Genomic DNA, 56,802 nt, shown 5'->3' with positions numbered 1-56,802 from the left:
TTCTCGTCCCAGGCCTTCTCCAGGAGCTGCTCCGCGGAGACGACCGCGCCCTCGCTGCGCAGCAGCACTTCGAGGACGGCGAACTCCTTGGGGGCCAGCTGGATCTCCCGGCCCTCGCGGAACACCTCGCGGCGGTTGGGGTCGAGCTTGATCCCGGCGCGCTCCAGGACGGGCGGCAGCGGCACGCTGGTGCGCCGCCCGAGGGCACGCACGCGTGCCGTGAGCTCGCTGAACGCGAACGGCTTGGGCAGGTAGTCGTCGGCGCCGATCTCCAGGCCCTCGACGCGGTCGCTGACGTCGCCCGACGCGGTGAGCATCAGGACGCGGGTCGGCATGCCGAGCTCGACGATCTTGCGGCAGACGTCGTCGCCGTGGACGAGCGGGAGGTCCCGGTCGAGCACCACCACGTCGTAGTCGTTGACACCGATGCGCTCCAGGGCGGCCGCTCCGTCGTACACGACGTCGACGGCCATGGCCTCCCGGCGCAGTCCGGTGGCCACCGCATCGGCGAGCAGCTGCTCGTCCTCGACGACGAGTACGCGCACGTGGCTGTCCTTCCTCTGTGCCCCTGCGGGCAGGTCTGTCTTGGGGTAGGCCTCCATCCTGCCCCTTTCGGCCATAAACCGGCTGTAAGGCGGTCTGGCCCGGGGCCCGGCACCCGGGAATGCGGGATTTTCTCCGCCGGTTGAGGTTTCTGCGGAACGGAGCCAGGGGAGGACGGCCTTACACCCGCGATCACGCTTTGTATGTGGCGCGCCACGAACCGCTTCTCCCGAGCGGCTTGAGACGTGATCGCCCCACTCCTTTGAGGGCACACCCCCGTGCCATCGACCCACGACCCAGCCGAGGGGGCGCAACCATGGACGCATTCACCGCAGGTCTCCTGCAGCGCATAGAGGCCACGGAGTCCGACCTCACGAAGGCCCGTGAGACGGGAGACGACTTCCTGGCCGAGGTCGAGCTGGCGGAGCTGGAAGATCTCCACCGCCTGGCCGCCGAGCACGGCGTCGAGGTGGGCGCACTCCACGCCTGACCGACGCCTCTGGACATGAGCGGAAGGGCCCCGGCACCTGCGGATCAGGTGCCGGGGCCCTTCCGTGCGCGCGGGGCTCGCCCCGTCTCAGTCGTGCCAGGCGCCGAGGTCCTCCAGGAGGCCCTGGAGCGTCTCGAAGAGGGCGGGCGGGGCCGCGACGGCCAGCTCGCCCGAGAGGGGCTCTCCGGGGCGGCCACCGGTCAGGGCGCCCGCTTCCCGCGCCACGAGGTCACCGGCCGCGAAGTCCCAGGGGTTGAGCCCCCGCTCGTAGTACGCGTCGAGGCGGCCCGCCGCCACGTCGCAGAGGTCGATCGCGGCCGACCCGGCGCGCCGGATGTCCCGCACCTCGGGGATCAGGTGGCGCGCCACCTCGGCCTGCTGGGCGCGGCGCTCGGCGACGTATCCGAAGCCGGTGCCGATCAGCGCCCGGTCGAGCGGCGGCGCCGGACGCACCCGGATGGGTTTGTCGTCGAGGTGGGCGCCCTCTCCGAGGACCGCGCGGTAGGTCTCGCCGCGCATCGGGGCGTGCACGACACCGACGAGCGTCTCGCCGTCCTTGCGGGCGGCGACGGACACCGACCAGTCGGGGCGTCCGTAGAGGTAGTTGACCGTGCCGTCGATGGGGTCGACGACCCACTGGACACCGCTGGTGCCCTCGGAGCTCGCGCCCTCCTCGCCGAGCACGCCGTCGGCCGGCCTGCGCTCGGCGAGGAAGTCGGTGATCAGCTTCTCGGAGGCGATGTCCATCTCGGTCACGACATCGACGGCGCTGGACTTGGTGGCGGCGACGCCGAGGTCGTCGGGCCGGCCGTCGCGCAGGAAGGTCCCGGCGCGGTGCGCGGCCTCCAGGGCGACGGCGAGGAGTTCTGCCTTGAGGTCGGTCACATCACTCACTCCGGGTCCTTACGCGAACGGGCTGTCGGCGCCCGCGGCGGCGGGCTTGGGGGCGCGGGCGGGGCAGCAGCCCACCGGGCACAGGTCGTGGCTCGCACCGAGGGAGCCCAGGGCGCACGGCGTGACGGGCGTGCCGCTCTCCGCGGCGGCCCGCTCCAGGACCAGCTCCCGGATCGCCGCGGCGAACCGCGGGTCGGCGCCGACGGTCGCCGAGCGGCGCACCGGCAGACCCAGCTCCGCCGCCTTGGCCTTCGCCTCGGTGTCGAGGTCGTACAGGACCTCCATGTGGTCCGAGACGAAGCCGATGGGGACCATGACCACGGCGGGTGCCCCCGCCGCGTGCCGCTCCTCCAGGTGGTCGCAGATGTCGGGCTCCAGCCACGGGATGTGCGGGGCGCCGCTGCGCGACTGGTAGACGAGCTGCCAGGGGTGCTCGACGCCGGTCTCCTCGCGGACGGCGTCGGCGATGAGCCGGGCCACGTCCAGGTGCTCCCGCACGTACGCACCGCCGTCGCCGTGCTCCTCGACCGGGCCCGAGGTGTCCGCCGCCGAGTCCGGGATCGAGTGCGTGGTGAAGGCGAGGTGCGCGCCCTCCCGCACGTCGTCGGGGAGGTCGGCGAGGGACTTCAGGACGCCGTCGATCATGGGGCGGACGAAGCCGGGGTGGTTGAAGTAGTGCCGGAGCTTGTCGACCTTCGGCAGCTCCAGTCCCTCGGACTCCAGGACGGCGAGGGAGTCCGCGAGATTCTCGCGGTACTGGCGGCAGCCCGAGTACGAGGCGTACGCGCTGGTGGCGAGGACGAGGATGCGGCGGTGGCCGGCGGTGACCATCTCGCGCAGCGTGTCGGTCAGATAGGGCGCCCAGTTGCGGTTGCCCCAGTAAATCGGCAGGTCGAGGCCGTGCTCCGCGAAGTCCTTGCGCAGGGCGTCGAGCAGGGCGCGGTTCTGGTCGTTGATGGGGCTGACCCCGCCGAACAGGAAGTAGTGCTGCCCCACCTCCTTGAGCCGCTCCTTGGGGATGCCGCGGCCACGCGTCACGTTCTCCAGGAACGGGACGACGTCGTCCGGGCCTTCGGGGCCGCCGAAGGAGAGCAGCAGCAGGGCGTCGTACGGAGTGGGATCCAGCGCATCGGACATGTCTCCGATCCTGCCACCCGCCACTGACAGGCGGAAAACGGCCTCCGCCGTCCGGAAAAACACGGTGCGGCCGACCGCCCCGGAGCCGTAAGCTGTATAGGCCATCTTTACGCCTTACCGGAGCCCCTCCTCCCCCGGAGCCGCTCCGGTCCCTCAGCGGAGTCCACGTGCCCAGCCCCTACCGCGCCATATTCGCCGCCCCCGGCACCAAGGCCTTCTCCAGCGCCGGGTTCCTCGGCCGCATGCCGCTGTCGATGATGGGCATCGGCATCGTGACCATGGTGTCCCAGCTCACCGGGCGGTACGGCCTCGCGGGCGCCCTGTCGGCGACCGTCGCGCTGTCCGCCGCGGCGATCGGACCGCAGATCTCGCGCCTTGTGGACCGGCACGGCCAGCGCCGTGTGCTGCGGCCCGCGACGCTGGTGTCCCTGGCCGCCGTCGCCGGGCTGTTGCTCTGTGCGAAGTTCGAGGCGCCGGACTGGACGCTGTTCGTCTTCGCCGCCCTGGTCGGCTGCGTGCCGAGCGTGGGCTCGATGATCCGGGCGCGCTGGGCCGTCCTGTACCGCAACACCCCGCAGCTCCACACGGCGTACTCGTTCGAGTCGGTGGTGGACGAGGTCTGCTTCATCTTCGGCCCGATCATCTCGATCGGTCTGTCCACGGTGTGGTTCCCCGAGGCGGGGCCGCTGCTCGCCGGCGTCTTCCTCGCCGTGGGCGTGTTCTGGCTGACCGCCCAGCGGGCCACCGAACCGGTGCCGCACCCGCGCGAGCACCACACCAAGGAGTCGGCGCTGCGCTCCGTGGGCCTTCAGGTGCTCGTCCTCACCTTCGTCGCGACCGGCGCGATCTTCGGTTCGGTCGACGTGGTCACCGTGGCGTACGCGGAGGACCAGGGCCACAAGTCCGCGGCGAGCCTGGTCCTCGCCGTCTACGCGCTCGGCTCCTGCCTGGCGGGCGCGGCTTTCGGGCTGCTGCACTTCAAGGGGGCGCCCGCCCCCCGGTGGCTGCTGGGTGTCTGCGCGATGGCCGTGAGTATGATCCCGCTTCAACTGGTCGGGAACCTTCCGTTGCTGGCCGTGGCGTTGTTCGTGGCGGGCCTCTCCATCGCACCGACGATGATCACGACGATGGCCCTCGTCGAGCAGCACGTACCACGCGCGAAACTGACCGAGGGCATGACGTGGGTGAGCACGGGACTCGCGGTCGGCGTCGCGCTCGGCTCCTCCGCGGCCGGCTGGGTCATCGACGCCGCGGGGTCGGAGGCGGGGTACGGGGTACCGGGCATCTCCGGAGCCGTCGCGGTGGCGGTCGGGTTCCTTGGGTACCGCCGGCTGACGAGGCCGGTGCCGCAACGGGGAGGGCCGCATGAGTACGGACACGGGCAGCGGGAAGAGCACAGCGACGTGGCGTAACTGGGCGGGCAACGTCACCGCGCGGCCGGCCAGGGAGGTCACCCCCGCCTCGGTCGGCGAACTGTCCGCCGCGCTGCGCCGGGCCAAGGACGACGGCCTCAAGGTGAAGCCGGTCGGCTCCGGGCACTCCTTCACGGCGACCGCGGTGACCGACGGCGTCCTCATACGCCCCGACCTGCTCACGGGCATCCGTGGCATCGACCGTGCGGCGGGCACGGTCACCGTCGGGGCGGGTACTCCCCTGAAGCGCCTGAACGCGGCGCTGGCCCGCGAGGGCCTGTCGCTCACGAACATGGGCGACATCATGGAGCAGACCGTCTCCGGAGCGGTCAGCACCGGCACGCACGGCACGGGCCGCGACTCGGCCTCGATCGCCGCCCAGATCACGGCACTCGAACTGGTCACCGCCGACGGCACGGTCCTCACCTGCTCCGCCGAGGAGAACCCCGAAGTCTTCGCCGCCGCCCGCGTCGGACTCGGCGCCCTCGGCGTGATCACCGCGATCACCTTCGCCGTGGAGCCGATCTTCTTCCTCACGGCCCGCGAGGAGCCGATGACCTTCGACAGGGTCACCGACGACTTCGACGCGCTCGTCACCGAGAACGAGCACTTCGAGTTCTACTGGTTCCCGCACACCGGCAACTGCAACACCAAGCGCAACAACCGCAGCCCTGGCCCGGCGGAGCCGCCCGGCAGGATCAGCGCCTTCGTCGAGGACGAACTGCTCTCCAACGGCCTCTTCCAGGTGGTCAATTCCCTCGGCCGTGCCGTCCCCGCCGCCATACCCGGCATCGCCAAGGTCTCCAGCAAGGCGCTCTCCGCGCGTACGTACACGGACATCCCCTACAAGGTCTTCACCAGCCCGCGCCGCGTGCGGTTCATGGAGATGGAGTACGCCGTCCCGCGCGAAGCCCTCGTACCGGCCCTGCGGGAGCTGCGGGCGATGGTGGACCGCTCGCGGCTGCGGATCAGCTTCCCCGTGGAGGTGCGCACGGCCCCCGCGGACGACATGGCGCTCTCCACGGCCTCGGGCCGGGAGAGCGCCTACATCGCCGTCCACATGTACCGGGGCACGCCGTACCAGGCGTACTTCGCGGCCGCCGAGCGGATTTTCACCGCGCACGAGGGGCGGCCGCACTGGGGCAAGGTGCACACGCGCGACGCGGAGTACTTCGCGAAGGCGTACCCCCGCTTCGGCGAGTTCACGGCCCTGCGCGACCGCCTCGACCCGGACCGCCTGTTCGGCAACGCCTACCTGCGGCGGGTCCTCGGCGACTGAACCCCGCTCTACGGAGTGGGGGTCCCGCCCTGCTCGGCGTCGCCGTCCGTGCCGGTGCCCGTGCCGCTCGACGGAGTGGACGTCGGGGGCGGCGTGGGCGTCGGGTCCGTCTTGGAACCGTCGTCTCCGGAGTCGTCGCCCTGGTCCTTGCCGGGGTCCGTGCCGTTGCCGGTGTCCGGGTCGTCCTTGGAGCCGGAGTCATTGCCGTTCCCGGTGCCCTTGCCCGTGCCGTTGCCCTGGGTGGGGGTGCCGGTCCCGCTCGGGTCCTGGGTGGCGCCGCCGTCCTTGCCCGACCCGTCACCTGTTTCCGGAGTGCCGTTGTCCGAAGGCTGCCCGGAGGGTTCCACGGAAGGCGTGGACGGCTCCTTTGGAGAGGAGTTGCGGCCCGAGAAGCCGTTGCCGATCGTGGTGCCCTTGCCGCCGCTGAGGTCCTTCCCGTCGACCACTTCGTACGTGGTGATCCCCGCCATGGCGACACCGAAGACGACGGCCGCGGCGATCAACGGCCGCTTCCAGCTGCGGACCTGCGAGCGGTGCGTGGTGCCCTCGCTGAACTCCTCCGACGGCAGCGGCGGTTCGTAGGAGGGCGCCGGGTCCTGGCCCGTGGTGCGCAGCACGCGCGTGGCGTCGTCCCGGGGCACCAACTGTGTGGCGTCCAGCTCCGCGGGGTCCACGGGTCCGAGGAGCTGGGTCCTGTCCGCGTCGGCGTCGAGCCCGGCCGCCACGGAGGGCAGCACCGTCGTGGGATCCGCGTCCCCCGCCGTGGGCAGCACCGTGGTCGCGTCGGCGTCGGCGCCCGGGTCCGTCGGCTGGGGCCTCCCCCACGTCGTGGTCACGGGGCCCGTCGCGCCGACGGCTCCCGTGTAGGAGGCGGTTCTGAACGTCGCGGGCACCTGCTTCGCGGCCGGCACCGGAACCTGCCGCGCCTTCGGCTTGGCGTGCACCGTGACGTCACGTATCTGCTCGCCCGTACGCTTGAAGAAGTGCTGGAAGACCGTGCCGCCGCAGGTCGCGATCGCGCTGACGACACCGGCGCCGAGGATCGTCCCGTAGACCCCGAGGTTCGAGGCGAGCTTCGCCGCCACGACCGCGGCGATGGCGCTGCCCGCCACCTGCGGCACGCTCAGATCGAGGCGCCCCTTCTCCTCCGGCTCCTCCTGGTCCTTCGACTCCTTGCCGGAATCCGGCTTTTCACGCATCTCCGACCCTTGCCTGCTTTCTCGCGCTTCTCAACCTTTTCTCGGCCGACTACACGAGACAGGGACGTATGGGCGAAGCGATTAGTTCCGTTTCTGTCTTTTCCGTGAAGTGCGCCACGCGCACGCGGGCGCGGTGCGACGGGGCGACCACCAACTCCCTTCCACCACGAGAACTTCGGCGGCGCGGCGGTCCACCCCCGTGGCCCGAATGGAGTACTGTTGCGAGCCCTGGGTCCGGTCTCCCGCCAGGGTGCCCGGGGCCTTCCAGAACCGCCGGGTGGGGGGCTGGCCGCACAGGGTGGCGAAGGTCGTCACTTAGCGTTGCAAAATGGTTACCGTGCCATAACGGCGATCCAGGGCCCCTGCCCGACACGCCGGGCAACTCGGCAAGGTTGTGGCAGGCTGCACCCGGGCAGGCCACACTCGACTAGCGGAAGCAGCGACGCACGTGACGTCGGCAGGCACCACCCGGGAGGTCCCCATGCCCGAACTGCGTGTCGTGGCCGTCAGCAACGACGGCACACGGCTGGTGCTGAAGGCTGCGGACAGCACGGAGTACACGCTTCCGATCGACGAGCGGCTGCGTGCGGCCGTCCGCGGCGACAGGCCCCGACTCGGACAGATCGAGATCGAGGTGGAGAGCCACCTCCGGCCGCGCGACATCCAGGCGCGGATACGCGCGGGTGCCAGCGCCGAGGAAGTGGCCCAGCTCGCGGGCATCCCCGTCGATCGCGTCCGCCGCTTCGAGGGGCCCGTGCTCGCCGAGCGCGCCTTCATGGCGGAGCGCGCCCGGAAGACGCCCGTACGCCGCCCCGGTGAGAACACCGGCCCCCAGCTCGGCGAGGCCGTGCAGGAGCGGCTGATGATGCGGGGCGTCGACAAGGACACCGTCCAGTGGGACTCCTGGCGCCGCGACGACGGCACCTGGGAAGTCCTCCTCGTCTACCGCGTCGCGGCCGAGCCGCACTCCGCGTGCTGGACGTACGACCCGCCCCGGCGGCTCGTGCAGGCCGTGGACGACGAGGCGCGCTCGCTGATCGGCGAGACGGACGACATCTCCGCGCCCGAGCCGAGCTTCCCGTTCGTGCCGCGCATCGCGCGGCTCCCCAGGGACCGCCCGGCCGACCGGCCGCTCGACCGCGCCCTCGACCGTCAGCTGGACCGCCCGAGCATCCCCGCCCCGCCCGCCGAGCCGGCGGAGGAGGGCACCGGGGCCGGTGGCGCAGTCGCCGAGCAGGAGCGCGACTCCCTGACCAGCCTCCTGGAGGCGGTGCCGAGCTTCCGCGGCGACATGGTCGTGCCCGAGCGCCCCACGGCCGCGACCACTACGGAGCTGCCGCCGCCCGCCCAGGAGGAGCCCGAGCAGGAGCCGGACGCCGAGGAGCCCCCGGCGGCGTCCGCCGGGGCCGGCGCGGCCTATGCGGACGTCCTCATGCCGCGCTCGGTGGCGAGCCACCGCGACCGGCTCGTCGGCTCCACGGACCGGCAGGCCGAGGCGGACGGCGTGCGGCCGGGCCGCCGCGCGGCGGTCCCCAGCTGGGACGAGATCGTCTTCGGCACCCGCCGCAAGAAGCAGGAGTAATGCTCGGGTGGCCGGTCCCCCTGCCCATCGGGTGCGGGGACCGGCCGTTTCCCACGCCGGCCGTTTCCTACTCCGGCCGTCTCCTACTGCGGGTCGGGGCCCGTCGCCACGGGCCGCGACGGGTCGGCCGACCACTCCGACCACGAGCCGACGTACAGCGCGGCCGGAATGCCCGCCACCGCGAGGGCGAGCACCTCGTGGGCGCCCGAGATGCCGGAGCCGCAGTAGACGCCGACCTCGGACGTGCCGGACGTGCCGAGCGCCTTGAAGCGGTCCGCCAGCTCGTCGGCCGGCTTGAAGCGGCCGTCCGCCGCGACGTTCTCCGTGGTCGGCGCCGAGACCGCGCCCGGGATGTGGCCGGCCACGCGGTCGATCGGCTCGACCTCGCCGCGGTAGCGCTCGGCGGCGCGGGCGTCCAGGAGGAGCCCGGAGCGTGCCAGGGCCGCTGCGGCGTCCGCGTCCAGCAGGTCCTTGCTGTTCGGGGCCGGCTCGAAGGAGCCCTCGGCCACAGCCGTACCCGCGCCCCGCTCCAGCGGGCCCGTCCAGAGGCCGATGCCGCCGTCGAGGACCCGGACGGACGCGTGCCCCGTCCAGCGCAGCATCCACCACAGGCGGGCCGCCGCCCAGTTCTGGCCACCGTCGTAGACGACGACGGACCGGTCCTGCGAGACCCCGGCCGCCCGCATCACGGCACCGAACCGGTCCACGTCGGGCAGCGGGTGCCGGCCACCGGAACCCGCGGGACCGGCCAGGTCGGCGTCCAGATCGACGAAGACAGCCGACGGAATGTGCCCTTCTTCGTAGGCGGAGCGCAGGGAGCCCTCGTGCTGCCAGCGGACGTCGAGCACGACCGGCGGATTCTCGCCCGCCAGCTCGCTCGCGAGTTCGGATGCGGAGATGATGGCATTCATGGCCCCATCCTCGCGCACGGGGTGGTCGTGCCGCCAAGGTCCGGCTACCCTGCCCGCCGGACGGCGCCCGATCACGGGGCGTATGGAACCATGCACGGCCTGTACGGCTGACGGTCACTGTCGCGCGTCTTTTGTTCACGGATGAGAAGCGGGAATTCGGGCATCTACCGCGAGAAGCCGGACAAGCGGCGCCGTCGTGGCGCGTGTGACGGCAGGCGGTGCGAGCATCTGCACGGGCGCGAGTCCGCGCGGAATCGTACGCACATTCGAGAACAAGGCTGAGCGGTCGTACGAAGACCGAGGAGAGGGTGACGATGACCGAGGCGCGGGCGAATGGGGTCTCCCCCAAACAGAGCTCGTCTGGACAGAGCTCGTCGGAGCCCTTCGGAAAAGTCCGGCGGGACGGTGCGTGGACCGGCCTGCGGGACAAGCCCGGAACGCCCTGCTGGGTGAGTCTGATGACGCACGACCTGCGCGCGACCCAGGAGTTCTACGGGTCACTCTTCGGGTGGGAGTTCCGACCGGGACCACAGCAGCTCGGCCCCTATGTGCGGGCCCTGCTCGACGACCAGGAGGTGGCGGGCATCGGCCAGCTGCCCGCGGGACGTCAGCTGCCCATCGCCTGGACGCCCTATCTGGCCACGGACGACGCGGACGCGACGGCGGAGGCGGTGCGGCACTCCTGCGGCACGGTCGGCGTCGGTCCGCTCGACGCGGGTGACGCCGGACGGCTGATCATCGCGTCGGACCCGATGGGCGCCGTGTTCGGCGTCTGGCAGGCGGCGGCCCACCTGGGCACCGCGGTGGTCGGCAGGCCCGGCACGCCGACCTGGAACGAGCTGGTGACGCTGGAGACGGCGAGCGTCGTGAAGTTCTACCAGAACGTCTTCGGCTGCACCGCGGAGGCCGTCGTCTCCGCCGACTTCGACTACGTGACGCTGTGCGTGGACGGCCGGCCGGTGGCGGGCGTGCACGGCGTGGGCCAGGCGCTCCCGCGCGACCGGGGCCCGCACTGGATGACGCACTTCGAGGTCGCCGACGTGGACGAGGCGGTGGAGCGGGTCCTCGACCTCGGTGGCCAGGTCCTCAGACCGGCCTGGGCCGGCAGCTACGGCCGGATGGCGACGGTCGCCGACCCGGAGGGCGCGGCCTTCACTCTCGTACGCTCACACACGGACGGCTGAGCCGGGCGCGGCCGCTGCCGCGTCGACCGGCAGCACGTCCGGCGACAGGGCTCCCGCCCGCGCGGTCGCCGCCGTCGTCCTGCGCCGGTGATGGCGGCGGCACAGCACTTCGTACCCCACCTCGTCCGCCGACTGGTTGACGTCGCCCACGACGACCTGGGCGCCCTCGACGACCATCTCGCCGCCTATCGTGCGGGCGTTGTGGGTGGCGCGGGCACCGCACCAGCAGAGCGCCTCGACCTGGAGGACCTCGACGCGGTCGGCGAGTTCGACCAGGCGCTGCGAGCCCGGGAAGAGCTTGGAGCGGAAGTCCGTGGTGATGCCGAACGCGAAGACGTCCAGGCCGAGGTCGTCGACGATCCTGGCGAGCTGGTCGATCTGGTCCGGCGCCAGGAACTGCGCCTCGTCCGCGATCACGTAGTCCGCGCGGCCGCCCTGCGAGAGGTGGTCGACGAGGTGGGCGTAGAAGTCGAAGTCGTCCGCGGCCTCGATCGCGTCGGTGACGAGGCCGAGGCGGGAGGAGAGCTTGCCCTCGCCCGCGCGGTCGTCCCGAGTGAAGATCATCCCCTGGAGCCCGCGGGCGGAGCGGTTGTGCTCGATCTGCAGAGCCAGCGTGCTCTTTCCGCAGTCCATCGTTCCGGAGAAGAACACCAGCTCGGGCATGGGGGGTCGAAGACCTTTCGAGGTTCGGGGAGAGGGGTGGACGGGGGCGGAGCGGTCAGGAGCGTACTTCGAGGAGCGGGACGAGCTGCTCCACGGGGGTCATGGAGCCGTGCATGCCGACCAGGGCCGACTCCTTGGGCTCACGCTCGGAGGCGATGATCGCCACATCGGCGTGGGCCGCCGCGACGACGTCGCCGATGCGCCCGTACACGCGCTCATCGACGTGTGGACCGAACCAGCCCGCGGCGATCGCCTCGTCCCGTCCGGCCACCCAGAACTGCTCGCCGAGCACCTCGCGCCAGACCGTCAGGACGTCGTTCTCGGCACCCGGCACCGCGTAGACGTGCCGGGCGCGGCCCTCGCCGCCGAGGAGGGCGACGCCGGCGCGCAGCTCCCAGTCCGCGTCGAAGTCGATGCGGGACTCGTCGTCGAAGGGGATGTCGAGCATGCCGTGGTCCGCGGTGACGTACAGGGCGCTGCGCGGGGGCAGCTGCTCGGCGAGGCGCTGGACGAGCCGGTCGACGTACATGAGCTGGCCGCGCCAGGCGTCGGAGTCGACACCGAAGCGGTGGCCCTTGCCGTCCACTTCCGCGTAGTACGTGTAGACCAAGGAGCGGTCCCCGGCGGCCAGTTGTTCGGCGGCGAGGTCCATGCGGTCCTCTCCGGAGACCCTGCCCCGGAAGGAACCGCCGCTCAGGGCGACCTTGGTGAGCGGCGTGTGCTCGAAGGTCGGGGAGGAGACCTGCGCGGTGTGCACACCGGCTTCGTGGGCCCGCTGGAAGACGGTGGGGTAGGGCTGCCACGCGTGCGGGTCGGTCCAGGGGTTCCAGCGGAGCTGGTTCATCAGCTCGCCGGTCGCGGGGTCGCGGACGGTGTAGCCGGGCAGGCCGTGCGTGCCGGGCGGCAGGCCCGTGCCGACGGAGGCGAGCGAGGTCGCGGTGGTGGCGGGGAAGCCCGCGGTGACGGGCCGTCCCGTGCCGCCGCGCGAGCTCTGCACCAGCGAGGTCAGGAAGGGGGCCTCGGCCGGGTGCGCCCTGAGCTGCTCCCAGCCGAGGCCGTCGATCAGGAAGACGCAGTTCCGGTCGGCCGGGGCGAGTTCGGGGATGACGGGCGTGAAGCCGTCGACGCCCTGGTGGGCGACGAGTGTGGGCAGCAGGTCGGCGAGCGAGCCGGTGCCGTACGCGGGCACGGGGGCGGTGTCGAGGGCGAGCGGTTGTACGTCGTCCCAGGCGGGCAGCGACATCAGCGGGCGGTGTCCGCGGTCGCCTCGGACAGGGCCTGGGCGAAGGCGAGGGTCTGCCGCACGGCGTCGGGGCCGTCGCCCGCCTCGCTGACGCGCAGGCTCAGGTCGTCGGCGGTCGAGCTGCCCGTGTACCCGTGGTCGGCCTCGCAGTTGGGGTCGCCGCAGGCCGCGGGCTCCAGGTCGAGGCGGGCCACGGCGCCCCAGCCGATGGTCAGGACGACCTCGCGGGGCGGGGTGCCCGGCACGTACTTCTCGGGGTTGCCGACGACGCGGCTGACCACGACCGAGGAGATGCGGCCGATCCTCACCGACTCGGTGGAGGTCGTCGCGTACGGCGTCGGGGAGGTGCTGTCCGCCGCCTGCTCGTCGGTGTGGCTGACGATGAAGCGCGTGCCGGTCAGGACGAGGACGGTGACATGCCGGCGCACTTCGTTGGCGTCGAACGTCGTCTCCTGGTGGACCAGGTAGGACCCGATGGCCTCGCCGCCGATCGCGGCCTCCACCGCCTCGGCCACGAGGGCCGGGTAGTAGCCGCTGCGCTCGATCGCCGCGCGCAGCCCCTGGGTCGTCGTACCGGTCTTTGCCATGCCGTCCATCCTACGGCCAGGCGCGGGGCGCACGGTGCCCCGCGGCCTCAGTAGCCGGGAAGGGTGCGCGGACCGAGGTCGTCGCGGGCGGGCGGGGGTGCGAGCCGGACCGAGGCGTCGAGCACGGAGAGGCCGCGCTGGGCGACGACGACGGGCTCCAGGGTGACGGTGACCACTTCGGGGTGGTCGTCGACGAGCCGGGAGACCCGCTGGAGCAGCTCTTCGAGTGCCGCGGTGTCGACGGGTGCGGAGCCTCGCCAGCCGAACAGGAGCGGTGCGGTCCGGATGGACCTGACCATGGAGCCCGCCTCGCGGTCGGTGACCGGGACCAGGCGGTGGGCGGTGTCGCCGAGCAGTTCGGACGCGGCGCCCGCGAGGCCGAACGAGAGCACCGCTCCGGCGGCCGGGTCGATGACCGCGCGCACGACGGTGTCGACGCCGCGCGGCACCATGCCCTGCACGACGGGACGCAGCTCGGCGGGGCCGCCGAAGGCGTCCGTCAACTCCTGGTAGGCGCGTCGCAGTTGCTCCTCGTCGGCGAGGTCGAGGCGCACTCCGCCGAGGTCGGCGCGGTGCCGCAAGTGGGGGGCGGTGGTCTTCAGGGCGACGGGGTAGCCGAGGGTGCGGGCGGCCTGTGCCGCCGCGTCGGGGCCGGGCGCGGGCAGGGCCTGTCGTACGCGGATGCCGTAGCGCCCGAGCAGTTCGTGGGCGTCGGCCGGGGCGAGGGTGAGTCCGCGCGGGTCGCCGTCCTTGGCCAGCAGCTCCTCGATGCGGCCGGCGGCCCCGCTCTCGTCGATGTCGTCGTACTCGGGCACCCGCCCGGGCTCGGCGGCCTCGCGCCGCCACTGCGCGTACTTGACGGCTTCGGAGAGGGCGCGGACGGCCCGCTCGGCGGCGGGGTAGGCCGGGATGCGGTACTGCTCCGCGGCGGGAGCCTGCTCCTCCGGGGTGTCCGGGGCGGCTTCCTCGGCGGGCTGCCGGCCGGTCGGCGGGGCGGGGGCGTCGGGGCGTGTGCTGGCCGCGGCGGCCAGCGCCTCGGCGAGCCCGCCGAGCTCGACGTGGACCACGGCGACGGGCTTGGCGGGGCATCCCGCGGCGGCGGCCCGCAGCTCCGTGGCCAGCGTCTCTGGGTCGGTGGCGGCCCCGTCCTCGCCGACCCAGGGGATCGCGTTGACGATCACCGCGTCGCAGCCGTCGTCCGAGAGCGCCTCGGCGAGCGCGGCGCGGAAGTCGGCCGGGGTCGCCGCCGTGGTGAGGTCGCGGGGCGGCAGCGGCCGCAGTCCGTCGGCGACGCAGGCGTCGTACGTGAGGAGGCCGAGGGACTCGGAGTTCCCGAGGATGCCCACGCGGGGCCCGGAGGGCAGCGGCTGCCCGGCGAGCAGGAGCCCCGCGTCGACCATCTCCGTGACGGTGTCGACGCGGATGACGCCCGCCTGGCGCAGCAGCGCCGAGACGGTGGCGTGCGGCAGGCGGGTGGCCTGCACGGCGTGGCCGGTCGGCGTGATGCCGCTGTGGCGGGCGCCCTGGACGACGACGAGGGGCTTGGTGGTGGCCGAACGCCGTGCGAGACGGGTGAACTTGCGCGGGTTGCCGATGGTCTCCAGGTACATCAGCGTGACGTCGGTGTCGGGGTCCTCGAACCAGTACTGGAGCAGGTCGTTGCCGGACACGTCGGCGCGGTTGCCGGATCCGACGAACGTGGAGAGGCCCGCGCCCCGCCGGTGCAGTCCGGACAGCAGGGCGATCCCGATCGCGCCGGACTGGGTGAACAGACCGATGCGCCCGCGCGCGGGTGACTGCGGGGCGAGGGAGGCGTTGAGCCGTGTCTCCGGAGAGGTGTTGATGACGCCGAAGGCGTTCGGGCCGATGATGCGCATGCCGTACGACCGGGCCTGGCGCACCAGTTCGCGCTGGCGCTCGCGGCCGAGCGGGCCGCTCTCTCCGTAGCCCGCGGAGAGGACCACGAGGCCGCGCACGCCGCGCTCCCCGCACTCGGCGACGGCCTGGGGGACGCGCTCGGCGGGCACGGCGACCACCGCGAGGTCCACGGGCTCCTCGATGGCGGCCACGGAGCGGTGCGCGGGCACACCGTCGACGCCAGCCCCCTCGGCCTCCTCTTCGAAGGCGCTGTTCACCGCGTACAGGCGCCCGGTGAAGCCGGACTCCCGGAGGTTGGCCAGCACGCTGCGGCCCACGCCGCCGGGGGCGCGGCCCACGCCGATCACCGCGACCGAGCCGGGTGTCAGGAGGCGCTGCACGGACCGTCCCTCGGCGCGCTGTTCGCGGGCGCGCTGCACGGCGAGTGAGCGGGCGGTCGGCTCCAGGTCGAACTCCAGGCGTACGACGCCGTCCTCGAAGCTGCGCTTCTGCTGGTAGCCCGCGTCCGTGAACACCTTGATCATTTTGGTGTTGGCGGGCAGCACCTCGGCGGCGAAGCGCCGGATGCCGCGCTCCCTGGCGACGGCCGCGATGTGCTCCAGGAGTGTGGAGGCGACGCCGCGGCCCTGGTGGGCGTCCTGCACGAGGAAGGCGACCTCGGCCTCGTCAGCGGGCGCGCTGGCGGCCATGCCGCGCTCGTCGATGCGGTCGTAGCGCACGGTGGCGATGAACTCACCGCCCACGGTGGCCGCGAGGCCCACCCGGTCCACCTGGTCGTGGTGGGTGAAGCGGTGCACGTCCTTGGCGGACAGCCGGGGGTAGGGCGCGAAGAAGCGGTAGTACTTCGACTCGTCCGAGACCTGTTCGTAGAAGCTGACCAGGCGGTCCGCGTCCTCGGCCGTGATGGGCCTGATCCGGGCGGTGCCTCCGTCGCGCAGCACCACATCGGCTTCCCAGTGCGACGGGTAGTCGTGCCGATCCTGCTGATCCGACGGGGTCTGCATGGGGCCAGGGTACGGGTCGCGCGGCCGTCGGGGCCGGGGCAAGCTGGGACGGGTCGAGGCAGTCGGGGCCGGACCGGGTCCGGCAGAGCACCCGTGACGGCATGAGACACTGGTCTAGACAAGTGTGAGACACCTGGAAGGGCAGCAACACATGGCTGAGCGCCGCGTCAACGTCGGCTGGGCCGAGGGCCTTCACGCCCGACCCGCCTCCATCTTCGTCCGTGCGGCCACCGCCTCCGGTGTCCCCGTGACGATCGCCAAGGCCGGCGGCGACCCGGTCAACGCCGGCTCGATGCTCGCGGTGCTCGGCCTGGGCGCCCAGGGCGGCGAGGAGATCGTGCTCGCGTCCGACGCCGAGGGCGCCGACGCCGCTCTCGACCGTCTGGCGAAGCTGGTCTCGGAGGGTCTTGAGGAGCTTCCGGAGACGGTCTAGAACACGTTTCCAGCATTACGTGGATGGGGTCACCCGGAATTACCGGGTGACCCCATTCGCGTATGCGGGCGCATGCGCTCGAAAAAATGGCTTTTCTTTTGTATACGGCACCTCCGTTAATTCCGGAGGCTCACCGTGTTTACGGCATGTTGCGAATCCCTCACACGGCCGGGCCGGCGCGCGGGGCGCAACCGGTGGGCCGCCCTCGCCCGTTCGGCGTGCGCGGCGGTGAGCGCCCTGGCCCGCTCCGGGTCCCGGCGGGCGACCGCGTCGAGGATCGCGGCATGCTCCGACCAGGACTCGCCGGGCGCCGCCGGGGTCTCCACGACGTACATCCAGGCGATCTTGTGCCGGAGCTGGGTGAGCAGCGCGCTGAGGTTGGGGCTTCCGCAGGCCTGGGCGAGCGTCTCGTGGAACCAGCCGTCCAGGGAGCGCAGATCTTCCCCTGCGCCGCCCCGTGAGCGCTCCTGGCCCAGCCTGACGAGCCCGCGCAACACCTTCAGGTGCGCGTCGGTGCGGCGCTGCGCGGCGCGCGCCGCGGCGAGCGGTTCGAGCAGCGTCCTGACCTCCAGGAGGTCGGCGGCCTCCTGCTCCGTGGGCTCGGCGACGCAGGCGCCCGCGTGCCTGCGGGTGACGACGAAGCCCTCGGCCTCCAGCGTGCGCAGGGCCTCGCGCACGGGCACCCGGGAGACGCCGTAGCGGCGTGCGAGGAGTTCCTCGGTGAGCCGGCCGCCCCTTTCGTGGACACCGGCGACGATGTCGTCCCGAATGGCCGTGCATACCGAGTGCGCGGGAACGCGCATGACCGGACCTCCGCCTTAATCCCCGCGAAACGCGGTCGACCGACGCTCATTCAGTGACTCTATTGCAGGGCGTCGGAATTCCGACGGCGGGCCGGAATTCATGGATATCTTTTGGCCAAGGGTCGTGCGAGGGCCACGCGAAAGCCCCGGCTCGGATCGAGCCGGGGCTTTCGAAGCTGTACGGGCCGTGCGTGCCGTACGGGGGGCCGCCGTCCGTCAGACGTTGACGCCGTGCGAGCGGAGGTACGCGACGGGGTCGATGTCCGAGCCGTAGTCGGCGCCGGTGCGGGCCTCGAAGTGGAGGTGCGGGCCGCTGGAGTTGCCGGTGGAACCGGAGAGGCCGATCTGCTGGCCCGGGGTGACCGTCTGGCCCACGGTGACGCTGAGGGACGACATGTGGCCGTACTGGGTGTACGTGCCGTCGTTCATCTTGATGACCACGTTGTTGCCGTAGGCGCCGCCCCAGCCGGCCTCGACGACGGTGCCGGAGCCGACCGCGTGGACCGGGGTGCCGGACGCCGCGTGGAAGTCGACGCCGGTGTGGCTGCCGGAGGACCACATGGCGCCGCCGGTCTGGTAGCCCGTGGAGACGTACGAGCCGCTGATCGGGGAGACGTAGGCGTTCAGGCGCTTGCGCTCGGCCTCGCGGGAGGCGCGCTCCTTGGCCTCGCGGGCCTCGCGCTCCTTCTTGGCCTTCGCCTTGGCCTCGGCCTCGGCCTTCCGCTTCTCCTCGGCGGCCAGCTTCCTGGCGGCCTCTTCGGCCTTCTTCGCGGCGGCGGCGTCGTCGGCGGCCTCCTGCTGCGCCGCGGCCTGCGCGTCGATGCTCGCGGCGAGCGAGCCGCCCACGGATATCGCCTGGGTGAGGCCGGTGTGCTCCATGGCCGCCTCGTCGGGGGCGGCGAGCGCCGGGGCCGCGAGGCCGCCGATGACACCGGTGGTGGTGAGCGCCGCGACACCGGCGACGTTCGCGGTGGTACGCGTCAGGCGGCTCGGACGACGGTGCTTCCCGGTGGCACGGGTGAACGCCATGTGGCGGGTGTTCCTTTCCTTCCCTCTCGCCTACCGGGTTAGCTGACGGGTTCGGAGCAGGAAGGTCTCCTACGGATCCCTCGCCTCACGGCAAGGTGCCCGATTCACCCCAGGGGACATGTGGGTCCCCGGCTCCCCTGGCTCGCGCCGTACGGGGACTCGGCGATGACTGTCCGGTGCCGCGGATGCGGCGTACTGCGCGACGAACAGCCGGGTCGACGCTAAACGGGCCGCCTTCAATCGACAAACAGAAGTCGCTTTTTGTAGCGCACGCCACACGGCAGACAGGCAACCACCATATGAATTCGGACATATGAGGACCCCGGCACCTGAAGCGGTCACCGGGGTCCCGATATGTCCTGACCGTCACTCAGCTGGTGACGACATTCACTTCGCCGAGGCCGAGGGCCCTGACGGGCTCCTCGATCTGCGCGGCGTCCCCGACCAGGATCGTCACCAGCCGGTCCGCCGGGAAGGCGTTCACGACGGCGGCGGTGGCCTCCACGGTGCCGGTGGCGGCCAGCTGCCGGTACAGCTGCGCCTGGAAGTCGTCCGGCAGGTTCTGCTCGACCTGGTCGGCGAGGGTGGCCGCCACGGAGGCCGCCATCTCGTACTTGAGCGGGGCGACGCCCACCAGGTTCTGCACGGCCACGTCGCGCTCGGCGTCCGTGAGGCCCTCGGCGGCGAGGACGCGCAGGACCTTCCACAGGTCCTCCAGCGCAGGCCCCGTGTTCGGGGTGTCGACGGAGCCGCTGATGGCGAGCATCGCGGCGCCCGAGCCGTCCGGCGCCGAACGCAGGACCTGGCTGAACGCCCGTACGCCGTAGGTGTATCCCTTCTCCTCGCGCAGGACGCGGTCGAGACGCGAGGTGAGGGTGCCGCCCAGGCAGTACGTGCCGAGGACCTGGGCCGGCCAGACGCGGTCGTGCCGGTCGGCGCCGATGCGGCCGATCAGCAGCTGCGTCTGGACCGCTCCGGGGCGGTCCACGATGACGACGCGGCCGCGGTCGTCGGCGGTCACCGGCGGCACCGGGCGCGGCTCGCCCGGGGAGCCCGTCCAGGCGCCCACCGTGTCCGCGAGGACGGCGTCCAGGTCGGTCCCCGTCAGGTCGCCGACCACGACGAGGGTGGCCGTGGCGGGGCGGACGTGCTTCTCGTAGAAGGCGCGCACCGCCGCCGAGTCGATGGCCGCGACCGTCTCCTCGGTGCCCTGGCGGGGGCGCGACATGCGCGAGGTCGCGGGGAAGAGCTCCTTGGAGAGCTCCTTGGCGGCGCGGCGCGCCGGGTTGGCGGCCTCGTGCGGGATCTCGTCGAGGCGGTTGCGGACGAGCCGCTCGATCTCGCCGTCCGCGAAGGCGGGGGCCCGCAGGGCGTCGGCGAGCAGGCCGAGCGCCTTCGGCAGCCGGGAGACCGGGACCTCCAGGGAGACGCGTACGCCGGGGTGGTCGGCGTGCGCGTCCATGGTGGCGCCGCAGCGGTCGAGCTCGGCGGCGAACTCCTCGGCGGAGTGCTTGTCGGTGCCTTCGTTGAAGGCCCTCGCCATGATCGTGGCGACACCGTCGAGGCCCTCGGGCTCGGCGTCCAGGGGCGCTTCGAGGTTGATCTCGACGGCGACGACCTGCTGGCCCGGGCGGTCGCAGCGCAGCACGGTGAGGCCGTTGGGCAGCGTGCCGCGCTCGGGCGCCGGGAAGGCCCAGGGCTTGGCGGGGCCCGCCTGGGGCTGGGGGTGGAACTGCATCGTCGCGGCCTCGGTCACTTCGCCGCCTCCTCTTCTTCCTCAGCGGCCTCTGCGCCCTCGTCGGCGGCAGTCACGGGTTCGTACACGAGCACCGCGCGGTTGTCGGGGCGCAGGCGGGCCCCCGCGACCTGCTTGACCTCTTCCGCCGTGACGTCGAGGACGCGCTGGACGGCGGTGAGGGCGAGCTGCGGGTCGCCGAACAGGACGGCGTACCGGCAGAGTTCGTCGGCGCGTCCCGCGACCGTGCCGAGCCGGTCGAGCCACTCGCGCTCCAACTGCGCCTGGGCGCGCTCCATCTCCTCCGGAGTGGGGCCCTCGGCGGCGAAGCGGGCCAGCTCCTCGTCGACGGCGGCCTCGATCACGGGGACCTCGACGTCGCCGGACGTCTTCACGTCCAGCCAGCCGAGCGAGGGCGCCCCGGCGAGGCGCAGCAGGCCGAAGCCCGCGGCGACCGCCGTGCGGTCCCGGCGCACGAGGCGGTTGTAGAGCCGGGAGGACTCGCCGCTGCCGAGGACGGTGAGGGCGATGTCGGCCGCGTCGCACGCGCGCGTGCCGTCCTCCGGGAGGCGGTAGGCGGCCATCAGGGCGCGGGCCGGGACGTCCTCCTCGACGACCTCGCGCAGCTCCTCGCCGATGCGCTCGGGCAGGGACCCGTCGCGGGGCGGCTGCTTGCCGTCGTGCCCGGGGATCGATCCGAAGTACTTCTCGATCCAGGCGAGCGTCTGCTCCGGGTCGATGTCGCCGACGACCGAGAGGACGGCGTTGTTGGGCGCGTAGTACGTGCGGAAGAACGCGCGCGCGTCGTCCAGGGTGGCCGCGTCCAGGTCGGCCATGGAGCCGATCGGCGTGTGGTGGTACGGGTGGCCCTCCGGGTACGAGAGGGCGGTCAGCTTTTCGAAGGCCGTGCCGTACGGGACGTTGTCGTAGCGCTGGCGGCGCTCGTTCTTGACGACGTCGCGCTGGTTCTCCATGGACTCCTCGTCGAGGGCGGAGAGCAGCGAGCCCATCCGGTCGGCCTCGAGCCAGAGGGCGAGCTCCAACTGGTGGGCGGGCATCGTCTCGAAGTAGTTGGTGCGCTCGAAGCTCGTCGTGCCGTTGAGCGAGCCGCCCGCGCCCTGGACCAGCTCGAAGTGGCCGTTGCCGTGCACCTGCTTCGAGCCCTGGAACATGAGGTGCTCGAAGAGGTGCGCGAGGCCGGTTCGCCCCTTGACCTCGTGGCGTGAGCCGACGTCGTACCAGAGGCAGACCGCGGCGACGGGGGTCAGGTGGTCCTCGGAGAGCACCACGCGCAGGCCGTTGGCCAGCCGGTGCTCGGTCGCTGTCAGGCCGCCGGAGCCGGCCTCGGCTGTGGCCGTGTGACCCATGGGCATGTACGTCCCTTCGATCGCTAAAACATTGCTGGTTCTGCCAGTCCTGCCACTGTATGCAAGCGTGCGGACACCTGACGAAGTTCCCGGTCCGCCCTCGGCGTAGTCGCGCGTGACACCGCCGGTGCACGGGTCGTGGTCGGCGTTGTCAGTGGGACAGTCCACAATGGTCGGCGTCAGAACCCGCACTTGCTTGGTGAAGGAGCCGCAGCAGCGATGGCCCGCCGCAGCACGAAGACCCCGCCGCCCGACGACGCGTACGAGGAGAAGATCCTCGACATCGACGTTGTCGACGAGATGCAGGGCTCCTTCCTCGAGTACGCGTATTCGGTCATCTACTCCCGCGCCCTGCCGGACGCCCGCGACGGCATGAAGCCGGTCCACCGCAGGATCGTCTACCAGATGAACGAGATGGGCCTGCGCCCCGACCGCGGCTATGTGAAGTGCGCCCGCGTCGTCGGCGAGGTCATGGGTAAGTTGCACCCGCACGGCGACGCGTCGATCTACGACGCGCTGGTGCGCATGGCCCAGCCCTTCTCGATGCGCCTCCCCCTGGTCGACGGCCACGGCAACTTCGGCTCCCTCGGCAACGACGACCCGCCGGCCGCCATGCGGTACACCGAGTGCAGGATGGCCGACGCCACCTCCCTGATGACGGAGTCGATCGACGAGAACACCGTCGACTTCGAGCCGAACTACGACGGCCAGGAGATGGAGCCCTCCGCCCTCCCCGCGGCCTATCCGAACCTCCTGGTCAACGGCGCGTCGGGCATCGCCGTCGGCATGGCGACGAACATGCCGCCGCACAACCTCGGCGAGGTCATCGCCGCCGCCCGCCACCTGATCAAGCACCCGGGCGCCGACCTCGAGACCCTGATGAAGTACGTGCCGGGCCCCGACCTGCCCACGGGCGGCCGGATCGTCGGGCTGAGCGGCATCAAGGACGCGTACGACACGGGCCGCGGCACCTTCAAGACCCGCGCGACGGTCTCCGTGGAGAACGTGACGGCGCGCCGCAAGGGCCTCGTCGTCACCGAACTGCCCTTCACGGTCGGACCCGAGAAGGTCATCTCCAAGATCAAGGACCTGGTCGGCTCGAAGAAGCTCCAGGGCATCGCCGACGTCAAGGACCTCACCGACCGCGCGCACGGCCTGCGCCTGGTCATCGAGATCAAGAACGGCTTCGTCCCCGAGGCCGTCCTGGAGCAGCTGTACAAACTGACGCCGATGGAGGAGTCCTTCGGCATCAACAACGTCGCGCTGGTCGACGGCCAGCCCCTCACCCTCGGCCTCAAGGAGCTCCTTGAGGTCTATCTCGACCACCGGTTCGACGTGGTGCGCCGCCGCAGCGAGTTCCGCCGCGGCAAGAAGCGCGACCGTCTGCACCTGGTCGAGGGCCTCCTGGTCGCCCTCCTGGACATCGACGAGGTCATCCGCCTCATCCGCTCCAGTGACAACTCCACGCAGGCCAAGGAGCGCCTGATCGAGCGCTTCTCGCTCAGCGACATCCAGACGCAGTACATCCTGGACACGCCGCTGCGCCGCCTGACCAAGTACGACCGCATCGAGCTGGAGTCCGAGCGCGACAAGCTCAACGGCGAGATCGACGAGCTGACCGGCATCCTCGACTCGGACGCGGAGCTGCGCAAGCTGGTCTCGTCGGAACTGGCCGCCGTCGCCAAGAAGTTCGGCACCGACCGGCGGACGGTGCTCCTGGAGTCGGCCGGCTCCCCGGCCCCCGCCGTCTCGCTCCAGGTGGCGGACGACCCGTGCCGGGTGCTCCTGTCGTCGACGGGCCTCCTGGCCCGCACGGCCAACGGCGACCCCTTCGCCGACGGCGACACCAAGCGCGTCAAGCACGACGTGATCGTCTCGGCGGTACCGGCGACGGCGCGCGGCGAGGTGGGCGCGGTCACCTCCCAGGGGCGGCTGCTGCGCCTCTCCGTAGTGGACCTTCCCCAGCTGCCGGAGACGGCGAGCGCGCCCAACCTCTCCGGAGGAGCGCCCGTCGCGGAGCTGCTCACCCTGGAGAAGGACGAGAAGCTGATCTGTCTGATGACGCTCGACGAGTCCTCGCCGGGTCTCGCGCTCGGCACCGAGCAGGGCGTCGTCAAGCGCGTGGTCCCCGACTATCCGTCCAACAAGGAGGAGTTGGAGGTCATCACCCTGAAGGACGGTGACCGGATCGTCGGCGCGGCCGAGCTGCGCACCGGCGAGGAGGACCTCGTCTTCATCACGGACGACGCCCAGCTCCTGCGGTACCAGGCCTCGCAGGTCCGTCCGCAGGGCCGGCCCGCGGGCGGCATGGCGGGCATCAAGCTCGCCGAGGGCGCGAAGGTCATCTCCTTCGCCGCGGTGGACCCGGCGGTGGACGCGGTGGTCTTCACGGTGGCGGGCTCGCGCGGCACGCTCGACGACTCGGTCCAGACGACGGCGAAGCTCACGCCGTTCGACCAGTACCCGCGCAAGGGGCGTGCCACGGGCGGTGTGCGCGTCCAGCGATTCCTGAAGGGCGAGGACTGCCTGAGCTTCGCCTGGGCGGGCCCGACGCCGCCGCGCGCGGCCCAGCGCAACGGCTCACCGGCGGAGCTGCCGGAGATCGACCCGCGCCGCGACGGCTCGGGCGTCTCGCTCGGGAAGCCGGTGACGGCGGTGGCCGGGCCGGTGTAGCCGCGGCGGCTACGCCTGCTCTTCAGGCTCCTGTACGTATCGCAGTACGCCCCACATGCCACGCTCGTCGGCCTGTGGGGCGTCCTCGCGACAGGCCTCCAGCTCCTTCTCCAGGGCCCGTACGTCGATGTGCGACCCGATGAGCACGAGCTGGGTCAGCCGCGGCTCGTCCGGACCCCACGGCTCCGGGTAGAAGCGCAGGAACCGCCCCACGGCGTGCACCTCGTACCGGTTGCGCGGGTCGGCGGGGCCGAAATCGACGTACCCCTTGATGCGGTAGAGCCCTTCGGGACGGCTGTCGAGCAGGGCCATCAGGGCGCGCGGCCCCATGGGCACGTCCGAGGTGAAGGCGAGGCTTTCGTAGGCGGCGTGCAGGTGGTCCTGATGACCGCCACGGCCCTCGTGATCCGCACCGCCCGCCTCACCGTCCGTTCCGTCCGCTTCGTGATCGCGCAGGTCGTCGAAGGAGAGCTGTCCGACCCTCTCCCCCACCGGCGCCCGGTCGAAGAACAGCTCGACGTCGACGCGGCCGTAGGAGGCGGCGACGACGGCCGCGCGCCCCGCGAGCCCGCGGACGAGGTCGAGGAGGCGCTCACGCTCCGCCGCGGGCACACGGTCGGTCTTGTTGACCACGACGAGATCGGCGATGCCCACGTGCCGGTCCAGCTCGGGGTGCCGCTCCCTGGTGGCGTCGAACTCGGCCGCGTCGACGACCTCGACGAGCCCTCCGTAGACGATGTGCGGGTTCTCGCTGGCGAGCAGCATCCTGACGAGCTCCTGCGGCTCGGCGAGCCCGCTCGCCTCGATGACGATGACGTCGATCCCGGCGGCGGGCCGGGCGAGCCGCTCCAGGTACTCGTCGAGCTCACTGGCGTCCACGGCACAGCACAGACACCCGTTGCCGAGGGAGACGGTCGAGTCGCCGAGCTGGCCCGCGACCGACATGGCGTCGATCTCGATCGAACCGAAGTCGTTGACGATCGCCCCGATGCGGCTGCCGCCGCTGCGGTGCAGCAGATGGTTGAGCAGGGTCGTCTTGCCGGAGCCCAGGAAGCCGGCGAGGACGACGACCGGGATCTGCTGTTTGTTCAACGCGGACCTCTCGTGCCGACGCTGGTACGGACCGCGGCGGATTCCGTACGACGAATGAAGACCGGCCAAGGATAGGCGCGCGTGGCCGGGCCGCGAAGTGAACGATTGTCGGCGGCGCTCGCGGGGCACACGTCAGGCACGGCGTCGGGACGCGCGACCGCTTGTGCTCCCCGTGCGCCGCCGTGCCACCTCCCCGCCGGTCAGAGCCGCTCGGCAGTCTGGGAGACGGCAAGCGCACCGCCCATCGCTCGCCGGTCCGCTCCCTGTCGACCCGCATCCGACGACCGGCGGACGGTCGCCCGAATCGGGGGTTGACATGTTCACAAAGATGCACGCGGCAGAGATGCTGCGCTGCGTTGTCACAGCAGGGCTTGGCATCGCCGCGGGCGCCGTCGCCACCTCGGCCGCGCAGCGACGCTCCTTCGACGCGCTCGACGAGCGGCTCAGCCGCCTGGAGCGGTCGGCGCGGACCCAGCGCCACACGAATCTGACCTGCCAGCAGCGGCTCCACTGGGAGCTCCTGAGCAAGGCCATGGACGACGCAGACCTCGCCGAGGTTCTCGACGCCTACGGAGAGGGCGTCTCCGCCAAACGACAACGGCAGTACCTGTACGCCAACGCCATGTACACCAACATGGTGCTCAACTACCGCCTCGGGAACTTCACCCGTGAGCAGTTCTACGGTTACGCCCGCGGCATGTTCCAGAACCCGATCGTCCGGGAGTACTGGCACGCGACGCAGCCCCACCGGGCGACGCTGGACAGCGCCACGGAAGAAGCCCAACTGGGCCTGTTGGTCGACGACCTCCTACGGCAGCTGGAGGAGACGGACATCGACGACTGGTGGGTCGTGGGCGAGCCGCCGCCGACCGATCCCGCCTGAGCCCACCTGGGGGAACGCGGACGGGCCACACGTGTCGCGAACACTGCCCGTAACCAAATTTGGCACTGTGACGTTCTGTAGTGGCAGTGCCAGTCGGTGAACGCCAGATTCGAGGGAAACGACAGTGAGCCAGATCATCCGTCGGGTCGGGGCATCCCCTCGCGCACGAGGCTGCGCGACAGGCCAGAACTGCCCCGACATCTTCGAACTGTCCGACGGAAGCTTCGCCGTCATCGGCACCGACGTCACAGCCACGCTGGACGCCGGCCTCCCCGCCGACGCCTCGCGAGCCGACTACGAGCGCATCGTCACGATCTCCCGCGAGACCCTCATCCGAGCCAAGGCCGACATTCCCGACGCCTGACAGCCGGCTCGGCGGTCGGTACGCGGGCTTGTTCCCGCCCGCGTGCCGGCGCTCTCCCCCGAGGCGTGAATCACCCGCAGTGAGCGCAGGTTAGGCTCACCTGTGTGAGTACGTGCGCGACCGCCTCGCGGGACCTGGCCGAACCTCTCGCGGGGACCGCCGCCACCGCCAGGACATGGCTCCTGCTGGAACAGCCGGGCCCCTGGGGCGCCAAGGCGCTGAAGTCCAGCCGTCTCGACCCGGAGGTCGGCCGCGCCCTGGAGAAGGCCGTCGAGGGAACCGGCGTGCGCGTCGCCCTGATCCGCCGCCCCGGACGCCACGCCGACTCTCACACGCCGCGCCGGCACCAGGTGTACGTGGGACACACCGTCCCCGGTCGCGCCTGGCTGCGCGGCGCCGTGCTCGACGACCCGCGGCGGCTGACGGAGCTCGACTTCGCGGCCCTCGGCGCGGGCGACCACGGCGGCTTCGGGGCCCCGCACACCGGCGCCCCGCTGGTGTTCGTCTGCACCAACGGCAAGCGCGACCGCTGTTGCGCCCTGCTCGGCAAGCCTCTCGCCGACGCCCTCACCGCCTCGGGGGAAGAGGGCGCCTGGGAAGTCACCCATCTGGGCGGGCACCGGTTCTCGCCGACCCTGCTCGTGCTGCCCCACGGGTATGCGTACGGCCGGATGGACGTGCCCGCCGTCAAGGAAGTCCTCGAAGCGGTACGCGCGGACCGCGTCGTCACCGCGGGCTGCCGGGGCAGCTCGGCCTGGGAGCGGCCCGGACAGGCCGCCGAGCTCGCGGTGCGCACGTCGACCGGGGAGGACGCGGCGGGCACGCTGAACGTCGTCGCCACGGAAGGTGCGGGTGCACGCCTGGAAGTGACCGTCGCGCACACCGACGGCCGCCGGTGGCGGGTCACCGTCGAACAGACCGCTTCCCTGCCGCCCCGCCCGGAGAGTTGCGGCGCCGCCCTCGTATCACCCGCGCGGATGGACGTGGTGGCGATCCGGTCGCTCCCCGACGGTCCGGGGTACGAGATCCCCGCCACAGTGACTTCGGAGTAGACCGCTCCCGGCCGTACCGTTCGTACACATGAGCCCCACCTCCCCTGCGCGACGCCTCCGCCTCGGTCTGCCGCGGCGTGTGTTCTCGCAGGTGCTGCTGATGCAGCTGGCCATCGCCGCCGGGGTCGCGGTGCTCGCCACCGGCCTCTTCCTCGCACCGCTGAGCGACCAGCTCGACGACCAGGCGATGCGCCGCGCGCTCGCCATCGCCCAGACGACGGCCGCACAGCCGGAGCTCGCCGAGGACCTCTCGGCGTCGCGGCCGACGGCCGACGGACCGGTCCAGGAGGCGGCCGAGCGGATCCGGCGGGCCAGCGGCGCCGAGTATGTGGTGATCATGAACAAGGAGGGTGTGCGCTGGTCCCACACCGACCGCGCCCAGATCGGCAAGGTCGTCTCGACGGACCCGAGCGACGCCCTCGCGGGCCGCGACGTCATGGAGATCGACAACGGCACCCTGGGGCGCTCGGCCCGCGGCAAGGTGGCGCTGCGGGACGCGCACGGGGACATCGTGGGCGCCGTCTCCGTAGGCATCGAGTACGACAGTGTGCGGGCGCGCCTCGTCCACTCGATCCCGGGGCTGCTCGCCTACGCGGGCGGGGCTCTCGCCGTCGGCGCGCTGGCGGCGTATCTGATCTCCCGCAGGGTGCAGCGGCAGACCCGCGACCTGGCCTTCTCGGACATCTCCGCCCTGCTCGCGGAACGCGAGGCGATGTTGCACGGCATCCGCGAGGGCGTCGTCGCCCTGGACCGCACCGGCCGGATCCGGCTGCTCAACGACGAGGCCCAGCGCCTCCTCGGCCTCGGCACCGAGGTGACCGGGCAGCCGCTCGACGAGGCGCTCGGTCCGGGCCGGACGACCGACGTGCTCGCCGGCCGGGTCACCGGCACCGATCTCCTGACGGTGCGCGGGCAGCGCGTCCTGGTCGCCAACCGCATGCCCACCGACGACGGGGGCGCCGTCGCCACCCTGCGGGACCGCACGGAGCTGGAGCAGCTCGGCCGCGAGCTCGACTCCACGCGCGGTCTCATCGACGCCCTGCGCGCCCAGGACCACGAGCACGCCAACCGCATGCACACGCTCCTCGGCCTGCTCGAACTGGAGATGTACGAGGAGGCGGCGGAGTTCGTCGGCGAGGTCGCGGGGGCCCACCGGGTGACCGCCGAGCAGATCACGGAGAAGATCCACGATCCGCTGCTCGCGGCCCTGCTGGTCGGCAAGGCCACGGTCGCCGCGGAGCGCGGCGTCGCGCTCTCCGTACGGCGCGGGGCCGCTCTGCCGGACCGGCTCGTCGACCCCGGCGGGCTCGTCACGATCGTCGGCAACCTCGTCGACAACGCGCTGGACGCCGCCGCGGGCAGCCGCCACGCGCGCGTGGAGGTCGATGTGCGCACCGAAGGGCGAACCGTCGTCCTCCAGGTGTGCGATTCCGGCCCGGGAGTTCCCGCCGGGCAGCGCGAGACGATCTTCACCGAGGGCTGGACCACCAAGGAGCCCCCGGCGCACGGCAAGCGCGGCATCGGCCTCGCGCTGGTCCGCAGGCTCGCCGAGCGGCAGGGCGGCAGCGCGCGGGTCGGTGAAGCGCCGGACGGGGGCGCGGAGTTCACCGTCGTCCTGCCCGAGGCGCTCACGCGGCCCGAGCTCGCCGCGCCGGAGGAGCACGCCGCCCCCGAGCGCGAAGGAGCGACGATGACCAGGGCCCCGAAGGAGTCACGATGAACGACGGCGTGATCGACGGGATGATCGAGGTACTCGTCGTGGACGACGACGTCCGTGTGGCGGACGTCAATGCCGCCTATGTGGCGAAGATCCCCGGCTTCCGCGTGGCGGCGAAGGCGCACAACGCCGCCGAGGCCCTGCGCCTCGTCGAGGACGTCCCGGTCGATCTGGTGCTCCTGGACCACTACCTGCCGGACGAGACGGGCCTGTCGGTCGTACGCAGCCTGCGTGAGCGCGGCCATCAGACCGACGTGATCATGGTGACCGCGGCGCGCGACGTCGCCACGGTGCAGGCGGCGATGCGGCACGGCGCGCTCCAGTACCTCGTCAAACCGTTCTCCTACGCGGGACTTCGCGCCAAGCTCGACGCGTACGCGACGCTGCGCCGCACCCTGGACGGCGGTGGCGAGGCCGAGCAGGCCGAGGTGGACCGCATCTTCGGCGCCCTCTCGGCGACTCCGGCGCCCGAGCTGCCCAAGGGCCACTCCCCCACCACGGCGGAGCTGGTGCGGCGGGCCCTGATGGCCGCTGAGGGGCCGCTCTCGGCCCAGGAGCTGGCGGACCGCACGCGGCTCAGCCGGCAGACGGCACAGCGCTATCTGAAGCTCCTGGAGCGCACGGGCCGGGTCAGGCTCAGCCTCAAGTACGGCGACACGGGCCGTCCGGAGCACCGCTACGAGTGGGCGGCCAGCGTCTGAGCCCCCGGCCCGTCCGAGGAACCGCGGGCGCCGGGCCCCGGGAAATCGTTACGCCGCACCGGCGCCGGTGAGCGACCGCACCTCCGTCTCGGCGTGCTTGGCCTCGTCCGCCTCCTCGCGCGAGGTCACCGTGCCGAGCCACCCCGCGAGGAAGCCCAGCGGGATGGAGACGAGCCCGGGGTTCTCCAGGGGGAAGTACTGGAAGTCCACTCCGGGGAACAGGGAGTCGGGCCCTCCGGAGACGACGGGTGAGAGGACCACCAGCGCGAGCGCGGGCAGCAGGCCCCCGTACACCGACCAGAGCGCGCCGCGCGTGGTGAAGTTCCGCCAGAACAGGGAGTAGAGCAGGATCGGCAGGTTGGCGGAGGCGGCGACCGCGAAGGCGAGGCCCACCAGGAACGCGACGTTGAGGTCGCGGGCCAGCAGGCCGAGGCCGATCGCGACCACGCCGATCCCGGCCGCGGCGACACGGGCGACCGCCACCTCACTGTGCGGCTTCGCGCTCCGCCGCCGCAGGGAGGCGTACAGGTCGTGGGCCACGGACGCCGAGGAGGCGAGAGTGATGCCGGCGACCACGGCGAGGATGGTGGCGAAGGCGATGGCGGCGACGACCGCGAACAGAACCGTTCCGCCTGTGGTGCGGGCGCCGCCTCCCAGGTCGAGCGCGAGGAGGGGGACCGCCGTGTTGCCCGCGGCGTTCGACCCGCGCACCGCCTCCGGGCCGACCAGGGCCGCCGCGCCGAAGCCGAGCACGATCGTCATCAGGTAGAAGCTGCCGATGAGGCCGATGGACCAGACGACCGAGCGGCGGGCGGCGCGCGCGGTCGGCACGGTGTAGAAGCGGGACAGGATGTGCGGCAGACCGGCGGTGCCGAGCACGAGGGCGAGCCCGAGGCTGATGAAGTCGAGGCGCGCGGTCCAGTCGCCGCCGTACCTCAACCCGGGCGCGAGGAACCGCTCGCCGTGGCCGCTGCGGTCCGCCGCGGTCCGCAGCAGTTGGTCGAAGTCCCCGTGGAAGCGCATCAGGACGAGCACGGTCAGCACGATCGCCCCGCCCATCAGCAGGACCGCTTTGACGATCTGGATCCAGGTGGTGGCCCTCATCCCTCCGAACGACACGTAGAACACCATGAGCGCGCCGACACCGACCACGGTCCAGGTCCGCGCCACGCCGCTCGTCCCGCCGAGCAGCAGCGCCACCAGTGAGCCCGCACCCACCATCTGCGCCACCAGGTAGAGAACGGACACGGTCACCGAGGAAGTTCCCGCCGCGATCCGCACCGGCCGCTCCCTCATCCGCGCGGCGACGACGTCCCCGAGCGTGAACCGGCCGCAGTTGCGCACCAGTTCGGCCACGAGGAACAGCACGACCAGCCAGGCGACGAAGAAACCCACCGAGTAGAGCAGCCCGTCGTATCCGAAGAGGGCGATCAGGCCGGAGATGCCGAGGAAGGAGGCGGCCGACATGTAGTCACCGGCGATGGCGAAACCGTTCTCCATGGGGGAGAAGAGCCGTCCGCCCGCGTAGAACTCCTCAGCGGTGCCGTGCCGGTTGCGGCTCGCCCAGGTGGTGATCGCGAGGGTGACGGCCACGAACACCCCGAACAGCAGCAGGGCCGGCCCCTGATGATCCCCCGTCACCGGCCGACCCCCCGCTCGGGCCGCCGCTCCTGCCGCCTCTTCCGCTCGAAGACGGCCCAGCGCAGATCGAGCGCCGCCCGGTCCCGCCGCAGCCTCGCGTGTCGTGCGTACGCCCAGGTCAGCAGGAACGTGGTGAGGAACTGTCCGAGCCCGGCCAGCATCGCCACATTCACGGCTCCGGCGACCGGGCGTGCCATCAGGGACGGCGCGGAGGTCGCGGTCACGACGTACGCCACGTACCAGGTGAAGAAGGTGGCGCAGGCGGGGACGACGAACCGCCGGTACCTGCCGCGCACCTCCTGGAAGGCTTCGCTGCGCTGCACTTCCAGGTAGATGTCGGCCGGGCTCGCGCTCCGCTGGCGGGCCACGGTCCGGGGCGGCGCCACGGGGGCCGGCGCCCCCGTGCCGTCCGGCTCTCCCCAGCCGGACGCGGGCGCGTCGTACCAGGGATCCCTCAGGTCTCCGGACCGGTCCCGGCCGGCGTCGGTCCGGCCCGGCACCACATCGGGCCCGTCGTGCTTCTCCACCGAACTCTCCTTAGCCCGCGGCCCTGTTCGGCCACGTGCCCAAGGATGGGCAGAACGGGAAGATCCGTGACTCTCCTCCCCGCGCTCTTCACCCCATCAGGTGAAGCCGGCGGACACGCCTACGCGTCGATGCGGGAGCGGTCGAGTGTCGCGGCGGAGCTGGTGATGAACTCCTTGCGGGGCGCGACGTCGTTGCCCATCAGGAGGTCGAAGACCTGTTCGGCCGAGTCCAGGTCGGAGATGTTGATCCGGCGCAGGGTGCGGAACCGCGGGTCCATCGTCGTCTCGGCCAGCTGGTCGGCGTCCATCTCACCGAGGCCCTTGTACCGCTGGATGGAGTCCTTGTACCGCACGTTCTTCCGCTGGAGCTCCAGCAGCGTCTCCCGCAGCTCCCGGTCCGAGTACGTGTAGATGTACTTGTCCTGGCCCTTCTTCGGCTGGCTGAGCTCGATGCGGTGCAGCGGCGGCACCGCGGCGAAGACCCGTCCCGCCTCCACCATCGGCCGCATGTACCGCTGGAAGAGCGTCAGCAGCAGGATCCGGATGTGCGCGCCGTCGACGTCGGCGTCCACGAGCAGGATGATCTTTCCGTACCGCGCCGCGTCGATGTCGAAGGTCCGGCCCGACCCGGCTCCTATCACCTGGATGATCGCACCGCACTCGGCGTTCTTCAGCATGTCCGTCACGGACGCCTTCTGCACGTTCAGGATCTTGCCCCGGATCGGCAGCAGCGCCTGGAATTCCGAGTTCCGCGCGAGCTTCGCGGTGCCGAGCGCGGAGTCGCCCTCCACGATGAACAGCTCGCTGCGCTCCACGTCGTCGCTGCGGCAGTCCGCCAGCTTCGCGGGCAGCGACGAGGACTCCAGGGCGGTCTTGCGCCGCTGGGCGTCCTTGTGCTGACGCGCCGCGATCCGCGTCCTCGCGGCCGCGACCGCCTTGTCCATGACCGCGCGGGCCTGCGCCTTCGCGTCCCGCTTGGTCGACGTAAGGAACGCCTTCAGCTCCTTGGCGATCACATTGGCGACGATGCGGTTGGCCGCGGAGGTGCCGAGCACCTCCTTCGTCTGGCCCTCGAACTGCGGCTCCGCCAGACGCACCGTGACGACCGCCGTGAGCCCCTCCAGGGCGTCGTCCTTGACGATGTCGTCCTCGGCGACGCGGAGCACCTTCTGGGCACGCATCGCCTCGTTCATCGTCTTGGTCAGCGAACGCTCGAAACCGCTGACATGGGTGCCGCCCTTCGGAGTGGCGATGATGTTGACGAACGACTTGATCGTCGTGTCGTAACCGGTGCCCCAGCGCATGGCCACGTCCACGCCGAGCTCGCGGGTGACCTCGGTCGGCGTCATCTGGCCGTGCTCGTCCAGGACGGGGACGGTCTCCTTGAAGGTGCCCTGTCCGGAGAACCGCAGGACGTCGCAGACCGCCTTGTCCTGCGCCAGGTACTCACAGAACTCGCTGATGCCGCCGTCGAAGCGGAAGGATTCCTCACCCTTCGTGCCGCCCTCGCCGAGACCGAACTCGTCCCGCACGATGATGGTCAGGCCCGGCACCAGGAACGCGGTCTGCCGCGCCCGCTGGTGCAGGTTCTCCAGGGACAGCTTGGCGTCCTTGAGGAAGATCTGCCGGTCCGCCCAGTAGCGCACACGGGTGCCGCTGCGGGCCTTGGGGATCTTCTTGACCTTGGTCAGCTTGGCGGAGGGGTCGAAGGGCGCGTCGGGCCCGGTCTTGGCGAAGGCGCCGGGGACACCGCGCCGGAAGCTGATCGCGTGGGTGTGCCCGGCGCGGTCCACCTCGACGTCGAGCCGCGCGGAGAGCGCGTTCACCACGGAGGCGCCCACGCCGTGCAGACCGCCCGAGGCCGCGTACGAACCGCCGCCGAACTTTCCGCCCGCGTGCAGCTTGGTCATGACGACCTCGACTCCGGAGAGGCCGGTCTTGGGCTCGACGTCGACCGGGATGCCCCGGCCGTTGTCCCGGACCTCCACGGAGGCGTCGTCGTGGAGGATGACTTCGATGTGGTCGCAGTAACCGCCCAGGGCCTCGTCGACGGAGTTGTCGATGATTTCCCAGAGGCAGTGCATCAGGCCGCGGCTGTCCGTCGACCCGATGTACATGCCCGGACGCTTGCGGACCGCCTCGAGCCCCTCCAGGACGAGCAGGTGCCGCGCGGTGTAGTTGGAACCGTCCCGGTCTGCTCCTGTCAGCAATGCTGTGGACGGCACGGACGTCTCGGCGGTCACGCGGTTCGCTCCTCGCTGAATTTCAAGGGGAGTCCTTTGGGGTAAGGACGCGGCTTCGGTTGCCGGTCCGAGGGTACCGAGGCCTGGTAGAGCCGTTGTCACGCCACCCTCGTCTCAACTCAGACTAGTCCAGACTCGCATACGTGTTCGATCCCTCGATGGAGTGAAGCGCACGTCACGTTCCCTTCGAGGCATGAACCATTTAGGCTCCGGGCACGTCCTCATGAACAACCGGCAAGCCAGCCGGGGAGGATCCGACCCTGACAGACAGCGCGAAACCGTAAGACACGTAAGAGACGCAATACGGCACATTCGCCGCCAACCGGCAACGACAACCTCCTCGGGAAAGAAAATTCGAGGAAAAGCCACGAGCGGGAACGTTTTCGGCCTGGTTGGATGTTGACCCTGGTACGACAGCTCGTCGAGCTAGAGAAGAGGCGACGTGACTACTGTTCTGACCCCCGCGAGCCCCCTGACGGCCGCTGATCGCTGCGACCGCTGCGGCGCCCAGGCATACCTGCGCGTCGTCCTGTTGAGCGGCGGTGAACTGCTCTTCTGCGCCCACCACGGACGCAAGTTCGAGCCGGAACTCAAGAAGATCGCCGCTGAGATACAGGATGAGACGGAGCGACTGACCGCCGTTCCCGACAGCAGCACCGAAGAGGAACGCTGACACATCGCATCCACGACGAGCCAGCTCCGGCACACCAGGCCGGTGATCGGGCGGCCGCTCCTGCCGACACAGCAGGAACGGCCGCCCGCTCTCGTCACAGGGCCTTACAGGGCCTTGCAGACCCCTTCCCGGCCCTCATGCGTCCCTCCCGGGGCCGAACCCACCGCTCCCCGAGCCGCTGAGCCTCCCGGACGGCCTCAGCCGCGGGCCTTCGCCGAGTCGACGACCTCGGAGATCCGCGTATAGACGCCCGGCCTGCCCGGGCGCCCACACCCGCTCCCCCAGGACACCAGCCCGATGAGCCGGCCACGCGCGACCAGCGGCCCGCCGCTGTCCCCCTGGCAGGCGTCCCGCCCACCGCCCAGGGCCCCGGCACAGAGCATGCTGCGGGCCACGTAGCGCCCGTCGGCACTGCCCGGATACGCCTTCTCGCACACCGCGTCGGCCAGGACCTCCACGCGCGCCGCGTGCAGCGTACGGGCGTAGTCGCCGCTGCCCGTGGTGTCCCCCCAGCCGTACACGGCAGCGCCCGTCCCCGGCGCGTACGCGGGATCGCCCGGGCCCGCCATGCGGATCGTGTGCGTCTCGGGAAGCGGCTTGGCCAGGGTCAGCGCCGCCACGTCTCCGGAGTTCGTGTAGCCGTCGTACTCCGGGTTGACCCAGACCTTGTCCACCCGGACCTCCTCGCCCTCCGACGACTCCAGGTCTCCGCGGCCGACGATGACCCTGAGGTCCGTCACCTGGGCCAGCGGCACTCCCAGAACCTCCTTGGTCATGCAGTGGGCCGCTGTCAGGACGGTCGTACGCCCGGTGACCACGCCACCGCAGAACTGCCCGGAGCGGTCAGCGCCGAACCGGTCACGACTGGCGACCGCCACCGCCCACGGACTCTTGGACACCTCCACCGGGCTGCCCCCGACGACGACACTGTCGGCCGCCGCGGGCGCCGGTGAGGCCAGGGGCAGGGCGGCGGCGGTGGCCGCCGCGACCAGCGCCCCGGTCCATGCTCGGGCGAAGGGACGACGCATGCGATCTCCTCACTCTGGGTTGGCGGTTAGTACCCCAGAGTCATGCAGTATCACTCGCCCCGCACCCGCACCCGGCGCACTCGCCCGGCGCACGCACGCGAAAGGCCCGGAGCCGCATGCTGCGGGCTCCGGGCCTTTAGTGGAGTGCTTCGACCCGATCGCCGGGGCGACCGGTCTGCCTAGTCGAGGTAGTCGCGCAGGACCTGCGAACGCGACGGGTGGCGCAGCTTCGACATCGTCTTCGACTCGATCTGACGGATGCGCTCACGCGTCACTCCGTAGACCTTGCCGATCTCGTCGAGGGTCTTGGGCTGGCCGTCCGTGAGGCCGAAGCGCATGGAGACCACGCCCGCCTCACGCTCGGAGAGGGTGTCCAGGACGGAGTGCAGCTGCTCCTGGAGGAGCGTGAAGCTGACCGCGTCGGCCGGCACGACCGCTTCGGAGTCCTCGATGAGGTCACCGAACTCGCTGTCGCCGTCCTCACCCAGGGGGGTGTGGAGGGAGATCGGCTCGCGGCCGTACTTCTGGACCTCGATGACCTTCTCCGGGGTCATGTCGAGTTCCTTGGCCAGCTCCTCCGGGGTGGGCTCGCGGCCCAGGTCCTGGAGCATCTGGCGCTGGACACGGGCCAGCTTGTTGATGACCTCGACCATGTGCACCGGGATACGGATGGTGCGGGCCTGGTCGGCCATGGCGCGGGTGATCGCCTGACGGATCCACCAGGTGGCGTACGTGGAGAACTTGTAGCCCTTGGTGTAGTCGAACTTCTCGACCGCGCGGATCAGACCGAGGTTGCCCTCCTGGATGAGGTCCAGGAAGAGCATGCCGCGGCCGGTGTAGCGCTTGGCCAGGGAGACCACCAGGCGGAGGTTGGCCTCCAGGAGGTGGTTCTTGGCGCGGCGGCCGTCCTCGGCGATGATCTCCAGCTCGCGCTTGAGCTTGGGGGCCAGCTTGTCGGCGTTGGCCAGCTTGTCCTCGGCGAACAGGCCCGCCTCGATGCGCTTGGCGAGCTCGACCTCCTGCTCGGCGTTGAGCAGCGGGACCTTGCCGATCTGCTTCAGGTAGTCCTTGACGGGGTCGGCCGTGGCGCCTGCCGCGGCGACCTGCTGGGCCGGCGCGTCGTCCTCGTCCTCGTCGGACAGCACGAAGCCCTGGGCGCCCTCCTCGGCGGGCTCGCCCTCGCCGGGCTTGCCGGCGACGGGTGCCTCCTCGGTGACCTCGTCGTCCAGGAGCTCGTCGGCGTCCTTCTTGGAGGTGGTCTTCTTCGCCGTCGTCTTCTTGGCGGTGGTCTTCTTGGCGACGGCCTTCTTCGCCGTCGTCTTCTTGGCTGCGACCTTCTTCGCGGGCGTGCCCTCGGAGCCACCGTCCGCGGTCGGTGCCTCAGTGGCGGCGGTGGCGGTGGGCTTCGCCGTGGCGGCCTTGGCGGCGACCGTCCTGGTCGCGGTGCGCTTGGCCGGGCTCTTCGCTGCGACGCTCTTGCGGGGGCGCTTGGGCTCCGCGGCACTGACCATCAGCGTCACACCCTCTTCCTCGAGGATCTGGTTGAGGCTGCGCAGAACGTTCTTCCACTGGGTGGCCGGGATCTGGTCAGCTTCGAAGGCACGACGCACGTCATCGCCGGCGATCTGCCCATCAGCCTTTCCCCGCTCGATGAGCGCCATGACAGAGACGGATTCGGCGATCTCCGGCGGGAGCGTACGGGATGTGCTGGCCGACACGAACAACCTCTCGGAACGTTGGAAAACGGCTTCCGGCCCCGTCCATTGTGGACCGGAGCCGACGACCGGCGGCTGGGAATTGTGCCGACGGCGCGGGCGGGGGCCGGGGAGCTGCACAGCGTCGCGGACGACGTCTGTATTCCCTCCTCGGCTATCACCTCTTAGGTCATCGCGCTGTTCCTTGGAGCGTTACGCCCAATCTACGTGGCCCGAGTCACACCACGTAAGCGCACAAAAGCATCCAGACACGGTCAGAAGCCACCTATACGCATGCACGAATGATCCCCGGATGCCCCGCGAAGAAACCCCCCACACTCGTGTCGCCGGACTCCGCCGAGCCCCAGGGGAGCTCGCGGAGGTCCGGCGACGCTGGACAGCGGTGGCGGGAGTCGTCGACGGTCGCGGAGCGGCGTAGGCGACGGCTCGGTGCCGCCGCGGGGCACGCGCACGACGGCGGCGCCGGGGTGGCCGCGCGGTCAGTGCTCGCGCGGGGCGGGCACGACGCGCTCCATGTCGGGGTGGACGACGAGCAGCTGCCGCATGGCGGCCTCGGCGCCGGCTCCGTCGCCCGCCGCGAGTCCCTCGACGACGCGGGAGTGGTGCACGAGGGACGCCTCGCTGGGGCGGTCGCAGCCGGTGATCGGCCCACCCGAGACCTGGAGGGCGGCCGAGACGATGCCGGACAGGTGCTCCAGCATGCGGTTGCCGGCGACCTGGATGAGCAGCGAGTGAAACTCCGCGTCGGCGCGGGAGAAGGTGATCACGTCGCCCTGGCCCAGCGCGTGCCCCATGATCTCGACCATGTCGGAGAGGCGCTGCTGCACCTCCTCGCGGCCGTGCCCCGCGGCCAGGCGGGCGGCGAGGGGCTCGATCATCCAGCGCAGCTCGCCGAGCTCGCGCCGCTGGTCGTCGCGCTGGGGGCCGAAGGCCCGCCACTCGATGATGTCGGGGTCGAGCAGGTTCCAGTCGCTGACGGGGCGCACGCGCGTGCCGACGTTGGGCCGGGCGCTGACGAGGCCCTTGGCCTCGAGGACGCGGAGGGACTCACGGACGACGGTGCGGGAGACCTCGAAGCGCTGGCCGATCTCCTCGGGGACGAGGGGGCGGTCGGCTCCGAGGTCTCCGGAGACGATCATCTGGCCCAGCTGTTGGACGAGTTGGCCGTGCAGCCCGCGGCCGCGACTTCCTGCGGCGCGCCGGCCCATGCGTCCCAGATCCTGGTCGGGGCCTTCCCACACGGGGGCGACGACGCGGTCGCCACCGGCGGGCTCCGCGTACGGGTATCGGTCGAGGTCGCCCGGTCCTGCGAGGCCGGAGTCGGCGGAGCGGGCGGTGGTCATCATGGTGTGCGCAAGGGTACTCACGGATCAGTTGTCGGCGCTGCCTCCAACTCCCTTGAGGTCTTTGGTGAAAAGCACACGAAAGGGTGATCGCTTACCCCGCCGCAATTGACGCCTTATCGGAAAGAAACGGACGCCCTCCGGGGAGTTACCCACAGCGCCTCTCCGGGAGGTTTCCGACGGCCCTCAGCGGACCCTGGCACGCGTCGCCGTGAGCAGATATGTGCAGAGCAGAGCGGTGAGGGACAACATCAGTGCGCCGCCCACGGGTTGGGCGATCATGCGCACTCCCGCGACCAGATACCGCTCGGCGCCGAACGGCCACTGCACCAGAGCGAGGTCCCTGAGCCGCGCAGGAAGTCCGGCCGCGGATCGCACGGACGGCCCCTCGACGGCTTTCTGTACGAGGGGTACGACGACGATCGGCACCGCGAGCACCGCGGCGAGGCCCGCCGCCGTGGACCGGAAGACACCCGCGGCAAGCACCCCGGCCCAGGCGCAGCCCGTCACCAGGGCCACCCAACTCGCGCCGAGCGAAAGCCAGTCGGCGGGAACTTTTGTGACCTCGTCTCCGTATACGAGGTGGAGCAGCGCGGCGTCGGAGGCCACCGTGACGGTGCTCAGCAGCAGCGCTGTGACGGCCGCGACGAGCAGTTTGGCGCCGAGCATCCCGAGGCGGCGCGGGACGGTGCCCCGGTCCGCGGCGAGCGCGGGGTGGCGGAACTCGTCGCCGAAGGCCAGGGCTCCCAGCAGCCCGGCACCAAGGGCCGCGGGCGGCAGGGGAAGTTCGTGCGGCCAGGCCGCGAGGAGGCGCGGCTGCGGCGTGTGCCCGCTCCGCGCCAGGAAGACGCAGAGCAGGGCGGAGCCGGCGAGGACGGCGGCCAGGGTGAAGTAGCCCGCACCGACGCCCAGCAGACGGCGCACTTCGTAGCGCAGGGGGTTGAGGGGGCTTCTGCTGGGGCGGACGGTGATGGGGGGTGGCAGGGGGGACAACGCAGCTTGCGGGGTGGGCGGGGTCTGTGTGGCATGCGGGGCTTGTGTGCCATGCGTGGCATGCGGGGCCTCGGAGGGCGCGTCCGGGCGGATGTCGGGGCGCGTGGCTCCGGCGTCGAGCGGGACGGTGTCGTCGGCGCCTTCGAGCGGGAGGGCGAGTGGCAGCGGGAGGGTTTCTTTGGGATCCCTGGCGGCGGTGGTCGGTGGCGCGGTCGCGGTACCGGGTGACTCCGCAGGCACCGGCTGCGGTCGCGGTTGCGCATGCGGCTGCTGGGGCGGCTGTGCATGCGGCTGGGGTGCATGCGGTTGCGGCTGGGGTGCATGCGGTTGCGGCTGGGGTGCATGCGGTTGCGGCTGGGGTGCATGCGGTTGCGGCTGCGGCTGCGGCTGCATCGAGGGACCCGTGTCACCGATCTCGTCGGCAAGTTGGTGGACGAGGATGCCGTGCCGGTACGCGGTCTCCCCCACGTCGGCGCAGTTGCTGCCGTACACGGAGAGCCTGTTGCCGTCCTCCGTGACCACCTCGATCGAGCGTCGGCCCGCGCGCGCCTCTTTGGTGAGCAGGGCGCCGAGGCGGGCGGCGTGCGGGCTCCGGACGGCGACGCGGGGGCGGAGCCTGGTCCGGGCGAAGTCCGCGGCCTCTTGGTCGGCGACCAGCCGTCCCGACTCCAGGGTGACGACGCGGTCGGCGGCCCGAGCCGCCTCCTTGGAGTCGTTCGTGGTGAACAGGACCGTGCCGCCCTGATCGGCGTGGGCCCGCAGGATCCCGTGCAGCCACGCGCTCTCGCGGGCCGAGAGACCGTCACCCGGTCCGTCCAGGACGAGCGCGTGCGGATCGGCGAGCAGCGCACACGCGAGCCCGAGACGGCGGTCCATGCCGCGCGAGAGGGTGCCGAGGCGCTCTTCCCTGAGGCTGACGAGTCCGACGACCTCCAGGACGTCGTCGGCGCGCCCGGCGGGCACGCCCACGGCCGCGCAGAGCATGCGCAGGTGGCCGCGGACCGAGCGCGCGGGGTGCCCGGGGACCTCGCCCAGGACGACACCCACCTCGTGCGAGGGCCGGGCGATGCGGCGCAGGGGGCGGCCTCTGAAGTAGGTGATGCCACGGCCCTGTTGAAGTTCGAGCATCAGCCGCAGCACCGTGGTCGCGTCGGCGGTGTCGGCGTCGAGCAGCGCCGTCACGCGGCCGGTGCGCGCCTCGAAGGACACGTCGTCCACGGCGGGCGGGAGCTCCTGGCGGGGATTGCTGGTCAGTCCGATGGCCTGGATCATCGCTTCTCTCGCAGGATGTGCGACCGCTCGGCGGCCGGGGCCCGTCCGCCGGATCGGGGACGGACGGACCCCGTGGGTACTGCAGCAAGATAACGCGACATTTACGGCTTTTCGGTCAGGGCTTGGGCCAGTTGTGTCCCAGCCGGACCGCCGCAGGACTCCGCCGCCGGTCTGCGACGCCGATCTTCGGTGCCGATCTTTGGTGCCCGTCTTCGGGCGCCGGTCTCCGCCGTCAGACTTCGCCGTCAGACTTCAGGGCGCAGCATCGGCGGGTTGAGGAGCGTCGCGCCGCCCGCGCGGAAGAGCTGGGCGGGGCGGCCGCCCTGCCGGGTGGTGGTCCCGCCGGTGGGCACGAGGAAGCCCGGCGTGCCGGTGACCTTGCGGTGGAAGTTGCGCGGGTCGAGGACGACGCCCCAGACGGCCTCGTACACCCGCCGCAACTCACCGACGGTGAACTCCGGCGGGCAGAACGCGGTGGCCAGTGAGGAGTACTCGATCTTGGAGCGGGCGCGCTCCACGCCGTCCGCGAGGATCTGGGCGTGGTCGAAGGCGAGCGGCGCCGCCTGTTCGTCCTCGCGGCCGTAACCCCCCTGCTGGAGCAGGGCCTCGACCGGGGCCCAGCGGGCGCTGTGCGCGTCGCCGCCGGCCCGGGGCGCGGGCAGGTCCGGCGCGAGCGCGAGGTGGGCCACGCTGACCACGCGCATGCGGGGATCGCGCTTGGGGTCGCCGTAGGTCGCGAGCTGTTCGAGATGCGCTCCGTTGGCCTGGGCGGGGGCGTCGGGGTCGTGGGCGCACAGGCCCGTCTCCTCGATCAGCTCGCGCGCGGCCGCCGCCGACAGGTCCTCGTCGGCCCGCACGAAACCTCCGGGGAGCGCCCAACGCCCCTGGAACGGCTGCTCACCGCGCCGCACGGCCAGTGCGCAGAGCGCGTGCCGGCGCACGGTCAGCACGACCAGGTCGACGGTGACTGCGAAGGGCGGGAAGGCCGACGGGTCGTAGGGCGACATGCCGCGATCATAGTCGTCTGCCTGACGATAAACATCTCCTTCGCCCATTGCTTCACGGTTCGCGGCGCCGGGCATGCCCGGCCGTTCCTCAGCTCGCCGCCGCGCGGTTCTCGGCTCGGTCACACCCCCAACTGGAGCCCGTCGGCCGCCTGCTCGACCATGGCGAGGCCGAGTCTGGTGACCCGCACGGAGAACGGGGCTCCCGCGACGCTCAGCGCGCTCAGCTCCAGCTCGCCCAGCGGGACGCTGCGGACCGGGTTGAGCTTCACCGTGCGGGCGGGCGCGTCGGGCCGGATCCCGGCGAGTGCCACGAGGACGTGCACCCCCGCGGCCGCGGCGGTGGCGGCCGGGCGGCAGGCGGCCGGGTGCGGCAGCGGAGCCGCGCCCTCGGTGCGCTGCTCCCCCGCGTACATCTCGGGGAGCCGGTGGCCGAAGGACTCGGCCGCGGAGAGCAGGCCGCGCAGCAGCGAGTCGGCCTCCTTCTCGTATCCCGCCGCGGCCAGCCCCGCGACGGCGATCGCCGTCTCGTGCACGCGGACCGCCCCTCCCCGGTGTCCGAACGGGTTGTACGCGGCCTCCTTCGCGCCGAGACCGCGCAGCCCCCAGCCGGAGTCCATGGCGGGGCCGCCGAGCAGCCGGGCGAGCTGTCCGGTCCTGACCTTGTCGAGCAGTCCGGGGGCGTGGGTGCCGGACCCGAGCAGACCGGTGTCCAGGAGGTGGGCCACTCCGCCGGTGAGGTGCGGCACGGGCCGTCCGTCGGCGAGGCGGGCGGCCGCGGGTCTGCCGCCCGCCCGGTCGTCCACCCAGAACTCGTCCTGGAACGCGGACCGCAGCCGTGCGGCCCACTGCCGCAGACCGGCGGGGTCCGCGCGGCCGTGCGCGTCGAGCAGGTCGGCGCCGAGGAGCGCGGCGCGGTGGGCGTGGGCCTGGATCTCACCGCGCGCGATGCCACCGGGGCAGGCGTCGGACAGGAACGTGCCGTCGCCGACCGAGGCGCGCAGCCACCGCAGACACCGCTCCGCGGCGGGCAGCAGCTCCTCGACCTCCGGCTCGGGGAGCCCCCAGCGCCAGGCCTCCGCGAGGAGCACGGGGAAGAGCAGGGTCGCCTCGGTGCCCGTGCAGCCGGGCGGCAGGTGCGGCCCCGCGTCCCGCAGCGGCCCGGGGATCATGCCGGAGCGGGGGCCGGGTTCGGTGAGTTGGCTGCGGGCGAGGGTGCGCAGCGTCCCGACGGCGATGCGCGTGCCCAGTGGGAGCGCCATGCGGGCGGCGGCCAGTGCCTCGGCCGGCGCGAGTCCGCAGCGCCACGGCGCCCCCGCGGCCGGGTACAGGTCGCTCGGGTGCCGGGGGTCGCGCAGCAGCAATGCCTGTAGATCCTCGACGGACCGGGCGAACAGCGGCTGGACCCGCGGGTCGTCCCCGGCGGCCCGTGCTGCGGTTCCCGGGCGCGCCGCGCCGTGGCCGACGGCCCGGACCGGCCCGGCGCCGTCGGGCCGCGCCCGCAGCTCCACGCTCCGGGAGGCACCGGGCGGCAGGTGCATCTCCCAGCGCAGCAGGCCCGCGGATGCCAGGGCGTCGGCGGGCGCGGGGTCGGCCGTGACGAGGCAGTGGGCCGTGGCGGAGGACCAGCGCATGCCGGAGTCGTGCACGGTGGCGGGCAGTTCGGGTCCGGCTCGGCCCGAGGCGACCGCGCCGACCTCGGCGAGGTCCGTGCCGAGTGAAATTTCGAGGGGCAGCCGCAGGGGGCGGCCGGACGCGCTGTGCAGTGTGATGCGCTCCGTGCCGTCGGCGTGGCGGATCCGCTCGACGACGACCTCGGGGTCCGGGCCGCCGTCCGTCGACAGACGCAGCGTGGCGACGAAGCGGGCGCTGTCCGCGGACAGCATGCGGGCCTGCACGGCGACCGGCTCGCGTCCCGCCACACGCACCTGGCATCGGGACAGGGTCCGGCGCCCCGCGCGGTAGAAGCCCTCCAGTCCACGGCCGGTCAGTTGCCCCTGGTCCGTCGAGATCGCCAGGGCGGGCAGGGCGACGCAGATCAGCACGGAGTGCGCGGGCGGGAGATCGCCGGGGCCGCGTGGCGTCGGAACCGGGGACGGAGCCGGTGCGGGTGCCGGTCCACCGGAGAAGGGGGCGGGGGCCGACGCGGGTCGCCGGCGCCCCTCTCTGTCGAAGACGGAAGACGGAGCGGGAAGAGACATGGGCAGCTTCTTCTGCGTTGTCTGCGCTACGGGAGGTCGGAGGAGGTGCCGCGGCGCGACCCGGCTGCGGGTACCGCCACTCAGGTGAACGGGCCGACCCGGTCCCGAGTAACGCCCCTTGGCGGGAAGCCGACCATCTGGCCCAGCACCGGAACCGCGCGCTCACTGGTCGTCCCTCGCGCCGCGCCCGGTGGTGTGGCGACGCTTTCGCGGGCCTGGACCCGGGATGCCGGGGGTCCGCGGACCGCCGACGGTTGCAGGGCCGCCGGGAGCCCTGGGTCCTTCGCCCGCCGCCGAGCGGTGCGGCCGTCGGCGGCGGCGCCGGGGCGAGGCGCCTTCCGGTGCCTTGGGGGCCACCGTGCCCGGCGCCGCCTCGTCGCTGCGGTCGTCGCGCCGCCTCCGCAGGCAGCGGCGGATCGACTCGGGGTCCAAATCCTCGTTGCAGGCGCGGTTGAGGAGCAGGGCGAAGGTGTAGTCGGCATCGGCGCGCAGCGCCATGTCGAGGGCCTCCTGGCCTTCCGCCAGGTCTCCGAGGGACCAGGCGACCCAGCCGGCGAGGGCGAGGGGCGCGGCCGCGTGCTCCGCGTACGCACCGACGCAGCGCCTGGCCAGGGCCCTCCAGAGGCGCAGCGCGGGCGGTCCTTCGGCGCCCTCCATCCATTCCGCCGCGCGGTCGCGGGTCGCCCTGGACTGGAGGCCGAGGATCAGGGCGGCCGCCTCGTCGTGCGCGATCAGCTCGTCGTCGCTGTTGTCCGCGTCGAGGGGGTCGGGCAGCGCGGGAGAGGCGGCCAGCCGCGCCATGATCCGGCGGGCCAGGTCGAGAGTCTCGGCGGCGACTCCGTGGACGGCTTGATCGCCTCCGTCGTCTTCGAGGTCCCCCTCGCTGAGCATCCTGGGGGCGAGTTCGCATGCTGCCGCGTCGAGTGCGCGCTCCTGGTCCGTCGCCGCCGCGGTGGTCCACGGGGTCAGCCGTCCTCTGATCTCGCTCTGCGTGGTGGTCGCGCGGACGCCCATGTAGGTCGCGGCGGCGGCCAGGACCGAGGTGCCCGGCCTGAGCAGAGGCGTGCCTTCCGGCGGGCAGCAGCGGGTGTCCGGGCAGCAGTACGTCCAGAAGCGGCCTGCCGAGATGCACACGACTTCGAACACCGGCACGTCAAGGCGGCCGCACGCGGTGCGCAGCACCTGTGCCAGCGGCCGCAGGCGTGCCACGACCTGCTGTCCCGTCTCGCCGTCGGCGGGTTCCTGGCAGAGGAAGGCGACGATCCCGTCGGGGCGCCCTCCCCTCCTCTCGCAACCGCTCACCAGGCACCGGGCCAGCTGCTCCGCGACGCAGGGCCAGTCCCCCGCGCGCTCGGGGACGCCGAGGCGCACGCGGCCGCCGAAGCGCCCCCGCTCCCCGTGCAGGGCGATGAGCACGATGCTCTCCTCGGGCTTGAAGCCGAGCAAGTACGGCAAGGCGTCCGCCAGTTCGGCCGGAGTACGCAGGGTGACCACCGGCCCGTCGAGCGGGCCGACTACTTCGCTGTGATTCGTCATGCGTCGACTCTCCCGCGGATCGCAGGATTCCTGTTGACCCTGTGGATAACCCCGGTCAGGGGCACGCCAACGGTTATCCACAGGCCCAGCGAACTCGCCCGCTCCGGCCTCAAGATGTGTCTCACACCAGCGCTCGGCTGACCGGCCGACCCAATCAGCCATGGGGCTATTTAGGTTAGGCTAAGCTAAGGTCAACTTGCAGTTCGGACCCAGCGGTGCGCGCGTCTTCAGGGGAGGGAAATCACCCATGGGCCTACCCGCCATCGGCTCCTACCCGATGCCGGACCGCACCGACCTGCCCCGGTCGCATGTCTCCTGGAGGATCGATCCGGTGCGTGCCGCGCTGCTGGTCCACGACATGCAGAACCACTTCGTGGGCGCGTTCCCCACGGGACGCTCCCCGGTGGTGGAGCTCGTCGACAACATCGCGACGCTTCGGGAACTCGCGGCGACGCTGGACATACCCGTGGTCTTCAGCGCGGAGCCGGCCGAGCAGGAGCCGGGGCAGCGAGGGCTCGTCGCCGACATGTGGGGTCCCGGCATAGGGGACGAGCCGGGCGCCGCCGCCATCGTCGCGCCGCTCACCCCCCGCCCCGGCGAGCACCTGTTGGCGAACGTGCGCCACAACGCCTTCCTGCGCAGCCACCTCGGCAGGCTGCTGCGGTCGAAAGGCCGCGACCAGCTGATCATCTGCGGGGTGTACGCACACCTGGGTGTCCTGCTGACCGCGGCGGACGCCTTCATGAACGACATACAGCCGTTCGTCGTCGCCGACGCGGTGGCCGACCTCTCCGCCGAGGAACACACGTTGGCGCTTCGCTGGGCGGCGCGCACCGGCATGGTCTGCACGACCGACGGCCTGCTGCGCGGCCTGCTCCTGCACAGGGAGCCGAACCACGCCTGAGACGCGCGGAGCGCACGGACAGCCAGACAGACGGACCCTCACGAGAGACGGAGACCATGACAGTACGGGCCGCGGTGGCCGGAGCCAGTGGCTATGCCGGCGGGGAGATCCTCCGCCTGCTGTTGTCGCATCCGGAGGTCGAGATCGGCGCGGTGACCGCGCACAGCAGCGCGGGGCGGCGACTCGGGGACGTACAACCGCACTTGGCCGCCGTCGCGGACCGGACCCTGGAGGAGACGTCGGCCGCGTCCCTGCGCGGCCACGACGTGGTGTTCCTCGCGCTGCCGCACGGCCAGTCCGCCGCGCTGGCGCGCCAGTTGGAGGCGGGCACGCTCGTCGTGGACTGCGGGGCGGACTTCCGGCTGCGCGACCCGGCCGACTGGGAGCGGTTCTACGGCTCCCCGCACGCCGGGACCTGGCCCTATGGACTGCCCGAACTGCCGGGGGCGCGGGACGCGTTGAAGGGCACCGATCGCGTCGCCGTGCCCGGTTGCTACCCGACGGCGGTGACCCTGGCGCTCTTCCCCGCCTTCCTGGCACAGCTGGTGGAGCCGGAAGCCGTCGTCGTCGCCGCCAGCGGCACGTCGGGGGCGGGCCGGGTGGCCAAGCCCCATCTGGTCGGTTCCGAGGTGATGGGCTCGATGACGCCCTACGGAGTCGGCGGTGGCCACCGGCACACCCCGGAGCTGACGCAGAACCTGTCCCATGTCGCGGGTGAGCGGGTGACCGTGTCCTTCACCCCGACCCTGGCACCGATGCCCCGGGGCATCCTGGCGACCTGCTCGGCGCGCCTGCGCCCCGGCATACCGGCCGACACCGCCGAGGACGAGGTGCGCGCCGCCTACGAGAACGCCTACGCCGACGAGCCCTTCGTACGCCTCCTGCCGCCCGGTACCTGGCCGTCCACGGGCGCCGTCCTCGGCTCCAACACCGCCCAGTTGCAGGTGGCGGTGGACACGGCCGCTCGCCGGGTCGTCTGTGTGAGCGCCATCGACAACCTGACCAAGGGCACCGCGGGTGGCGCGGTGCAGAGCATGAACGTCGCCCTCGGCCTTCCCGAAGGAATGGGCCTGCCCATGAACGGAGTGGCTCCGTGAGCGTGACCGCTGCCCGGGGATTCCTCGCGAGCGGAGTCTCCGCCGGGCTCAAGGAGTCCGGCGCCCCGGACCTGGCGCTGGTGGTGAACCGCGGGCCTTCGAGCGCCGCGGCCGGCGTCTTCACCTCGAACCGCGTCCAGGCCGCGCCCGTGCGCTGGTCCCGGCGCGTGATCGCGGACGGCGACTTGGCCGCGGTCGTCCTCAACTCCGGTGGGGCCAACGCCTGTACGGGCCCCGAGGGCGAGGCCGACACCCGGGAGATGGCCGAGCGCACGGCTCGGGCCGTAGGCACCGAGCCCGGTCGGGTCGCGGTGTGCTCCACCGGGCTCATCGGCGTACGGCTGCCCATGGAGCGGGTGACGGCGGGCATCGAGTCCGCCGCGGCACGGCTGTCGGACGACGGCGGCGAGACCGCCGCGGTCGCGATCAAGACGACCGACTCGGTGCACAAGACGGCGGTGGCGTCCGGTCCCGGCTGGACCGTGGGCGGCATGGCGAAGGGCGCGGGCATGCTGGCCCCCGGGCTCGCGACCATGCTGGTGGTCCTCACCACCGACGCCGACGTGAGCGCCGCGGCGCTCGACTCCACGCTCAGGGAGGCGGTGCGCACCACCTTCGACCGGGTGGACTCCGACGGCTGCATGTCCACCAACGACACCGTGCTGCTGCTCGCGTCGGGCGCCTCGGGGGTGCGGCCGAACCCGGCCGAGTTCGCCGAGGCCGTGCACGGCGTCTGTCTCGACCTGGCGCTCCGGCTCGTCGCGGACGCGGAGGGCGCCTCCAAGGACATCGAGATACGAGTGATCGGCGCCGCGTCCGAGGAGGATGCCGTGACGGTCGGCCGCTCGGTGGCCCGCAACAACCTCCTCAAGTGCGCCCTGCACGGCGAGGACCCGAACTGGGGCCGGGTCCTTTCGGCGATCGGTACGACCTCCGCCGTCTTCGACCCGGACCGCCTCGACGTGGCGATCAACGACGTATGGGTGTGCCGGGACGGCGCGGCGGGCGAGCCGCGGGACGGGGTGGACCTGTCGGGCCGTCAGGTGACGGTCACCGTCGACCTGCGCTCGGGCGAGGCGGCGGCGACGATCTGGACGAACGACCTCACCGCGGCGTACGTCCACGAGAACAGCGCGTACAGCTCGTGAACGGAGTAGGGGCAGACATGCGAACGGTCGTCAGGGAGCACGCACAGGTCTCCGAGGAGCTGCGGGGCAGCGTGGTCGTCGTGAAGTTCGGCGGTCACGCCATGGTCGACGCCGAATTGCAGCGGACCTTCGCGCGTGACGTCGTGGACCTGTGGCAAGCGGGTCTGCGCCCCGTCGTCGTGCACGGGGGCGGCCCGCAGATCAACGCGATGCTCGACCGTCTGGGCCTGGAGACCCGGTTCGCGGCGGGTATGCGGGTGACGACGCCGGAGACCATGGAGGTGGTCCGCATGGTGCTGACCGGCCGGGTCCAGCGGGATCTGGTCGGCCACATCAACGCCCACGGGCCCTTCGCCGTGGGCATGACGGGCGAGGACGCGCACACGATGACGGCCGTGCGGCGGTCCGCCTGGGTGGACGGCCGGCCGGTGGACATCGGTCTCGTCGGCGACATCGTGGACGTGAACACCGGCGCGGTGCGCACGCTTCTGGAGCAGGACCACATCCCGGTCGTCTCCCCCGTGGCACGCGGCGAGGACGGTCAGGTCTACAACGTCAACGCCGATCTCGCGGCGTCGGCCCTGGCCGTGGCCCTCGACGCCGAGCGCCTCGTGATGCTCACCGACGTGGAGGGCCTGTACGCGAACTGGCCGCACAGCACCGAGGTGATAGAGCGGCTGACGGCCGATGCGCTGGACGGGCTGCTGCCGGAGCTGGCGAGCGGGATGCTGCCGAAGATGGAGGGGTGCCTGCGGGCCGTCCGCGGCGGCGTGCGCAAGGCGCACGTGCTCGACGGGCGAGTGCCGCACGCGGTGCTGCGGGGCCTTCTGGACAGGACCAGCCCCGGCACGACCGTGGTTCCCGACAGCAGTCCGGACCTCGCCGAGTGCGCCGTCTGACCTGCCTGACCTGTCTGACCTGTTTGACCTGTCTGACCGCGTAATGGACGAAGCTCCCGGCCCCGGTGCGATCCGGGGCGGGAGCGCCGCCGCCACTTCGTGTCAGAGACTCCGCGCGAGTACCCGCGCGTTGCGCCGGGGGTCGAGGGAGCGTGCCCAGGCCGGCGGCGCCAGGCGCGGGTCCGCGGGGGCGAACCCATAGCGGAGGAACAGGTCGCCGCCGCCCGTCGTCGCCGTGAACAGGGCGTCGAGCGATTGGGCGTGCGCCAGGGCCAGTACGGCGCGCAGCAGACCGGCGCCCACTCCACGGCCCTGCCGGTGCCCGGCCACGCAGAAGTTGTACAGGACGCCCGTGGCCTTCCGACCCTCCGCCGGATCGGCCGGGTGCACGCGGAGGCCCACGCAGCCCTCCAGCGGGCCGCCCGGTACGTCCATCACGAGGAAGTCGGCGGCGTGGGCCGCGTAGAGCGAGGGCGGGCGCTCCCGCAGCGCACCGGAGCGTACGAAGGGCAGTGACAGCGCAACGAGTGCGGCGGCGTCCTCTTCACGGGCGGCGCGCACGGTGGGCATTCCCTCGGGGAGCTCTTGCCGCGGCGGAGCTGAGAGCTGGTGGTGCGGGTGGGCAGGGCGCGGCGTAGCCGTGATCAAGGCTGGACCTTCCTCGGCGTTCCACGATCGAGGAACGGCCCGTCGGGACAAGTGAGGTAAGGCTAGCCTTACTTAGATCGGCGAGTCCAGCCGGGACGGATCTTCGGCACTGGCCGAGAGGGGCTATGCAGCGGGCGGGATGCGGTCAGGTCCGCAGTCCGCAGAGAGCAGAGAGCAGAGAGCAGGGAACGACCGGGGCCCGAAACAACAAAGGCAAGAGGGTGTACTCACCTCTTGCCACTCTCAACTTATAGCGCACTGGGGGGCTTGCGGCAAGGCCCCGGTCGTCCCGGACAATCACTGGCCTAAGCCTGATCCTGCGGAGTTCGGAGACCCCCCTGACCACCAGTGCGTTCAACCTGCCCGCCACCCTTTCGGCCAAGGCCGACCCGGCGCTCATCGGCCGCGACGAACAACACTTCGCCGCCATCGCGGACAGCCTCGACCAGGCCATCGGCGAACTCTCCGGCCGTCTCGACGTGCTGCGCAAGGCGCCCGGCGGCATCGGCCGGGAGGCGATGGACCGGGACTCGGAGATCCACCGGCTGAGCAGCCGCCTGCGCACCCTGCGCCGCTTCGGCCTCGACCTGTGTCTGGGGCGCGTCGTCACCACGGACGGCGCCGCCGACGCGGAACCGCTCTACATCGGACGTCTCGGCCTCACCGACAACGACGGCAACCGGCTCCTCGTCGACTGGCGTTCGCCCGCGGCCGAGCCGTTCTTCGCGGCGACCCACGCCAACCCGATGGGGCTGGCGAGCCGCCGCAGGTACCGCTGGACCAGCGGCCGGATCAGCGACTACTGGGACGAGGTGTTCACCGCCGACGGCCTCGAACACCACGCCGCGCTCGACGACCAGTCCGCCTTCATCGCCAGCCTGGGCGGCAACCGGTCGGCCCGGATGCGCGATGTGCTCGGCACCATCCAGGCCGACCAGGACGCCATCATCCGCGCGAGCTCCCGCGGCGCCCTCGTCGTCGACGGCGGGCCGGGCACCGGCAAGACCGTCGTCGCCCTGCACCGCTCCGCGTACCTCCTCTACTCCGACCCCCGCCTCGGCAAGAACCGGCGCGGCAGCGTGCTCTTCGTCGGGCCGCACGAGCCCTACCTGGGTTACGTCGCCGACGTCCTGCCGAGCCTGGGTGAGGAGGGCGTGCAGACCTGCACGCTGCGGGACCTCGTCGCCGAGGGCGCCGCGGCGGTGCCCGAGGCCGACCCCGCGGTGGCCCGCCTGAAGGCGTCGGCGGACATGGTGAGGGCGGTCGAGAAGGCCGTCGCGTTCTACGAGGAGCCGCCGACCGAGGCCGTCACGGTCAGGACACCCTGGGCCGAGGTGAGGGTGGGCAGGGCCGACTGGGCCGAGGCGTTCCGGGCGCCGGGTCCGGCCACCGCGCACAACGAGGCGCGCGAGCTGATCTGGGAGGAGCTGGCCACGATCCTCATGGACAAGCAGGGCATGGACGAGGAGGAGGACGGCGTCTCCCTTGAGATGTTCCAGCGGTCGCTGCGGCAGGACAGGGAACTCGTCACGACCCTCAACCGCGCGTGGCCGCTGCTCGAAGCCGCCGACGTCGTCTCCGACCTGTGGACGGTCCCCGCGTACTTGCGGATGTGCGCGCCCTGGCTCGACCGCGACGACGTCATGAGGTTGCAGCGCAAGGACGCGCCCCAGGCCTGGACCGTGTCGGACCTGCCGATCCTGGACGCGGCGCGGCAGCGGCTCGGCGACCCCGCGGCCGCGCGGCGCAGGCGGCGGCACGACATCGCGGTCGCCGCCGAGCGCGAGCGCATGTCCGGCGTCATCGACCAGATCCTGGCGGCGGCCGACTTCTCCTCGGCCGGTGACGACAGCGAGGGCGCCGTGCGGATGTTGCACGGCAAGGACCTCCAGGACAGCCTGATCGACGAGAGCGCCCTGCCCACCGAGGACCCGGACCGGCTCGCGGGCCCGTTCGTGCACGTCGTCGTGGACGAGGCGCAGGAGCTGACCGACGCCGAGTGGCAGATGCTGCTGCTGCGCTGCCCGTCCCGGAGCTTCACCATCGTCGGTGACCGCGCGCAGGCAAGGCATGGCTTCACCGAGTCGTGGGAGGAGCGCCTGGCGCGGGCCGGGATCGACCGGATCACGATGGCCTCCCTGAGCATCAACTACCGCACGCCCGAGGAGGTCATGGCGGAGGCCGAGCCGGTCATCCGGGCTGAACTCCCCGACGCGAACGTGCCGACGTCCATCCGCAGCAGCGGCGTTCCCGTCGCGCACGGGGCGGTCGTGGACCTGGAGTCGGTGCTCGACGACTGGCTCGCCGCGCACGAGGGCGGGGTCGCGTGCGTCATCGGCGACGCCGCGTTCCACGAGAAGTTCCAGGCTCCGCCGCGGGTGAGCTGCCTGACCCCGGAGCTGTCGAAGGGCCTTGAGTTCGACCTGGTCGTGCTCGTCGAGCCGGACTCGTTCGGTGCGGGCATCGAGGGGGCGGTCGACCGCTATGTCGCGATGACGCGGGCGACCCGGCAACTCGTGATCCTCACGGGCTCCTAGGCCCCTGGGCCCCTGGGTTTCTGGGCTCCTAGGGGCCGGGAGGGGCGGTGCGTCTACTGTCCCGTCGCGCGTCCGTCGACGTAGGTCGCCGCCACCTCGATGGCGCCGATGCGCGACGGGTCGACGCGGCGGGGGTCGTCGCCGAGCACGACCAGGTCCGCGCGCTTGCCCGGGGTGAGGCTGCCCAAAGTGTCCTCCCAGTGGCAGGCGTGGGCGCCGGCGACGGTGTAGGCGTGCAGGGCCTCGTCGACGGTGATGGCCTCGTCCGGGCCGATGACCTGGCCGGACGCGGAGGCGCGCTCGACCATGAACTGGATGGCGCGCAGCGGGGAGCCGTCCGCGACGGGGCGGTCGGAGCTGCCGACGAGAGGGATGCCTTGGTCGAGGAAGCCTCGGCCCCGGTAGAGCCAGGGTGCCCTGTCCTTACCCATGATCGCCGCGTAGTCGTCACCGAAGTACCGCAGGAAGTTGGGCTGGACGACCGCGGTGACGCCGAGCCGTGCGAAGCGCGGGAGCTGGTCGGGGCGGATCAGTCCGGCGTGTTCGACACGGTGCCGGGCCGCGGGGCGCGGCCGCAGGCGCTGGGCGCGCTCCAGGGCGTCCAGGGCGAGGTCGGCCGCGCGGTCGCCGATCGCGTGGACGGCGAGCTGCCAGCCCGCGAGGTGCCCGTCCACGATCGTGTCGGCGAGCGCCTGCGGGTCGTCCTGCAACTGGCCCGCGTGGTCGAGGCCTTCGTACGGCGTGCTCAGCGCGGCGGTACGGGCCATCATGCCACCGTCGGTGTAGATCTTGAGCGCACCCACGGAGAGCCGGTCGTCGCCGAACCCGGTGCGCAGGCCGAGGTCGAGCGCCTTGGGTATGCCGTCGGCCGCGTGCGCGGCGACGGGGTTCAGCCGGTCCGCGGAGACCATGAGCTGGACGCGGAGCGGCAACAGGTCTTCGTCGCGGGCGAGTTGGTAGGCACCCAGCTCGACCGGGCTGTGGCCGAAGAGGGTGCCGCCGATGCCCGCCTCGGCGCAGGCGGTGACGCCCTCGCCCAGGCAGATCCGCGCAGCGCGTCCGATCGCCTCGGCCAACTCGCGCTGGGAGTACGGCAGACGCAGCGCGCGGGCGGCCCCCATCGCGCCCTCGGCCAGGAAGCCGTTCTCGTGCGGGGTGCCGGCAGGGAGCAGGTCAAGTACGGCGGAGTTGACGACGCAGCCGTGCCCGGACTCGTGCAGCAGGAACACCTTGCGGCCGTGGCTGACCCGGTCCAGTTCGGCGGCGGTCAGATGGCGGCCGAGGGGCCGCTGGTCGTAGCCGGCGACGTGCAGCCAGGAGCCGGGGGCGCCCTCTGCGGTGTCCGCCGCGCCCTCCGTGGTGGCCGCCGCGCCCTCCGTGGTGGCCGCCGCGTCCACCACGGCCAGCACGTCGTCGATCCGGGTGCGGCCCACGATGCTCAAGGTGGTCTCCTTGAGGCCGGTCCAGGCCAGGTGCACATGGGCGTCGACGAAGCCGGGCAGCACGGTGGCGCCCTCCAGGTCGATCACCTCGCGCGCGGGCAGCGAGGCCACGGCCTCGTCCAGGCCCACGATCCGCCCCCGCCAGATGCCCAGCTCGTGGGCGACGGGGTGGTCCGGATCCATCGTGAGGAAGCGCGCGTTCGTCAGTCTGGTGCAGAGCATCGACGGTGTCCCTTGCGGTGGGCGCGAGGTGCGCGGGGCGCGGGGCGCGCGGGGTGCCTCGGAGGTCAGCCGTCCACGGAGGCCGCGAGGGAGCGCGGGCGCAGGTCGGTCCAGTTGGTCTCGATGTACGCCAGGCAGGCGTCCCGCGTGTTCTCCTCGAAGGCGATGGTCCACCCGCCGGGGACCTCGACGAAGGACGGCCAGAGCGAGTGCTGCCCCTCGTCGTTCACCAGGACCAGGAAGCGGCCTTCGGGGTCGTCGAAGGGGTTGGTGCTCATGTGTCGGTGCCTCCTTGGGCGTGACGGACGTATCTTGGGCGAGACCGAGGATTAGGTTAGGCTCCCCTAAATTAATGCGAGCTTAGCCTTTCTTCCTTCACCCTCACAAGGAGACGTTCATGCGCCTGGCGGCCGACACGGACAGCGCCTTCGCCGAGTTCGGACTGCCCGGTGAGCCCGGCACCGAGGCGTTCTGGGCGGGTGCTCGTACTCCTGTGTGCGTACGCGCTGATGCCGAAGGTGACAGTGGTGGGTGGAGGGCGCTTTTTCTGTGGCGTGGTTCCTCCGCCGCGCGCGTCGTGTTTGAGAGCTGGTCGGAGCCTGTGCCCCTGCGGCGGTGGGCCGACACGGACTGCTGGTACGCCGAAGTGCGCATGCCCGCGCGGCTGCGGGTGACCTACCAGATCCTCGCCGACGGCGAGGCGTACGCCGACCCCTTCAACCCTGAAGGCGCGGGCGGGGACCGGTCCATCGCCACGACCCCGGACGCCCCGGCCCAGCCCCACTGGCCCTCCGTCGGCCCCGACGACATCCTGCCGCTGCCGAGCACCCGGATCCGGTGGGCCAGCCAGCGGCTCGGCGGGCGGCGTACCGTGCGGGTCCACGCGGCGGGCGGCGGCGGGCCGTTGGTCCTGCTGCTCGACGGGGACGACTGGCTGTACCTCCACCCGGCCGTGACCGCGTTCGATTCGGCTGTGGCCGCCGGTGACATGCCTCCCGTCACTCTTGTCTTCCTGCCGGCCAAGGACCGCGAGGCCGAGTTCGCGTGCGAGCCCGCGCTGTGGGAGGCCGTCCGGGACGAACTGCTGCCGCTGGTGGCGGAGTGCGGCGTGCCCGGCGACCCGGAGCGGCTGGTGGTCGTCGGGCAGAGCCTCGGCGGGCTGAGCGCGGTGTACGCGGCGCTGGAGTTCCCGGAGTTGGTGTCCCGTGTGGCCTGCCAGTCGGGGTCGTTCTGGTGGACGCCGGACGCGGTGGGTTCGGCGGATCCGCTGGGCGGGGCGGTGGGCGGTGCCTTGGCCGCGCGGCTCGGGGCGGGGGTGGATCGGGGCGGTTCGGCCGGTCGGCCCGACCTGTCCGGGTTGCGGGTCGCCTTCGACGTGGGGGAGCACGAGGTGCGGATGCTGCCTCACTGTGAGCTGACGGAGGAGCTGGTTCGGGGGGCCGGGGCGGAGGTCAAGGTCTCTCGGGCGGCGGCTGGGCATGATCGGGTGGGGTGGCGGGGGGCGTTGGTTCGGGATGTGGCGTGGGTGCTTGGTGCTTCGCAGGGTGGCGGTGGTGCACTCGTGGGGCGGTGAGGGGCTTTGCGCAGTTCCCCGCGCCCCTGAGCGCACCCCACCGCCGTCGCCCGCCTGCGGGCCGGTGGGGGTTGTTCGCGCAGTTCCCCGCGCCCCTATAAGCGCACCCCACCGCCGTCGCCCGCCTGCGGGCCCGTGGGGGTTGTTCGCGCAGTTCCCCGCGCCCCTGAAAGCGCGCCCCACCGCCGTTGCCCGCCTGCGGGCCCGTGGGGGTTGTTCGCGCAGTTCCCCGCGCCCCTATAAGCGCACCCCACCGCCGTCGCCCGCCTGCGGGCCCGTGGGGGTTGTTCGCGCAGTTCCC

Annotated in this window: 46 protein-coding genes and 1 riboswitch (1 of these 47 running past the window's edge); of the genes, 19 read left to right on the top strand and 27 right to left on the bottom strand. The window is 72.0% G+C overall.

Annotated features, from left to right (window positions below):
* Positions 1 to 545, bottom strand: partial view of a response regulator transcription factor gene (locus ACZ4Z4_RS09320; RefSeq protein WP_062780089.1) — the 5' portion only. Its footprint begins 109 nt before the window's first position; 545 of the gene's 654 nt are visible here — the first part of the coding sequence; it begins with the start codon at positions 543 to 545; its stop codon lies beyond the left edge, outside the window.
* Positions 546 to 859: 314 nt separating this feature from the next.
* On the opposite strand from ACZ4Z4_RS09320, the gene ACZ4Z4_RS09315 reads away from it, so the two are divergent.
* Positions 860 to 1,033 (top strand): hypothetical protein, encoded by a 174-nt coding sequence (locus ACZ4Z4_RS09315; protein ID WP_361731879.1) that lies wholly within the window; start codon positions 860 to 862, stop codon positions 1,031 to 1,033.
* Positions 1,034 to 1,120: 87 nt separating this feature from the next.
* On the opposite strand, the gene ACZ4Z4_RS09310 is transcribed toward ACZ4Z4_RS09315, so the two are convergent.
* The gene (locus ACZ4Z4_RS09310) at positions 1,121 to 1,918 is read right to left on the bottom strand and encodes an inositol monophosphatase family protein (RefSeq protein ID WP_468325739.1); all 798 of its coding nucleotides are present in this window, start codon (positions 1,916 to 1,918) and stop codon (positions 1,121 to 1,123) included.
* 18 nt (positions 1,919 to 1,936) lie between these two features.
* Positions 1,937 to 3,064: a ferrochelatase gene (locus ACZ4Z4_RS09305; protein WP_468324486.1), complete on the bottom strand. Its 1,128-nt coding sequence runs from the start codon at positions 3,062 to 3,064 to the stop codon at positions 1,937 to 1,939.
* 167 nt (positions 3,065 to 3,231) lie between these two features.
* Here ACZ4Z4_RS09305 and ACZ4Z4_RS09300 point away from each other — a divergent pair, with 167 nt between their 5' ends.
* Together ACZ4Z4_RS09300 and ACZ4Z4_RS09295 are read left to right on the top strand one after the other, a co-directional pair.
* Positions 3,232 to 4,476 (top strand): MFS transporter, encoded by a 1,245-nt coding sequence (locus ACZ4Z4_RS09300; RefSeq protein ID WP_468324483.1) that lies wholly within the window; start codon positions 3,232 to 3,234, stop codon positions 4,474 to 4,476.
* Complete coding sequence (locus ACZ4Z4_RS09295; RefSeq protein ID WP_468324482.1) at positions 4,430 to 5,755, top strand: D-arabinono-1,4-lactone oxidase; 1,326 nt, start codon at positions 4,430 to 4,432, stop codon at positions 5,753 to 5,755. Before ACZ4Z4_RS09300 ends, ACZ4Z4_RS09295 begins: the two co-directional genes overlap by 47 nt.
* Positions 5,756 to 5,763: 8 nt before the next feature.
* On the opposite strand, the gene ACZ4Z4_RS09290 is transcribed toward ACZ4Z4_RS09295, so the two are convergent.
* Entirely contained in the window at positions 5,764 to 6,954 is a 1,191-nt protein-coding gene (locus tag ACZ4Z4_RS09290) for a hypothetical protein (protein ID WP_468324479.1), read from the bottom strand.
* Positions 6,955 to 7,435: 481 nt separating this feature from the next.
* Here ACZ4Z4_RS09290 and sepH point away from each other — a divergent pair, with 481 nt between their 5' ends.
* On the top strand, positions 7,436 to 8,536 hold the full coding sequence (sepH, locus tag ACZ4Z4_RS09285) for a septation protein SepH (protein WP_468324476.1): 1,101 nt from the start codon (positions 7,436 to 7,438) through the stop codon (positions 8,534 to 8,536).
* Between the two features lie 83 nt (positions 8,537 to 8,619).
* Here sepH and ACZ4Z4_RS09280 read toward each other — a convergent pair whose 3' ends face one another.
* Positions 8,620 to 9,447, bottom strand: a complete 828-nt coding sequence (locus ACZ4Z4_RS09280; RefSeq protein WP_468324475.1) for a sulfurtransferase — start codon at positions 9,445 to 9,447, stop codon at positions 8,620 to 8,622.
* 458 nt (positions 9,448 to 9,905) lie between these two features.
* On the opposite strand from ACZ4Z4_RS09280, the gene ACZ4Z4_RS09275 reads away from it, so the two are divergent.
* Positions 9,906 to 10,631, top strand: a complete 726-nt coding sequence (locus tag ACZ4Z4_RS09275; RefSeq protein ID WP_468324473.1) for a VOC family protein — start codon at positions 9,906 to 9,908, stop codon at positions 10,629 to 10,631.
* Here ACZ4Z4_RS09275 and ACZ4Z4_RS09270 read toward each other — a convergent pair.
* Genes ACZ4Z4_RS09270 through ACZ4Z4_RS09255 form a run of 4 tightly spaced genes read right to left on the bottom strand, consistent with a single transcriptional unit; the run spans position 10,614 to position 16,006 of the window.
* The gene (locus ACZ4Z4_RS09270; RefSeq protein ID WP_468324470.1) at positions 10,614 to 11,294 is read right to left on the bottom strand and encodes a thymidine kinase; all 681 of its coding nucleotides are present in this window, start codon (positions 11,292 to 11,294) and stop codon (positions 10,614 to 10,616) included. The genes ACZ4Z4_RS09275 and ACZ4Z4_RS09270 overlap by 18 nt on opposite strands.
* A 55-nt stretch (positions 11,295 to 11,349) precedes the next feature.
* On the bottom strand, positions 11,350 to 12,537 hold the full coding sequence (locus ACZ4Z4_RS09265; protein WP_468324467.1) for an alkaline phosphatase family protein: 1,188 nt from the start codon (positions 12,535 to 12,537) through the stop codon (positions 11,350 to 11,352).
* Positions 12,537 to 13,124, bottom strand: coding sequence for a DUF5998 family protein (locus tag ACZ4Z4_RS09260; protein WP_468324465.1), 588 nt, complete (start codon positions 13,122 to 13,124; stop codon positions 12,537 to 12,539). Before ACZ4Z4_RS09260 ends, ACZ4Z4_RS09265 begins: the two co-directional genes overlap by 1 nt.
* A gap of 47 nt (positions 13,125 to 13,171) precedes the next feature.
* Complete coding sequence (locus tag ACZ4Z4_RS09255) at positions 13,172 to 16,006, bottom strand: bifunctional acetate--CoA ligase family protein/GNAT family N-acetyltransferase (RefSeq protein WP_468324462.1); 2,835 nt, start codon at positions 16,004 to 16,006, stop codon at positions 13,172 to 13,174.
* 151 nt (positions 16,007 to 16,157) lie between these two features.
* Between ACZ4Z4_RS09255 and ACZ4Z4_RS09250 the strand changes: the two genes are divergently transcribed.
* Positions 16,158 to 16,439 (top strand): HPr family phosphocarrier protein, encoded by a 282-nt coding sequence (locus ACZ4Z4_RS09250; RefSeq protein WP_468324459.1) that lies wholly within the window; start codon positions 16,158 to 16,160, stop codon positions 16,437 to 16,439.
* Positions 16,440 to 16,555: 116 nt separating this feature from the next.
* On the opposite strand, the gene ACZ4Z4_RS09245 is transcribed toward ACZ4Z4_RS09250, so the two are convergent.
* The 4 genes from ACZ4Z4_RS09245 to ACZ4Z4_RS09230 form a co-directional block, all read right to left on the bottom strand.
* The gene (locus ACZ4Z4_RS09245; protein WP_468324456.1) at positions 16,556 to 17,242 is read right to left on the bottom strand and encodes a GntR family transcriptional regulator; all 687 of its coding nucleotides are present in this window, start codon (positions 17,240 to 17,242) and stop codon (positions 16,556 to 16,558) included.
* Between the two features lie 216 nt (positions 17,243 to 17,458).
* Positions 17,459 to 18,271: a M23 family metallopeptidase gene (locus tag ACZ4Z4_RS09240; RefSeq protein ID WP_468324453.1), complete on the bottom strand. Its 813-nt coding sequence runs from the start codon at positions 18,269 to 18,271 to the stop codon at positions 17,459 to 17,461.
* Between the two features lie 12 nt (positions 18,272 to 18,283).
* Positions 18,284 to 18,446: riboswitch (cyclic di-AMP (ydaO/yuaA leader) on the bottom strand.
* A gap of 195 nt (positions 18,447 to 18,641) precedes the next feature.
* Positions 18,642 to 20,027, bottom strand: a complete 1,386-nt coding sequence (locus ACZ4Z4_RS09235; protein WP_468324451.1) for a M16 family metallopeptidase — start codon at positions 20,025 to 20,027, stop codon at positions 18,642 to 18,644.
* The gene (locus ACZ4Z4_RS09230; protein WP_468324449.1) at positions 20,024 to 21,379 is read right to left on the bottom strand and encodes a M16 family metallopeptidase; all 1,356 of its coding nucleotides are present in this window, start codon (positions 21,377 to 21,379) and stop codon (positions 20,024 to 20,026) included. Before ACZ4Z4_RS09230 ends, ACZ4Z4_RS09235 begins: the two co-directional genes overlap by 4 nt.
* 213 nt (positions 21,380 to 21,592) lie before the next feature.
* On the opposite strand from ACZ4Z4_RS09230, the gene ACZ4Z4_RS09225 reads away from it, so the two are divergent.
* Positions 21,593 to 24,046, top strand: a complete 2,454-nt coding sequence (locus ACZ4Z4_RS09225; protein WP_468324447.1) for a DNA gyrase/topoisomerase IV subunit A — start codon at positions 21,593 to 21,595, stop codon at positions 24,044 to 24,046.
* A 9-nt stretch (positions 24,047 to 24,055) separates the two neighbouring features.
* Here the strand turns inward: ACZ4Z4_RS09225 and ACZ4Z4_RS09220 are convergent, their stop codons facing one another.
* Positions 24,056 to 25,138, bottom strand: coding sequence for a CobW family GTP-binding protein (locus ACZ4Z4_RS09220; RefSeq protein WP_468324445.1), 1,083 nt, complete (start codon positions 25,136 to 25,138; stop codon positions 24,056 to 24,058).
* 328 nt (positions 25,139 to 25,466) lie between these two features.
* On the opposite strand from ACZ4Z4_RS09220, the gene ACZ4Z4_RS09215 reads away from it, so the two are divergent.
* From ACZ4Z4_RS09215 to ACZ4Z4_RS09195, 5 genes are all read left to right on the top strand, one after another.
* Positions 25,467 to 26,021 carry a DUF6082 family protein gene (locus ACZ4Z4_RS09215; protein WP_468324443.1) on the top strand — a complete coding sequence of 185 codons (555 nt, stop codon included), beginning with the start codon at positions 25,467 to 25,469 and terminating at the stop codon, positions 26,019 to 26,021.
* A 124-nt stretch (positions 26,022 to 26,145) separates the two neighbouring features.
* The gene (locus ACZ4Z4_RS09210; protein ID WP_468324440.1) at positions 26,146 to 26,385 is read left to right on the top strand and encodes a hypothetical protein; all 240 of its coding nucleotides are present in this window, start codon (positions 26,146 to 26,148) and stop codon (positions 26,383 to 26,385) included.
* Between the two features lie 104 nt (positions 26,386 to 26,489).
* Positions 26,490 to 27,437, top strand: a complete 948-nt coding sequence (locus tag ACZ4Z4_RS09205; RefSeq protein WP_468324438.1) for a sucrase ferredoxin — start codon at positions 26,490 to 26,492, stop codon at positions 27,435 to 27,437.
* 28 nt (positions 27,438 to 27,465) lie between these two features.
* Complete coding sequence (locus tag ACZ4Z4_RS09200) at positions 27,466 to 29,157, top strand: sensor histidine kinase (protein WP_468324436.1); 1,692 nt, start codon at positions 27,466 to 27,468, stop codon at positions 29,155 to 29,157.
* Positions 29,158 to 29,177: 20 nt separating this feature from the next.
* Positions 29,178 to 29,855: a response regulator gene (locus ACZ4Z4_RS09195; RefSeq protein WP_468325736.1), complete on the top strand. Its 678-nt coding sequence runs from the start codon at positions 29,178 to 29,180 to the stop codon at positions 29,853 to 29,855.
* 48 nt (positions 29,856 to 29,903) lie between these two features.
* On the opposite strand, the gene ACZ4Z4_RS09190 is transcribed toward ACZ4Z4_RS09195, so the two are convergent.
* The 3 genes from ACZ4Z4_RS09190 to ACZ4Z4_RS09180 all read right to left on the bottom strand — a co-directional run bounded on the left by ACZ4Z4_RS09190 (position 29,904) and on the right by ACZ4Z4_RS09180 (position 34,266).
* Entirely contained in the window at positions 29,904 to 31,496 is a 1,593-nt protein-coding gene (locus ACZ4Z4_RS09190) for a solute symporter family protein (protein WP_468324434.1), read from the bottom strand.
* Positions 31,493 to 32,023 (bottom strand): DUF485 domain-containing protein, encoded by a 531-nt coding sequence (locus tag ACZ4Z4_RS09185; RefSeq protein ID WP_468324431.1) that lies wholly within the window; start codon positions 32,021 to 32,023, stop codon positions 31,493 to 31,495. The genes ACZ4Z4_RS09190 and ACZ4Z4_RS09185 overlap by 4 nt, the downstream gene beginning before the upstream one ends.
* A 119-nt stretch (positions 32,024 to 32,142) precedes the next feature.
* Positions 32,143 to 34,266 carry a DNA gyrase/topoisomerase IV subunit B gene (locus tag ACZ4Z4_RS09180; RefSeq protein ID WP_468324428.1) on the bottom strand — a complete coding sequence of 708 codons (2,124 nt, stop codon included), beginning with the start codon at positions 34,264 to 34,266 and terminating at the stop codon, positions 32,143 to 32,145.
* Between the two features lie 442 nt (positions 34,267 to 34,708).
* Here ACZ4Z4_RS09180 and ACZ4Z4_RS09175 point away from each other — a divergent pair, with 442 nt between their 5' ends.
* Entirely contained in the window at positions 34,709 to 34,939 is a 231-nt protein-coding gene (locus ACZ4Z4_RS09175; protein ID WP_362992703.1) for a DUF7455 domain-containing protein, read from the top strand.
* Between the two features lie 197 nt (positions 34,940 to 35,136).
* Here the strand turns inward: ACZ4Z4_RS09175 and ACZ4Z4_RS09170 are convergent, their stop codons facing one another.
* The 7 genes from ACZ4Z4_RS09170 to ACZ4Z4_RS09140 form a co-directional block, all read right to left on the bottom strand.
* Positions 35,137 to 35,967, bottom strand: a complete 831-nt coding sequence (locus tag ACZ4Z4_RS09170; protein ID WP_468324426.1) for a S1 family serine peptidase — start codon at positions 35,965 to 35,967, stop codon at positions 35,137 to 35,139.
* A 179-nt stretch (positions 35,968 to 36,146) separates the two neighbouring features.
* Entirely contained in the window at positions 36,147 to 37,691 is a 1,545-nt protein-coding gene (locus ACZ4Z4_RS09165; RefSeq protein ID WP_468324424.1) for an RNA polymerase sigma factor, read from the bottom strand.
* 470 nt (positions 37,692 to 38,161) lie between these two features.
* Complete coding sequence (locus ACZ4Z4_RS09160; RefSeq protein WP_468324421.1) at positions 38,162 to 39,049, bottom strand: FadR/GntR family transcriptional regulator; 888 nt, start codon at positions 39,047 to 39,049, stop codon at positions 38,162 to 38,164.
* A gap of 162 nt (positions 39,050 to 39,211) precedes the next feature.
* Positions 39,212 to 41,290 (bottom strand): ATP-binding cassette domain-containing protein, encoded by a 2,079-nt coding sequence (locus ACZ4Z4_RS09155; RefSeq protein WP_468324418.1) that lies wholly within the window; start codon positions 41,288 to 41,290, stop codon positions 39,212 to 39,214.
* 245 nt (positions 41,291 to 41,535) lie between these two features.
* On the bottom strand, positions 41,536 to 42,297 hold the full coding sequence (locus ACZ4Z4_RS09150) for an NUDIX hydrolase (RefSeq protein WP_362992694.1): 762 nt from the start codon (positions 42,295 to 42,297) through the stop codon (positions 41,536 to 41,538).
* Between the two features lie 119 nt (positions 42,298 to 42,416).
* The gene (locus tag ACZ4Z4_RS09145; protein ID WP_468324415.1) at positions 42,417 to 44,495 is read right to left on the bottom strand and encodes a glycogen debranching N-terminal domain-containing protein; all 2,079 of its coding nucleotides are present in this window, start codon (positions 44,493 to 44,495) and stop codon (positions 42,417 to 42,419) included.
* Between the two features lie 162 nt (positions 44,496 to 44,657).
* Positions 44,658 to 46,031, bottom strand: a complete 1,374-nt coding sequence (locus ACZ4Z4_RS09140) for a DUF4192 domain-containing protein (RefSeq protein ID WP_468324412.1) — start codon at positions 46,029 to 46,031, stop codon at positions 44,658 to 44,660.
* Between the two features lie 247 nt (positions 46,032 to 46,278).
* On the opposite strand from ACZ4Z4_RS09140, the gene ACZ4Z4_RS09135 reads away from it, so the two are divergent.
* Genes ACZ4Z4_RS09135 through argB form a run of 4 tightly spaced genes read left to right on the top strand, consistent with a single transcriptional unit; the run spans position 46,279 to position 50,079 of the window.
* On the top strand, positions 46,279 to 46,935 hold the full coding sequence (locus ACZ4Z4_RS09135; RefSeq protein WP_468324410.1) for an isochorismatase family protein: 657 nt from the start codon (positions 46,279 to 46,281) through the stop codon (positions 46,933 to 46,935).
* Between the two features lie 56 nt (positions 46,936 to 46,991).
* Positions 46,992 to 48,032, top strand: a complete 1,041-nt coding sequence (gene argC / locus ACZ4Z4_RS09130; protein WP_468324408.1) for an N-acetyl-gamma-glutamyl-phosphate reductase — start codon at positions 46,992 to 46,994, stop codon at positions 48,030 to 48,032.
* The gene (gene argJ / locus ACZ4Z4_RS09125; RefSeq protein WP_468324406.1) at positions 48,029 to 49,180 is read left to right on the top strand and encodes a bifunctional glutamate N-acetyltransferase/amino-acid acetyltransferase ArgJ; all 1,152 of its coding nucleotides are present in this window, start codon (positions 48,029 to 48,031) and stop codon (positions 49,178 to 49,180) included. The genes argC and argJ overlap by 4 nt, the downstream gene beginning before the upstream one ends.
* A 17-nt stretch (positions 49,181 to 49,197) precedes the next feature.
* Positions 49,198 to 50,079, top strand: coding sequence for an acetylglutamate kinase (argB, locus tag ACZ4Z4_RS09120; protein ID WP_468324403.1), 882 nt, complete (start codon positions 49,198 to 49,200; stop codon positions 50,077 to 50,079).
* Between the two features lie 102 nt (positions 50,080 to 50,181).
* Here argB and ACZ4Z4_RS09115 read toward each other — a convergent pair whose 3' ends face one another.
* Complete coding sequence (locus tag ACZ4Z4_RS09115) at positions 50,182 to 50,727, bottom strand: GNAT family N-acetyltransferase (RefSeq protein ID WP_468324402.1); 546 nt, start codon at positions 50,725 to 50,727, stop codon at positions 50,182 to 50,184.
* Between the two features lie 317 nt (positions 50,728 to 51,044).
* Between ACZ4Z4_RS09115 and helR the strand changes: the two genes are divergently transcribed.
* On the top strand, positions 51,045 to 53,264 hold the full coding sequence (helR, locus tag ACZ4Z4_RS09110) for an RNA polymerase recycling motor ATPase HelR (RefSeq protein WP_468325733.1): 2,220 nt from the start codon (positions 51,045 to 51,047) through the stop codon (positions 53,262 to 53,264).
* Between the two features lie 53 nt (positions 53,265 to 53,317).
* Here the strand turns inward: helR and ACZ4Z4_RS09105 are convergent, their stop codons facing one another.
* Complete coding sequence (locus tag ACZ4Z4_RS09105) at positions 53,318 to 54,928, bottom strand: amidohydrolase (protein WP_468324400.1); 1,611 nt, start codon at positions 54,926 to 54,928, stop codon at positions 53,318 to 53,320.
* A gap of 65 nt (positions 54,929 to 54,993) precedes the next feature.
* A complete protein-coding gene (locus tag ACZ4Z4_RS09100) occupies positions 54,994 to 55,206 on the bottom strand; it encodes an MbtH family protein (RefSeq protein WP_468324397.1) in 213 nt (70 codons plus the stop codon).
* A 119-nt stretch (positions 55,207 to 55,325) separates the two neighbouring features.
* Between ACZ4Z4_RS09100 and ACZ4Z4_RS09095 the strand changes: the two genes are divergently transcribed.
* Complete coding sequence (locus ACZ4Z4_RS09095) at positions 55,326 to 56,501, top strand: alpha/beta hydrolase-fold protein (protein ID WP_468324394.1); 1,176 nt, start codon at positions 55,326 to 55,328, stop codon at positions 56,499 to 56,501.
* Positions 56,502 to 56,802: the final 301 nt, after the last annotated feature.

The sequence above is a fragment of the Streptomyces sp. NPDC030245 genome, assembly GCF_055572995.1.
The sequence above is the reverse complement of the archived record's forward strand: the minus strand, read 5'-3'. Positions and strand labels throughout refer to the sequence as shown.

Excerpts from the sequence above, each read along its gene's own strand:
- ACZ4Z4_RS09270 (WP_468324470.1), bottom strand. The coding sequence starts at position 11,294 with ATGCCCGAGCTGGTGTTCTTCTCCGGAACGATGGACTGCGGAAAGAGC.
- ACZ4Z4_RS09145 (WP_468324415.1), bottom strand. The coding sequence starts at position 44,495 with ATGTCTCTTCCCGCTCCGTCTTCCGTCTTCGACAGAGAGGGGCGCCGG.
- ACZ4Z4_RS09195 (WP_468325736.1), top strand. The coding sequence starts at position 29,178 with ATGATCGAGGTACTCGTCGTGGACGACGACGTCCGTGTGGCGGACGTC.
- ACZ4Z4_RS09140 (WP_468324412.1), bottom strand. The coding sequence starts at position 46,031 with ATGACGAATCACAGCGAAGTAGTCGGCCCGCTCGACGGGCCGGTGGTC.
- ACZ4Z4_RS09305 (WP_468324486.1), bottom strand. The coding sequence starts at position 3,064 with ATGTCCGATGCGCTGGATCCCACTCCGTACGACGCCCTGCTGCTGCTC.
- ACZ4Z4_RS09240 (WP_468324453.1), bottom strand. The coding sequence starts at position 18,271 with ATGGCGTTCACCCGTGCCACCGGGAAGCACCGTCGTCCGAGCCGCCTG.
- ACZ4Z4_RS09150 (WP_362992694.1), bottom strand. The coding sequence starts at position 42,297 with ATGTCGCCCTACGACCCGTCGGCCTTCCCGCCCTTCGCAGTCACCGTC.
- ACZ4Z4_RS09225 (WP_468324447.1), top strand. The coding sequence starts at position 21,593 with ATGGCCCGCCGCAGCACGAAGACCCCGCCGCCCGACGACGCGTACGAG.
- ACZ4Z4_RS09170 (WP_468324426.1), bottom strand. The coding sequence starts at position 35,967 with ATGCGTCGTCCCTTCGCCCGAGCATGGACCGGGGCGCTGGTCGCGGCG.
- ACZ4Z4_RS09275 (WP_468324473.1), top strand. The coding sequence starts at position 9,906 with ATGACGCACGACCTGCGCGCGACCCAGGAGTTCTACGGGTCACTCTTC.
- ACZ4Z4_RS09200 (WP_468324436.1), top strand. The coding sequence starts at position 27,466 with ATGAGCCCCACCTCCCCTGCGCGACGCCTCCGCCTCGGTCTGCCGCGG.
- ACZ4Z4_RS09280 (WP_468324475.1), bottom strand. The coding sequence starts at position 9,447 with ATGAATGCCATCATCTCCGCATCCGAACTCGCGAGCGAGCTGGCGGGC.
- ACZ4Z4_RS09265 (WP_468324467.1), bottom strand. The coding sequence starts at position 12,537 with ATGTCGCTGCCCGCCTGGGACGACGTACAACCGCTCGCCCTCGACACC.
- ACZ4Z4_RS09255 (WP_468324462.1), bottom strand. The coding sequence starts at position 16,006 with ATGCAGACCCCGTCGGATCAGCAGGATCGGCACGACTACCCGTCGCAC.
- ACZ4Z4_RS09135 (WP_468324410.1), top strand. The coding sequence starts at position 46,279 with ATGGGCCTACCCGCCATCGGCTCCTACCCGATGCCGGACCGCACCGAC.
- ACZ4Z4_RS09245 (WP_468324456.1), bottom strand. The coding sequence starts at position 17,242 with ATGCGCGTTCCCGCGCACTCGGTATGCACGGCCATTCGGGACGACATC.
- ACZ4Z4_RS09295 (WP_468324482.1), top strand. The coding sequence starts at position 4,430 with ATGAGTACGGACACGGGCAGCGGGAAGAGCACAGCGACGTGGCGTAAC.
- argB (WP_468324403.1), top strand. The coding sequence starts at position 49,198 with ATGCGAACGGTCGTCAGGGAGCACGCACAGGTCTCCGAGGAGCTGCGG.
- ACZ4Z4_RS09315 (WP_361731879.1), top strand. The coding sequence starts at position 860 with ATGGACGCATTCACCGCAGGTCTCCTGCAGCGCATAGAGGCCACGGAG.
- argC (WP_468324408.1), top strand. The coding sequence starts at position 46,992 with ATGACAGTACGGGCCGCGGTGGCCGGAGCCAGTGGCTATGCCGGCGGG.
- ACZ4Z4_RS09095 (WP_468324394.1), top strand. The coding sequence starts at position 55,326 with ATGCGCCTGGCGGCCGACACGGACAGCGCCTTCGCCGAGTTCGGACTG.
- ACZ4Z4_RS09290 (WP_468324479.1), bottom strand. The coding sequence starts at position 6,954 with ATGCGTGAAAAGCCGGATTCCGGCAAGGAGTCGAAGGACCAGGAGGAG.
- ACZ4Z4_RS09155 (WP_468324418.1), bottom strand. The coding sequence starts at position 41,290 with ATGATCCAGGCCATCGGACTGACCAGCAATCCCCGCCAGGAGCTCCCG.
- ACZ4Z4_RS09105 (WP_468324400.1), bottom strand. The coding sequence starts at position 54,928 with ATGCTCTGCACCAGACTGACGAACGCGCGCTTCCTCACGATGGATCCG.
- sepH (WP_468324476.1), top strand. The coding sequence starts at position 7,436 with ATGCCCGAACTGCGTGTCGTGGCCGTCAGCAACGACGGCACACGGCTG.
- ACZ4Z4_RS09215 (WP_468324443.1), top strand. The coding sequence starts at position 25,467 with ATGCACGCGGCAGAGATGCTGCGCTGCGTTGTCACAGCAGGGCTTGGC.
- ACZ4Z4_RS09230 (WP_468324449.1), bottom strand. The coding sequence starts at position 21,379 with ATGCCCATGGGTCACACGGCCACAGCCGAGGCCGGCTCCGGCGGCCTG.
- ACZ4Z4_RS09250 (WP_468324459.1), top strand. The coding sequence starts at position 16,158 with ATGGCTGAGCGCCGCGTCAACGTCGGCTGGGCCGAGGGCCTTCACGCC.
- ACZ4Z4_RS09260 (WP_468324465.1), bottom strand. The coding sequence starts at position 13,124 with ATGGCAAAGACCGGTACGACGACCCAGGGGCTGCGCGCGGCGATCGAG.
- ACZ4Z4_RS09100 (WP_468324397.1), bottom strand. The coding sequence starts at position 55,206 with ATGAGCACCAACCCCTTCGACGACCCCGAAGGCCGCTTCCTGGTCCTG.